This is a genomic window from Nonomuraea sp. NPDC049709 (assembly GCF_040674815.1).
In the GTDB taxonomy this organism is placed as follows: domain Bacteria; phylum Actinomycetota; class Actinomycetes; order Streptosporangiales; family Streptosporangiaceae; genus Nonomuraea.
In genome coordinates this window covers 1-56,807 of the sequence record NZ_JBFANM010000066.1, presented here as the reverse complement: position 1 = coordinate 56,807, position 56,807 = coordinate 1, and the positions used below count along the sequence as shown (strand labels likewise).

Here is a 56,807-nt window from a genome sequence, read left to right as displayed (position 1 = left end):
GAGCCAGCGCGCCGAAGACGTCGAGCATGGCACGACTATCAACCATGCGAGGTCTTCCCAACCGACGGATCTTATGCTGACAATTCATCCGTCTCAAGTTTCATACTCTCTCAGAGCTTCGACGACTCTCCGAAAGCTCGAAACGCCGCTGCCCCACGGCCAAGAAGATCCCGATCGCCCGAAATTACCGCTTTGAGATCGCCTTAGGGGGCTCTGTCAGAACGAAACCCTCTCCGAAATATCGGTGCTACCCATGCTGTATTGGCGATGCATGTCACCGAGACGAACTGCGCGCAGCTGCGGCACACGCTCGGAAAAACGGCGTGAGCGATCAAGTTCGAGTCAGCTCAAGAAACAGATATGGCAACTTATGTAGCTGATGGGGCGCGAGCAGGGCCACGGCAAGCTGCAGACGTCACACCAGCCGACATGCTGACCTGCATCGAACCGGACCAAGTTGAGCCGGCGTCGCCTCCGTGACCTGCTCAGAAAACTGCTCACTGATCGCTTGCTTCAGCCTCCCCGCCAGAAAGACTGAGCCGTTCTGCGCGCAATCGACCATCCCGATGGCCCAGCTCCGCAGCTCTGTTATACCATCTCAAAGCCTCTTGTTGATGTCCTTGTGAGTCCGACATAATCGCACACTGAAATGCTGCCTCTCCATCGCCAACGCTCGCGGCGGATTCCAAGTACAAAAGCGCGATGTCTGGCTTGTTTGAGCGCACATATTCTCGCGCATATTGATGCGCCCGGAGAAATAACTCTTCTCGCGTGGAGGAAGGCCGATACGTTTCATCTACGGCGAATGCTCGCCCCGCCCAGTAGCGTGCGTCATCATTGTTTCCATCCAGTTCATGGAGAAGCGCCAATTTGGCCTCGGCCAGACCATGGCTATTCTCACCCACCTGGCGAATGAGTTCCTCCCCGTACGCTCCAGCCAACTCCACCGTGCGATTGTGCCGAGCACTTACGAAGCTGATGTCGGCAGCCCCGCTGGATGGCCGGCGGATCATCAAAGCCTCTTTTACGGAATCAGCGAACTTGATTGACGTCTCGACTGCCTCACAGCACTTCTCATGGGGCCAGTTCCTATACAAGGGGTCCCGGAGGCACATCAGAGACAGCTTCAGGACCATCATCTTCTCGAATCGAGGCTTGTCGAGATCCTTACCGCTACGGGCCCGGCTCAGGTAGCTCGAAGTAAAAGAGTGCCCCTGGAGACCGGGGTGATACTCCGAAAAGTATCTAGCGACTTCCGCTGACACGGCGGCAATACGCGTTGCCGCTTGCCCTGAGGAAATGACTTCCTTGTCAATTCGGCGGTTCCACTCGAAGGGCGGCCCGGCATCCAAGGAGAATTCAAGCATAGCGACAGAAACTCCGCTCATGCAGGAGGCAAAGGGCGAACCCGGAGCATCCTGCCACACACCCGCCCTTCACCGCTAGAGATCCAGATCCCTGTTCTGTTGCATTTTTTTACGACATGACCGGGACCGGCGAGCGGATGCCAGGAGAGAGCGGGTGCATCTTGCCGCCCCAAGGTCCGTGGGACGAGACTCGTCGTTCGACCGGCTCCATGATTCCTGCAATTTTCCTCAATATTCCGCAATGTTGCATTTCGCGTGGTGCCAGCCCATCTGACCTTTTGGTGCTGTTTTATGTACGCATGACAGTCGAACAGGGGTTCCAGGATGCAGAGCCGCCGCAACAGAGGTCAGGCCCGGCAGCTACTGCGTCACCCCATCGCCTCACGATGTGGCACTACACCACCGCCGACAACCTGGAGCGAATCCGGGCAAGCCTCAGGCTGAACCCCTCGCTGCGAGAGAACAACCCCAGGGACGCCCGTTACGGCGACGGCCAGTACCTGACGGACATCCCGCCCAGCACGCTCACGGGCCCACAGCTATCGCGGCGCCTCGTGCATGTCCCCTTCAGGGCGGAGCGCTTCACCCACTATCTTGAGGTGGACGTGACCGGGCTCGAGGTCGTGCGCGGCAGGGAGCATGTCTTTGTCATCCCGAGCCGCGAGCCGCTCGACCTGACCGGTCGAATTGTGAGCTGGGGGCCCAAAAATGGTGAGATATCTCAGGGTGCTGTGGCACCACAGCTACCCCGAGGATCCTGTTGAGATGTATAGCGAAGTCGATGACGAAGGCTACGAGATACGTAAGGTTCATGTCTTCCGCGATGGGCGTTTGGAGCGTGCAGACGCCGACACCGAGACTGCGGCAACAGGCCTCTCGGAGGTTCCAATTGGTTCAATCGAAGAAATTGGCACCCATGAAGAATTTTCACCCTCGACGATAAGCAAGGAACAGTTTGAGCACGTCTGGCGTCGATCCGGGACATCGGACACAGCCTGAAGACTGAATGACGAAGTTCCCAGAGGAAGCCGACGTGCAGCGGAGCGTCCGCATGTCGGCCGCCGCCCTGCTTCAGCTTCACCATTCAACGGTACCGTCAATTATTGGCGATCTGGTCTCGTTAAAGAACGGAGAAAGTTGCGCAATTCCGCTGACGATCGCATCCAGGGGCACCCTGAGCCGACACGATTCCCATCGGCCGCCGATTCCATTATCTCGCGGAACATGCCGCCCAATCCATTCTCTGCTTACCGAACAGACCGCTTCGGCCTTCAGGCTCTCCGACAGGCGGACTACGACCAGCTGCCATGCAGGATCTTGGAGCATGACCTGATACTCATGCCGGGACAGGAAGACAATTATTTGGTGCCGGCGGAGAGTACTTTTGGCTTCGATGTGCAGGTTGCGAGATCCACTCTCCACCATGATGTCAAATCCGCAGCCGTCCGAGTACTGAGAAACATGTGTCACGCGCGCTGCTAACGAATGCATAAGGAGCTCGACCAGTGCTGCTTCCCCCGCTGCACCAACCCGGGCTCGTTGCACAGTGTCTACTTTGCCCCATAGCGAATGAACATGCTGGAACGCTTGAAGACTGTCGAAGCCGAGGGCCTCGGCCGCCCGGATGGCATCTCCCGGAAGTTCATCGACGCCCTGGATGAGGGCATCCGCATCTTGAAACCAGGAAAGGTCAAGAAGCACAGCTTCGAAAACTCGCTGCCGGACAAGCGCCCCGCCATGTGTATCGAGCAATCTCGCCTTGCTGATCCAGGTGTAGGCAGCGTCGTACTGGGTTGGCGTGAGATCACTGAAATCCGCATGGGTCGTGAAGATCTCCCGGCATCTCTTATATCCGCTGGCGGGAAGCCTCTCCAGCCAGCGGATAGCCGCACGGAGGACAGGTTCAGGCGGCGGAGCCACGAAGATGGCCCATCAGAGCCTGCAGGTCGCGCATGTCGAGCCCGCCACCCACGGCCGGCTCTTCATAAAGATCCGCAAGTTCACGTACGGTCGGGTCGTCCAAGATGCTGCCCATGAAAAGCAGTTTGTCCGCCAAGCGCTGCTCGACGACTTCGTCGATGGTGCCTTCGGATGCCAGGACCGTGATTCGAGTCTCGGTATCCGGCGCGAGCCCCAGTCGGTGGATGCGATCCAGGCTCTGCAGGAATCGACCTGCAGCAAAGTCCCGATCAACGTAAACGGCGTCGTGGCACTCGTGGTGGAGGCTGATGCCCTCGCCCAAGGTAGCAGCATTGGAGAGCAGTACCATGCAGTCGGGGTCTTCCCTGAATCGCAACAGCGCTTCCTCCCGATCGTCCGTGCCGCCGTGAACGATGGCCGGCTGAAATTCAGCAAGGATGCGGTTCAGCGTGTTCAAACTACGAATGAAAGTCGACCAGACTAAGGTTTTGCGGCCCTTCAAGGAATTGGCAGCCACTATTGCAAGTACTTCCTGGTACTTGGGAGACATCTCGTAGCTAGGCAGGTCCCGCATGAGCGCTGACAGTGGCGAACCCCCTGGAACAGCTAGTGGTGGCACCCGGTATGCAAGTGGCTCATATCGTGTCGCGCCAACTGCAAGGAGTGCGGGACTGGTTGCGGCCATGAGCATGTATACAACTATTCTCCCCAAGGTCAAGAAGTCATTTTCAGACCCTGCGGCCCGCGCTGAGAACTGGCCCAGCAGCGCATCGTAGATCTCCTTGTGCAGCGGCGGCAGGGCCACGGTACGCAAATTGGTCACTACTGGGGGGAGGCCAAGTTCCTGCTTGGTCGTCCTGGTGAAGAGGGGACGAAGCACTTGGCTTGCCTTGATGAGGTCCCCCCCGCCAACGGCCTGAATCACCTTCTGGCGTCCATGGCCAGGCCATACGAACCCGAAAAGGTTTTCCAGGTCTTTGGGTCCGTTCGGGGCTGGCGTACCGGAAAGGATCAGCCGTGTCTTCGCCCTCGGGCCTAGTGCCAGGCACGCCGCGCCGTACGTACCCTCGGCTCCCAGCTTCATGCGGTGCGCTTCATCGAGAAGAAGCATGGACGGCCTCGCCGACAACCACTGGCCCAGGTCGTTAGCGACGCCATCAAACCGTAGACGCTCATAGTTGACGATCAACGCGTCGGCTGACGGATCATTCACTTTCCCGTAGATCTCCATGCGCAGCGGCTCGGCAAGGCAATGCTGGTTTTCGAAGAGCCAGGACTCATAGCAGGACTTCGGCCCGATGATCAGCAGCCGTTCTAGCCTCTTGTTACTGCGTAGCGCATGGTAGACGGCGAGCCCGACACGTGTCTTGCCGGCCCCAGGAACCGAGAAGTTGGCGCCGTGTCGGAGAGACAACAGTCGTGCGATGTCCCGAAGTTGGAAACTGGTCAGATCGCCGGTCCAGTCCAGTCCGAGCAGTTGAGGTATGTCGTCTGCCGCCACCTCGGTCGGCAGCCTGCCCGTATCAAGCCTTGCACTCATCGCTTGGGCATCGGCCGCGGAGTCAGCTGCTAGAACCGCAAGGTGTGGATCCCAGGTGACTGTGCTCGGCTCCGGCCAGGTTGCCAAGGCGGCAAGATTCATGAGGAGGTCATCGACGTCCACCTCAAGCACGCCAGACATCCGCTGCACACCTGTACGGAACTTAAGCGCTAATCTCCTGAGATCGTCCTCGCGATCGTTCCTGGCGCGCAGTCGTGCCTTGGTCACCCCTTCGCCGAACCCGATTTCGAGGCTGACACTGGCGGCAATCTGCTGCATCAGTCTTCTCGCGTTGCTGCGAGCAGCCACTCGACACCATCACCTGGCGAGCTGAACGTCCGGCCCGCCTGCTTGGCTAGCCGCATAAGGCTGTCGCGCAACTCCAGCAGCGCATCGTCAAAAGCGTCCTCATCCAGGGCGCGTTTCGCCTTGGCCTCCGCAAACTCAGCCGCACACTGCTTCACATAGTCAGCGGCATCGGACAGTCGTTCCTGGACTGCGATCTTGCGCTTCTCAAGCTGGGCATTCTGGCCAGCCAGCTTCACTGCCACGTCGAATGTCTTACGCGCCGCTTTGATCACTTGGTCAGCTTTTTGTATAGCCTGGGGCTCAAGCTTGTCGGCTGCAAGTCTGGCGGCTTCGGCCTGGAGCAGTTGGTCAGTGAGCGCGCGAGCTGTCTTGACATTGGCTGTAGCGTCTGGCACTGAGACTCCGGGGAGACCAGGGATTGCGATCGCGCTGGATTCCTGCGCAACCGGACGCAACTCCTCAGGCAAGCGCTCATCGAGATAACGGCTGTGGAAGTCCGCTTCCGCCAAACGCAGAGAGGTCTTTGGATAGTTGAGCACGACCATAGCAAGCCTCGATTCCTTGAGCTGCTCAGCAGCTTCCGGATCGGTAGCGGCCCTTTTTGCGTAGTCACGCTGCAATTCCCTGAGTTTTTCCTGGTGCTGCTCAAAGTCGACTAGCCGAAGGCGAGTACCCTGGTTTGTTTGGCTACGCTCAATTGCCTCATTGATCATCTGATAAACCCAGCGATCTTGCCGCAAGGTCTTCACCTTGATGTTGAAATCTCGGGCCACGTCCTCCTCACGTCGTCCGCCAGAAAGTTCTTCCTCGATGGCAATCAGACGGTTGATGTAGGAGTAGTCCCTTCGCCTGTCTCTGCGAAGTTGCAGGGCGAGTTCAACACTGTTGATGTCCCGGCGAGAGGTATCCGCGGGAAGCACAGCAACGCGAATATCCTTGAGGCCGAGCTCCCTCAGAGCAGCGCAGCGGGTGTTGCCATCGACGATGATCCCATCAGGGCTGATAATGCCCGGTTCTCTCTGCCCGAAGTCCTCGAGTTCATCCACCAGAGCGAGGTAGTCGGGATCCGTCTGGTTCGGCTCCGACGGCTTCTGACGGAGCAGGTCGTGAAGGTACGCCTGAGCGGGCTCGCTCCAGGGCCGCTCCTCAAGGGCATGGTTCCGCTCCGGATCTAGTGTCCTCTGTGCCCGTACCCGGTGCGTGTCGGGGTTGAAGTAGAGCATGTCCACGGGCATCGAGATCACGTACAGGTGCCTCTGTTCACCACGCCAGTCGACTGTGACCTTGGCCCCATCCTCGGCCATGGCTTGCTTGAGACGCTCCTCAACCAGGGTGCGGATCTTTTCCCCCTCAGGAGGAACACCGAATCTCACAGCCATGACGTGTCTCCAAGGTCGTCCAAGTGCGTAAACTCGCAGTCATCATGATATAGAGCGGCGACAAAACGTCTGGCACGATCCAGAGGCTACATCCCCACCCGGAGAGGACGGATAGGGACATATGACCCCCCCTGCCTGGGACAACCCTGAGTACAAGGCTGGAACTATGGTGAAGGCGGCGCTCTGGCTCACGCAAGTGGTCGGTGAGGGCAACACATTTACCAAGGGCCAGCTTCGCGAAGCTTTTCCCGGCGTCGCCCAAGCGGACCGACGCGTGCGAGACCTCCGTGACTACGGGTGGGTCATCCTGACCAACACGGAGGATGCCACGCTGACGGCGGAGGACCAACGCTTCGTCAAGGCCGGCGTGCCAGTCTGGGAGCCTGCTGCCCGTCGCGCGGCTGCCCCCAGCAAGTCGATCTCAGCCAAAGAGAAGCAGGTAGTCCTGCAACGCGATGACTACATGTGCACCGTCTGCGGGATCTCCGGCGGAGAACCGTACCTCGATGACTCCAACCAGACCGCAGTGCTCTCGGTTGCTCGCATGGAAACTGTGCTGCCCGACGCTAGCGAGGAGCTGATGCTCGTCACCATTTGCAAGAGGTGCCGCGCTGGCCAGCTGAGCGATCCTCTCCGCGCGGACGAGGTGCTTGCCGATATCAGGGCCCTTGAGCCGCACGAACTGCGTCGCCTCACCCGCTGGATCGAGCGCGGCCGACGTGGCTCGACTCCCCTTGAACGTGCTTGGACCGCGTACCGGCGCCTCCCCGGAGAAGCAAAAAGTGCAATCCTGAAGGAACTCCAAAGGTGATCTTGGTGGGCGAGGTCAGCCTGCCGACATTCAGGCGGTGACAGCGCTAGTCATCCAGCAAGAGAGCCGGACCTCGGCTGACGTCATCTCATGCTGTACCGAAGGCGCCACCAGCAGGCTCGCCAAGATCGCTGGCTGATCTGGCGACGACTAGCTGATCTTCGTCCGGGACCGCTCGAACTTGTCGTGACGAGCATGGTCGGCCTGGCCGAGAAACGCTTTGAACTCGCCAAGTTTGTAGGCTATGGGGAGCCTTTCGTTGCGGATCTCGATGTGGAAGTCGCGACTGAGAAGACTGATCCGGCGTTCCAGTTCTTGTGGTTCGATTACGAGCTTGATGGCTCGCGCGATTTGGTCAGCAGTCATGAAATCACCATGATCACGCAGCGCTCGATAGATCGGGTCATGCGCGGTATCGAAGTCACGGTCGCGGTGCTCTGCGGTGTGGTTGAGTGCCGCCGCAATGGCTAGACCAAGTGCCTTGGCAACTGGTGGCGGGAAGGCGTTGCCTATCTGGCGGTAGTTGGACGTCTTCTTACCTGTGAAGGTCCAGCGAAACTCGTTGTCGTTCCAGCCTTGCAAGTATTTGACCATCTCAACGGTCAGCTTCGGACCACGTTCGACGATGATGTCCTCATCCGTATAGGGGGCGTGATTCGCCAGACCGTGGGCATCGACCCACATCTCTGCCCATGCACGCTTGGCTCGGGTCGGGCCAAGGTCTGCTCCGCCATGCTTCTTGGATCCGCCAACAATGGTGGGGGCGATGTCATTGGCTCGCTCCCGCCACTCCTCTGCTCTGGCCCAGCCATTTGCCTTCATCAACTCGTACAGCGTTTCGCCGACGGTGCGGGGCGTGCCCGCAGGCTCGGGCCAGTGGAAGTACGCGAAGTCCTCATTGCGCATTGCGATCAGTACGAACCGAGGCCTGAGCTGGGGAACCCCGTAATCAGAGGCCTGCAGGAGCTTCCACTCGGCGGAGTAACCGAACTTCTGGAGCTGATCCAAGACATGCTGTCTGTAGCCAGCGAAGCGCGGCATGCTCAGCCCGCGGACGTTCTCCAGCAGCAAGGCTCGCGGTTGCAGGGTGTCCACCTGTTCCACAGCCCATGCGAAAAGATCACGCTCATCGTTCGCACCCAGTTGCTGCCCTGCGATGGAGAACGGAGGGCAGGGGACCCCTCCCGCCAGCAGGTCAATGGGGCGGCCATCAAGTCTGTGCGGAGCGTAGTCCCGCGGCTCCCATACCGAAGGATCCGCTACGTCACCGTGTGCAACCTTCCAATGCGGTCGATTGTGGCGCAACGTGTTGACCGCGTTCTCGTCCAGCTCGATGGCGAGCTCGTGCTCGAAGCCGGCCTTCTCCAGGCCGAGGGACTGACCGCCCGCTCCAGCGCAGATCTCAATGACGCGAAGGTGTTGCTCGGTCACAGGGACCCCTTTCGTAGTCTGGACGAGGCGTGAGCCAGTGGACAGCTGTATCTTCGCGGAGAAGCTAGCGACCCGTGAGCCCAACGGAATGAATGTTGTCTGATCCGAAGAGACGTCAAGCCAGAGCACAGGCCCACCAGCGAGGACTGTACCCGGCCCCGCTCAACGAAGGCCGATCTAGGAACATGCAGGCTAACCGACGAGCGAACACCAAACCGGAGGTGGTACTGCGGAGCGCCCTGCATCGGCTGGGCTACCGATACCGGAAGGATCTCCGCCTTGATCTGGGAGACGTGAAGGTCAGGCCAGACATCGTCTTCACTGCTCGCAAGGTCGCAGTCTTCGTCGATGGCTGCTTCTGGCACGTGTGTCCAGTTCACGGTCGGCAGCCCACCACCAACGAGTGGTACTGGACGCCCAAGCTTCGCAGAAACATGGAGCGAGACCGGACCGTCAACGCCGCTCTCAAAGCCGCAGGCTGGCAGGTGGTCCGCCTCTGGGAACACGAAGCGCTGGCTTCGGCCGTAGAGGCGGTAGTCGCGGCGATCGATCCCAGACCCGAACATACGAGCGACGTTAGCGGGGATCGCTGACAAAGTCTTGTGGCTTAGGCAGCCTACTGGGCCAATCTGAAGGTAAAGGGTCGCATGGGCCGACCTGCCAAAGCCAGCACCTGGGACTTCGATCCGCCAGCCGGCGGCAGGCAGAGCCCTATCCGCTGGGCCCTCTAGCACACTGACGGTCACGCGATCTTTGTCCCCCACACAGGGAGGTTATCCAAGGTACCCGGAAAGGTGGTAGCAGGCCCCCTCCCGACGGTTTTACCTGACCAAGGGACCGATTTGAGGGAGCACGGGCCCCGGCTCTGGAGAGTCAGTCTCCATGGCCACAACCCAGCGCTGCCCATCAAGATCGACCGATGGGGCGTTGCCGTGGTGAGGCTGGCGACGGACTAACCGCACGCTCACGAACTCGCCAGGACCAGGAGCTGGAAGGCCGAGATCTGTGGCGGCTTGGACATGATTCCTATACTGGCCGAAGATGACGATCCCTTCAGAATGGAGGGCTGTGCGCGCCCCCAAGTTACTGCGTACACGTTTCATGTAGTCCTCTTGCAGGGCCACGGTGGCTACGACGTTCCTGCTGATAGGACGCTTCTGAGCACGCCGGAAGAGTTCATTGACCCGTTTCTGCCCGCTGGTAGATCGGAAGATCGCGTCGATGTCCTCGTCCGGCAGACGGAGCAGTACGTTGTCAGCCAGAGGAGCGTTCTTGAAGAGCCAACGGACGGATCTCTTGCCGTGCGCACTCAAAGTGCGCTTCGAGTCTCTGTTCGTTCGAGGGGTGAGGCGCTCCTCGCCAGCACGGATAAGTCCTGCACTCCACCTCCCGTCCTGATCGCTGGCCCATAGGCCGAGGAGGATACGGCCGACAGCCTCGGGCGGAATCATCCAGTCAGCCAGCTTCTGAGAGAATTTGCAGTCGACCTCGACATCCTGGATCGAGTAATCGAGGATCTCACCGTCCGCGAAGTCAAACTCCCGCTGCAAGTTGATCTCGATGAGAGTGCCACAGTGCGTCTTCTCCGTCTTGTGGAGTTGCTGCCACCGGAACCGGCCGGTGTGCTGACCATCAAGCAGCATGTCGAAGGTCCGCCGGACCACCCTGCCCATCCGAACGCCGTCAGGGTCAAGGGCCATCAAGCGATCATGAACCGATTCCAGTTCTGGGTCGAGCCCAGAAGAGTCAGTAGTCACGGAGCGAATCTAGCGGCCCCGCAAGTACTTCGCTCTTGGTCCGAGTGCCAGGCTCCAGAAGCATGGATCCGGCCTATTGCGACAAGTCTTGAAGACGGAATTCGTTCCGCAGCGCGCGCACCTGAAACCAGCAGGAGAAGTAAATCAAGATTGACTTGGCTCCTTCGGCGGGCAAGGGCCAGCCCCTTCAGGTTCGCCATCACATGCCAATCCCGGACATCCTCGTGCGAGCTACCTGCGGCAGGAATACTGGAGTACATCTCGGCCCGGTCTGAGAATTCGCAGCCAAAGCGCTCAGATCGGGCCGACGTACGATGATCGGCTGGCTCTGCTAGTCGATCATCTCGCCTTGGATTACGGAGAGCCTGTGGAGTAGCTCGACTCGGATGGAAGCGAGGTGCTCGTCCATATGCCGTCGCGGGCCGGCGAGTTCGTCGCCGACGGCGTCCAGGTCTTGCCTGAGCTCAGCCCGTAGGTCGGTGAGGTCCACCAGCAGCAGGGTCACACCAGCGATCACGTCGTGGCCCACGTGCGCGCCGGACTCACTGCGATCGACGTATGTGGCTGTGACATCGCATTTGTGACGCGTCCTAGTGTGCGTGGTGCTTGGCTCGCACCGGGTGGCGTCGGGTGTGCTTGGTCTCGTGCGGCGGCTGCTGTCGTCTGCGCCGGCGGCGGCCCAGGTACCAGCCGATCCCGAGGGCGACCAGGCCGATCGGGGTGCGGGCCAGCCAGCGCGCCACCACCAACTTCAGGAATTTCTGCATGGACGCCAACTGCCCTTGAACAGGCGGTGCACGCCCGTCAGTCTCCGGTGACCGGGCCGGTCGGGGTTTCGGTGGGTTCGTGGGGGTCGGGGCCCGACTGGCCGGCGAGGCCTACCGCGATCACGATCTGGCCGGCGGGTCTGGCGCAGGTGCCTGGTGGGAGGCTCTGGGAGAGGACGACGCCTACCCGGGATTCGTCGTCCACCACCTGGTCTCTTACGCGGACGGTGAAGCCGGCGGCGGTCAGGGCGGCTCGGGCGTCCGCTCTCGCCTGGCCGACGACTGACGGGACGGGGGTGCCGTTGCGGGCCAGGGCGAGGGCTATCGAGGTGCTGCCCGGGACGCGGCGGCCCGCCTGCGGTTGGGTGGAGAGCACCTGGCCGTTCGGCTGCGGGGAGCAGGAGCGGGTGATGGCGCCGACCTTGAGGCCGGCGGCCGTGATCGCCGCTTCGGCGGGTTTGCGCTGCATGCCCGTGACGGCTGGTACGGGCAGGCCTGCCGACACCTGCAGCGACACCGTGCTGTTCCTGGGCACGGATGTGCCGGAGGCGGGCTTGCTGGACAGGACCTGGCCGATCTTCTGCGGTGAGTCGACCTGGGAGACCGTGCCGAGTGTCAGACCGGCGCGCTTGAGGGCCTTGGTGGCGTCGGCTTTGCTCAGCCCCGTCAGTGCGGGGATGGCGACGGTCACGGGTGGGCGTACCACCGGTGGGCTGGCCGTGGATTCGCGGGGGCCGTGGGTCTCCGCGGGCTTGGTGGGAGGTTCGGCCTTGTCGGTCTCGGGGGCGGAGGTCTCCGGGTTCGGCGGTTCCGACTTCGGGGGGACGGAGGGGCCTGCCGCCTGGGTGCCGGTGGCCGTGTCGTTGCTGGTCAGGGAGGGGATGATGATGGTGAGGAGGACGGCGGCCGTGACCAGCAGGGCGACGCAGACCGCGATGGCGGCTCTGGGCCAGCCCTTGCCACGGCCGTTGCCGTCCTCTGCCGGGGATCCGGCGCCTTGGCTCGGGTCGCCGCCACCGTCCGAGGGATCGGCTAAGACGGAGTAGGCCGGGTTCGCGACGTGCGGCTGCGCGCCACCGCCGCCACCGACATGCCCGCTGCCCCGGCCGAGACCGCTCCCATTGCCAGGTCCGCTCCCATTGCCGGAGCCACTGTCGCCGATGGGGGGCCAGGGCTCGCCATCCGGCGGCCGGGGTCCCGAAGGATGCGAGTCGGGCAGGCGGTAGGCGCCGGGTGCGCCGGTCTCCTCCGGCTCGGCCATCGGCGGCCATCCTCCCGGCTCGCCGCCCGGCGGGCGCGACTCGGGTTCGGCGACGGGCGGGCGGGGCTCGGGGATCAGGGGTGGTGGGGCGCGGAGGATGTGGGGCGGTGGTGAGCGGAGGACCTCGGGCGGCACGTCCCCGGTCGACTCCCCCAGCAGCTCGAACAGCAGGTCCCTGCTGGTCGGACGGTTCCGCGCGTCCTTGTCCAGGCACGCCTCCACCAGCGTACGCAACCGCCCGTCCAGCAACCCCAGATCAGGTGGCGCGGTCAGGATGCGGTGCAGGACCGGCGCCACCGAGTCCTGACCGAACGGCGCGGAGGCGTTGGCCGCGAAGCACATCGTCGCGCCCCACGAGAAGACGTCCGCCGCCCCTGTGACCGCCGACGCGGTGATCTGCTCGGGCGCCATGTACGCGGGCGTGCCGACCCCCCGCCCGCTCACCGTCGCCGCCGCGTCCAGCGCCCTGGCCAGGCCGAAGTCGATCACGCGCGGCCCGTCCGACCCGAGCAGCACGTTCTGCGGCTTGAAGTCCCGATGGACGATCCCCGCCCGGTGGATGGCGGCCAGCGCCGTGGCCGTGCTGACGGCCAGGCGTTCCAGCCCCCCACCGCGCCGGGGCCCGGTGAGCGCGACCTCCCGCTGGAGCGAGGGCCCGTCGACGTACTCGCTCACGATGTACGGCCGGCCCTCGTCGAACCCAGCGTCGATCACCTGGGCCGTGCAGAACCTCGCCACATGCTTGGCCAGCTCGACTTCCCGCAGGAACGCCGCCCGCTCGTCCCCCACGGGCCCATGCAGCAGCTTGACCGCGTACGTCTCGCCGCCTCTGGAACCGAGGAAGACCGCGCCTTGACCGCCCTCACCGAGGCGCCCGGAAAGGTGGTACTCCCCGAGTCGCTGCGGATCCCCCGTTCTGAGCGGCTGCGCCGTTGGCACGGGGCGCCTCCCCTCGCCGCAACCCCTTCTGCTCTCTACTGAAGGCAACAGGCCGCGAACAGTCAACGGTGCTCAGGACAATCGCTGCCTGACCGTGACACAGCCGGTCAGGATGTACGCGCGACCTTGCCTGAATACGTCACTTCGTCCTTACCATCGCGAGTCACCTTGATGGCCATCTGGTTCACGTCGGCGGTGGGGAACATCCGCAACGTCCCCGGGTAGCACTCCGCGCCCTGGACCTGATCGAGGACGAAGACCATCCCGCTCCCGACCCGTCCGAGCCGGCCCGTGCAGTGCAGGTCCGCTCCCCAGCGCATCAATCCGCCGCGGTCACCGCCCAGGCGCACCTCGATCGGGAAGACCCGACGGGCGGAGAGGTGCTCGGCCGACCCCGACCAGGTCCCCTCCAGCCCCGGCCCCTGAGCGCTGCGCAGCCAGTACACGAACCCGCCGACCCCCATCAGCAGCCCGGCCACCAGCACGGCCACCTGCCAGCCCCGCACCCGCCGCCAGACGGGCATGGGCTTGGGGCCGGGGGTGGTGGCGACGCCGGGGGTGGTGGCGACGCCGGGGGTGGTGGCGACGTCGGGGGTGGTGGCGACGTCGGGGGTGGTGGTGTCGCCGGGGGTGGGGGCGGCGTCCGGGACGGTGGTGTCGTCGGCTGCGGCGTCCCGCTTGGCCCTGGCGGCCAGCTGAGGTGCGGTGATCGCGGGGAAGCTCGTGGTCGGATCGGGATCGGTGATCACACCGGCCTCGGCCTCGGCCGCCCCGAGCCCGAGGACCGCGCCAGGACGAACGGTGAGCGACCTCAGACCACCACCACCCGACCCGCGCCCCTTCCCCCCACCACGACCGGCCTTCCCGGCCTCGGAACCGCCCTCTGTGGAACTGCCCTCTGTGGAACCGCCCTCTGTGGAACCGCCCTCTGTGGAACCGCCCTCTGTGAAGCCGCCATCCTCCGGGCCGTCCGTCTCACGGGCCAGCCCTTCGACGGCCGCCATGGCCCCGGTCGACAGCAGCGCGTCCGCCCCGCCCACGCTCTGCCCCAGCAGCAGCCGCAGCACCTCCTCCGCATCCGGCCGCTCCCCCGGATCCGTCGCCAGGCAAGCCTGCACGATCTCCCGCAGCGTCCCGCCCAGCGCTCCCAGGTCCGGCTTGCCGTAGAGGACGCGAGCCAGCACCTCCTGATGCGTATCAGCCGTGTACGCGTTCCGCCCCGTAGCGGTATAGACGACGGTCAGCCCCCAGGCCCACATGTCGGCAGGCGGCCCGGCCGGCTCCCCCTTCATCCGCTCGGGCGCCATGTAGGCAGGCGTCCCCATCGGCAGATGGCTGGTCGTGGTGGCGGTGTCGACCAGCCGCGACACCCCGAAGTCGATCACCCGCGGCCCGTCGATGCCGAGCAACACGTTCCCGGGCTTGAAGTCCCGATGCACCACCCCGGCCCGATGGATCGCCCCCAGCGCGGTGGCGGTGCCGATGGCCAGGCGGTCGAGGGAGCCACCCCGGCGAGGCCCCTGCGCGATCACGTGCTCGCGCAGCGAGGGCCCCTCGACGTACTCACTCACCAGGTACGGCCGATCGCCGTCGAGGTCGGCGTCCAGGAGCTGCGCCGTGCAGAACGCGGCCACCCGCCGCACCGCCTCGACCTCGCCCAGGAATCGGCGCCGCACGTCCGGATCCCCGGAGAGGCTGGCGTGCAGGAGTTTGACCGCCACCTGGGATCCCTGCGGGGAGTGGCCGAGGTAGACGACCCCCTGGCCACCCTGGCCGAGCCTGCGTGTCAGCCGGTACGACCCCAGCTGCCGCGGATCATCGGCACGTAGCTCGGACATATCCCGCCATTATGCCCGCCACCCGGCGATGAACTGTCCGTTCAGAGAAGCGTGGCGTACTTGTCCAGCAGCGGCAGCACGACCTCGGCCGGCCCGCTGGGCAACGTGGCCACCGCTTCCTCGACCCCGAGCCCGGCGAAATACTCCAGTTTCTCCTGCGTGGGCCGCGTACCGAAGGGGATGACCTTCGCCATCGGCCGCCCCGCCTTGTCGCACGCCTCGCGCAGCGCCGGCAGCGCGGCCTTGATCCCGTGCCCGCCGATCGGCATCCACCCCTCGGCGTACTCGGCGACGTGCGCGAACAACTTCGGCCCCGCGGCCCCGCCCACGTAGACGGGCAGCCCGGCCAGCGGCTTGGGCCAGGACCAGCAGGGCTCGCACCCGTCGATGGAGGCCACCTCGTCGCGCCACAACGCCTGCATGGCCAGCACGTTCCGCCGGGCCACCTCGCGCCGCCGCCCGTACGGAACCCCGTGGTTCTCGATCTCCTCCACGTTCCACCCGAACCCGACTCCGACCACGACCCGCCCGCCCGACAACCGGTCGAGGGTGGCGATGGCCTTGGCGGTGACGATGGGGTCGCGCTGGGCGGCGAGCAGGATGCCGGTCCCGACGCGCAGGCGGCTGGTCGCGGCGGCGGCGAAGGAGAGGGCGACCAGGGGATCGAGCGTGCGCCGGTACTCGTCGGGCAGCTCGCCCGCCCCGCCCGGGTACGGCGTGCGCCGCGAGACCGGGATGTGCGTGTGCTCGGGCACGTACAACGAGTCGAAGCCGCGCTCCTCCGCCGCCCTGGCCAGCTCCTGCACCGGCATGGCCAGATCCGTGGTGAACATCGTGACCCCGAGCCTCATGCGACCCCCAAAGGCAGCGAACCAAGCGATTGCTCGGTTAAGATTTCCAGAGTACCTTGCAGAAGACCATCCCGCGGAAAGAGGTCCCCGGTGAAGTTTTCTATCTTCCTGAATCCGCAAATTCCAGGCTCTGGTTACGCGGCCGAGCAGAATGCCAAGGCCAAACGACCCATCGGGCGCGACACGGAGTCGTACCAGAGGCTGCTGCACGAAGTACGGGAGATAGCCGTCCACGCCGACCAGCTCGGGTTCGACGCGCTGATGATGACCGAGCACCACTTCCACTCCGAGGGCATGGAGTTCTCGGTCAACCCGCTGATGTTCCTCACCGACCTGGCCGCCAGGACCGAGCGGATCCTGCTCGCGCCGCTCGGTCTCGTGCTGCCGGCCTGGGACCCGATCCGGGCGGCGGAGGACGTGGCGCTGCTCGACCAGTTCTCCAAGGGCCGGCTGCGGCTGGGTGTGGCGCGGGGCTACCAGAACCGCTGGATGAACGTCCTGGGCCAGCGCTGGCAGGCCGCCGCCGCCCGCTCCGACGGCTCGGCGAGCGACACGCGCAACTTCGACGTCTTCGGCGAGGTGCTGAAGATCATGAAGCTGGCCTGGACGGAGGAGACGCTCCGCTACAAGTCGGACGTGCTCGACTACCAGGTGCCCTACCCCTACGAGGGCATCGAGGGCTGGCCGGCGCTGGAGTGGACCAAGACGTTCGGCGCGCCGGGCGAGATCTCCGAGGACGGCAAGGTGCAGGCCGTCTCCGTCTGCCCCCGGCCGTACCAGAACCCGTACCCCGAGCTGTGGCAGCCGTTCACGATCTCCGACCGGTCGGTCATCAGGGCCGCGCAGGAGAACATCCTGCCGTGGATGTTCACCCCCAACCCCGACGACCACGCCGCCAAGGCCAAGCTCTACCAGGAGGAGTCGGCCAAGCAGGGCCGCCACTACAAGCTGGGCGAGCACACCGGCATCCTCAAGATCGTCGGCATCTCGGACACGACCGAGGACGCCATCAACACCTTCGGCCGCAGCATTCCCAAGGACTTCGCCGCGTTCTTCGGCCCGTTCGGCTACCTGGAGGTGCTGCGGAAGAAGGAGGACGAGAAGCACAAGCCCATCTCCCCCGAGAAGGGCGACGCCAAGCGCATGAACGACGTCGAGATGGCGCTGTTCGGCACGCCGGACGACGTCAAGCGCGGGATCCAGCGCATGCTCGACCGGATGCCCGACCTGGAATGGTTCGGGCTGTACATGCAGGGTCAGCAGGGTGTGCTGCCGCTCGACACGGTCAAGCGGAACCTCGAACTGTTCGCCACCAAGGTCGCACCGGAGTTCCGATGAAATTCTGGCTGGGAGCCTCGTTCGTCGACACCGACCAGTTCGTCGAGCTCGCGCGGGCGGCCGAGCGCTGCGGGTTCGACACGCTGACGCTGTCCGACCACCTCTTCTACGCCGACTTCGCCTCGCCGTACCCGTACTCGCGGTCGGGGCGGCCGCGGTGGGACGCGCGTACGCACTGGCCGGACGTCTGGGTGACGATCGGCGCGATGGCGGCGGTGACGAGCACGCTGCGCTTCTCCCCCAACGTGTACATCGCGCCCGCCCGCGACCTGTTCACCGTGGCCAAGCAGGTCTCCACGGCGGCGGTGCTGTCGAACGAGCGGGTGACGTTCGGGGTGGGAGTCGGGTGGTGCAAGGAGGAGTTCACCGGCACCGGCCAGGACTTCCACACGCGCGGGCGGCGCCTGGACGCGATGCTCCCCGTGCTGCGCTCGCTGTGGGCGGGCGAGACGGTCACGATCGAGGACCTCCCGCCGCTGTCGATCTCGCCCACCCCGTCCGGCCCCATCCCCGTGTACGTGGGCGGCGACAGCGAGGCGGCCCTGCGGCGCGCGGCACGGCTCGGCGACGGCTGGATCGGCAACCGCATCTACACCGAGGAGCAGTTCGACGGCGTGCTCGACGCCCTGCGCGGCCACCTCACCGCGAACGGCAGGACCGGCGAGGGCTTCGAGATCATCGCCCCGCTCGCGGTGATGCCGGACGCGGACACCTACCGCCGTTTCGCCGCCAAGGGCGTGACGGGGACGATGGCCGCCCCGTGGTGGCTGGCCACCCCCGAGGAGAAGGCCCGGTACGGCGAGGGCACGCTGGACCTCAAGATCGCCACCATGGAGCGCTTCGCCGAGGAGGTCATCGCGAAGATGTGAGCCCGAGCCCGGCCATGGCCAGGCCGACGAGGTCGGCCGGCACCCCACCCGCGCCCGCGCCACCGGCTCGACCGCGACGGCGGCCGGCCCGCCCTCCCCAGTGCCTCCAGCGCGGCCCTCGCCCAGTCGTCCGCGTTCAACCGCCCCACCGGGCCGGCCTTTCACGCCCGACCACTTTCCTATGAGGAAACTAGATGCTACTTTCCTCATAGGAAAGTAGCCGGCTTCCGAGGGGAAGGTCCCATGAACCCGCACGACGCACAGAACGCGCTCGACGACATCCACCGCCTCCAGGACAGGACCCGCGAGGAGATCGTCCGCCAGAGCTTCGCGCTGCCCCGCGTGATCATCTCCGCGCTCGGCCTCTTCGTCGCGTTCGCGACCATCGACCTCCAGCGCCCCTGGAACTTCACCTTCATGGTGCTCGGGTGGGCCGTGTACGCGGGCGTGGGAATCGTCTGCGAGCACCGGGCCTCGGTCCGCCGGAAGACCACCAGGCAGGAGGTCCTGTTCCACGGCGGGCTGATCGCCTGCATCATGGTGGCCTTCGGCGTCGGCCGCATCGCCGCCTTCGCGCTGTTCGACCTGCCGCCCCACGGGCTGCTGTCACAGGCCGCCGGGGGCGCGATCGTGGCGGCGGTGGTGTACGTCGCGGCCACGCCGGTGAACCGCTCGGTGCTGAAGTCGATCGTCCAGCAGGGCGGGCGCGCCTGATGGACCCGCTCTTCGACGAGTTCCTGCACGTCCCGGCGCGGTTGTCGATCGTGGCCCTGCTGGTGCCGGCCGAATGGGTGGACTTCGGCTTCCTCAGGGACTCCGTCGGCACCAGCGACTCGGCGCTGTCCAAGCAGGTCTCCGCGCTGGCCGCCGCCGGATACGTCACCGTGCGCAAGGACCAGGACAAGCGGGCGCGGCGCACGTACGTACAGCTCACCCCTCATGGACGGCTCGCCTTCCAGCGGCACGCCGCGGCCCTGGAGCGGATCGTCGCCCTCGCCCGCGAGTCCGCCGGCTAGCCCGCGCCCGGCCTGAGCCCAGCGCCCGTTCCAGCGCCCGGTCCTCGACGCCGGGCCGGGGGCGATAGCCTCGTCTCGTGCTCGAAAAGATCGCGGCCACCCGCTATGTGACCCCGTTGCGGGAGGGCGGGTCGCTGCCCGGCGTCGTCGAGGCCGACGACCTCGGCACCTACGTCGTGAAGTTCCGCGAGGCCGGTCAGGGCCGGCGGGTGCTGGTCGCCGAGATCATCGCCGCCGAGCTGGGCCGCCGTCTCGGCCTGAAGACCCCGGAGCTCAAGCTCATCGACCTCGACCCGCAGCTCGGCATCAGGGAGCCGGACGAGGAGGTGCAGGACCTGCTCAAGGCCAGCACCGGCCTCAACCTGGCGGTCGACTTCCTGCCCGGCGCCCTCGGGTTCGAGCCGCTGGCCTGGGTGCCCGACCCGCTGTTCGCGGCCAGGGTGGTGTGGTTCGACGGCCTCATCCACAACATCGACCGGAGCTGGCGCAACCCCAACCTGCTGATCTGGCACCGCGACACGTGGCTGATCGACCACGGGGCCGCGCTCTGGTTCCACCACAACTGGCGCACCGCCGACCCGCAGCGGCCGTTCGACGCGGGCGATCACGTGCTCGCCCCGTACGCCGGCGACGTGGCGGCGGCGGGCGAGGAGCTGGTGGAGAAGATCACGACAGAGCTGCTGGAGACGGTGACGGCGCTGGTGCCGGACGAGTGGCTGGCCGGGGAACCGGGCTTCGACTCCCCTGACGACGTGCGCGCGGCGTACGTCGACCATCTGCTCCAGCGGGCGCACGGTCCCCGCGAGTGGCTCACCAGTCAGCAGCCCAAGGGTCACAAGACGGGTCCGGGGTCGGTCGGCGAGTTCTGGCGGGGAGGCGGCGACCGATGACGAGGGACGTCTACGAATACGCGACGATCCGCGTGGTGCCCAAGGTCGAGCGGGGCGAGCTGATCAACGCGGGCGTGCTGCTCTACTGCCAGCCGCGCGACTACCTGTGTGCCCGGGTCGAGCTCGACCCCGGCCGGCTGCGGGCCCTCGACCCGGGCGCCGACGTCGACGGGGTGCGGCGGGCGCTCAGCGCGTACGAGCTGGCCTGCGGCGACGAGTGCGGCCCGCTCGCGGGCGAGCCACTGGGCGGCAGGTTCCGCTGGCTGACGGCACCGCGCAGCACGATCGTGCAGACCGGGCCGGTGCACGCGGGCCTGACCACCGACCCCGGCACCGAGCTGGCCCGGCTGTTCGACAAGCTCGTACGCGTCTAGCGCTGGCGGCGGCCAGCGCTCACGGAGGTCAGCGCTCACGGAGGGCAGCGCTCACGGAGGGCAGCGCTCACGGAGGGCAGCGCTGACGGAGAGCGGCTGCGACGGAGCTCGGCGGGCTAGCTCGGGCGGAACGCCTCGGTGTTGGCCGCCGCCCATTCCTCGAACGTGCGCGGCGGCCGTCCCGTGACCTGCTCGACGGTGGGCAGCACCACCGACTCGTCCAGCTCACCGCGCGCGAAGAACCCGAGGAACGCCTCCGCGTACGCCTCCGGCATCCCCGTGAGCAGCTGCTCCCTGGCCTCGGCGTCGGTCAGCCCCTCGAACCGCAGCTCCCTGCCCAGCGCCGCGCCCAGGATCCGTACCCGGTCGGCCGGGCGCAGCGCCTCGGGCCCGGTCAGCCCGTAGACCTGGCCGTCGTGCCGCCCCTTCTCCAGCAGGGACGCGGCGGCCACGGCGGCGATGTCGAGCGGGTCGACGGTCGCGACGGCGACGTCGGGGAAGGTGTCTCGCACGACATTTCCGGATCTGATCTGGTCGGCCCAGCGAAGCGTGTTCGACATGAACGTACGCGGCCGCAGGATCGTCCACGGCACCCGCGACTCCCGTACCAGAGCCTCGGACTCCACGTGATACTTCGAGATCGGATTGCCCAGGTCGGCGGCCTCCGCCGCGCTCGCCGACAGCAGCACCACGTGCTCGACCCCGGCCCGCGCCACGGCGGCCAGCGTCTCGTCCATCCGGTCGTAGCCGCTCAGCAGGAACACCCCGCGCACCCCGTCCAGCGCGCCCGCCACCGACTCGGGGTCGTTCAGATCACCGAGGTGCAGGTCGGCCGGCAGGTCAACCTCGCGCCGCACCAGAGCCCGGACCGGCTCGCCCGCCCCGGCCAGCGTGCGCACCAGCGCCCCGCCCGCGTTCCCCGTGGCGCCCGTAACAAGGATCATGCCCCGGATGCTAGAACAAAACGGACATGAAGGTGTCGACCTCGTGGAAGCCCACCTTCCGGTAGACCGCCCGCGCCGAATGGTTGAAGTCGTTGACGTAGAGCGAGACCACGGGGGCGAAGCAGCTCATCGCGGCCTCCACCACGGCGGCCATCCCCGCCACCGCGTGCCCCTTCCCCCGCAGCTCGGGGGCCACCCAGACGCCCTGGATCTGGCAGGCGTGCGGCGTGACGGCACCCACCTCCGCCTTGAACACCACCCGCCCGTCGTCGATCCGCGCGTACGACCGCCCGATGCGGATCAGCTCGGCCACCCGGGTCCGGTAGAGCGCGCCGCCGTCACCGAGGTTCGGCGAGACCCCGACCTCCTCGGTGAACATCGCCACGCACGCCGGCAGCAGGATGTCGAACTCCTCCGGCCGCACCCGGCGGACGAGCGGATCGGCCGGCACCGGCGACTTGCGCGAGGTCGCCATGACCGGTTGCGCCCAGCGGATCGCGCGGGCGCGCCCCCAGTGCGGCTCCAGCCGCTCCCACAGCAGGGAGACCGCGTCGACCGGGCCCACGATGGACGAGCACCGCCGCCCCTGTTTGCGGGCGCGGTCAGCGAACGCGTGCACGGCCTCGGGACCGGCGTTGACCGGCACCATGTTGGCGCCGGCGTAACAGAGTGACACGAGGCCGCCGCGCGTCCCGAATCCCCACATCTGCCCGCCGAGCCTCGCCGGGTTGAGTCCGACGGCCCGCACCCGGGAGGAGACGAAGACGTTGGCGACCGGGTCGGAGTCCAGCAGTGCGAGAACTTCGTCCCGGTCGTTGTCGTCGAGCACGCGCGACGCCGATGTACGCAGCATCACACGGTCAGACTACGCGAAGGGTTACCGATTAACTCATCCGGCAATGCCCACGGTAACCCTTTCTTGACATCAGCCGGCGCTGAGCCTTTCCAGCACGTCGAGAATGCCGAGAATTTCGTGGGTCTGAGGGCTTCCCGACGTCATGTGCGCGGCCGGACGGGGCTCGGGCAGCGCGGCGCACTTCGCGCCGCGGCCCGGCAGCTTGCCGTCCCGCAGGTACGCGGCCAGGTGGCCGTCCATGCACTGGCTGCCGGTCAGCGAGACTCCGTGGTTGCCGCCGCCGTCGAGCACCATGCGGGCGCGCGGGAAGCGCTCGGCCATGTTGAGCGCCCCCTCGTACGGGGTCGCGGCGTCGTACCGGGACTGGAGGATGAGGAACGGCGGCAGCTTCGGCGACGCCTTCACCGGGACCGGCGTGCCGCCCTTGACCGGCCAGAACGCGCACGGGGCGTTGAACCAGGCGTTCGGCCAGGTCAGGAACGGCGCCTTGCGGTGCATCGCGGCCATGTCCGTCCGCCACCGGTCCCACTGACGCGGCCAGCGGGCGTCGCGGCACTGGACGCCGAGGTAGATGGCGTAGCCGTTCTCGTCCGCGGCGTCGTTCTTGCCGTGCCTGTTGTAGATCTCGTTGAGGCCCGTGACGTCGCCCTGCCGTACGTAGGAGGACCAGGCCTGGGCGAACTGGGGCCAGATCTTGTCGCTGTACCCCGCCACGGTGAAGGTGTCGTCGAGCTCGCTCGGGCCCACGACGCCGCCGGCCGGCCGGGCGCGCAGCCGGTCGCGCATCGCGTAGTAGGCGAACGACGTCTGCTTCGGCGTGGCGCCCAGCTTGTAGACGTCGTGGTGCTTCGCGGTCCAGGCGAGGAACTGGCGGTGGCGGCGTTCGAAGGCGCGGTCCTGCTTGAGGTTCGACTCGTACCAGACGCCGGTCGGGTCCACCGCGCTGTCCATCACCAGGCGCTTGACGCGGTGCGGGAAGAGGGTGGCGTAGACGGCGCCGAGGTAGGTGCCGTACGAGTAGCCGAGGTAGCTGATCTTCTCCTCACCGAGGGCGGCGCGGATCACGTCCATGTCCCTGGCGGAGTTCTCGGTGGTGAGGTGCGGCAGCAGCCAGGACCAGAAGTGGCCGCAGCGCTGGGCGTACTCGGCGGCCCGGCCCAGCAGCACCCGCTCCTCCGCCTGCCCGTGCGGCACCTGGTCCGGCCTCGGGGCCTGGTAGTACGTGGCCGGATCCACGCAGTGCACCGACGGCTCGCTCCCGCCGACGCCCCGCGGGTCGAAGCCCACGATGTCGTACCGCTCGGACACGTCGGCAGGCAGTGACGTGGCCACGAGCTCCGTCAGATCCCGCCCCGACGACCCCGGCCCCCCGGGATTGAGCAGCAGCGTGCCCAGATGGTTGGCATCCCTGGACACCTTGGCTTTGACCCGGTTGAGCGCGATCTCGATCGACTGCCCCATGGGCTCGCGGTAGTCGAGCGGCACGCGTACGGAGGCGCATTCGAGCGCCGCCGACGCGGTCTTCCCCGCCACCTTCGGGCAGGCCCCCCACACCACGGCCGGCGCCCCTCGATTGGCCACCGCCGCCCCATCCGCGCTGCCCACCCCGGCGACGAGCACCACCAGTCCGGCGACAACCCCAACTACCCGCTTCACCCGGCCCCCCTCACTTTCATAGGCCTTGCGATGTTCCCCTAAGTGACAGGGCGATGACGTTGGGTATGGGGAAACGCTTGCCATTCTGTAATCGTCGGATGGCATGCGGTAACCGCCTGCCGAGCCGGCATCCTGCGAGGAGGTCTTCGGACCGGCGAGCTACGCCGAAATCAGCCGGGCGAAATACACTCGCTCGCTTCACCGTGCCCTCGCTAGTGTCACGCGGATGCGTAACCTTCCGCTGCCCGTGCTGTGGCTGTCCGGGCCGACCGGGGTCGGGAAGTCCTCGGTCGGCTGGGAGGTGTTCGCGCAGCTCACTCGCGATGGCGTCAAGGCGGCCTTCGTCGACACCGACCAGATCAGCCTGTGCTACCCCATGCCGGAGGCGATGACGCATCGCATCCGGGCGCGGAGCCTGGCGGCGATGTGGCCGCATTTCCGGCAGGAGGGGATGCGGTGCCTGGTTCTTTCGGGTTTCGTCGACACGCTTGACGAGGTGCGCGAGTACACGGCCCTGCTGCCCGAGGCCGCGTTGACGTTGTGCCGGTTGCGGGTCGACAGTGCAGAGCTCAAGGAGCGGTTCCTCGGGCGGGGGTGGCGGCCGGAGCTGGTGGCGGAGGCGGTCGCGGAGGCCGACAGGCTGGACCGGAGCGAGTACGCCGACCTGGTCGTGGACACCGGTGGCCTGGCGGTGCCCGAGGCGGCTCGGCTGGTGCGGGAGCGGGCCGAGGGGTGGCCGGGCGACCTCTCCGCAGCCGAGCACGGGCTCGGTCCGCGGCCGGCGGCGGCTGCCGGTTCCGGGGCGGTGCCGGTGTTGTGGTTGCGCGGTGCACCGGCGGTCGGCAAGTCGACGGTCGGCTACGAGATCTTCACTCAGGTCTGCCGGAGCGGCGTGCGGGCCGCCTATGTCGACGTGAAGCAGATCGGAGCGCTGCGGCCCGTCGCGGATGACGATGTGGACGGTCATCGCCTCAAGGCGCGCAACCTGGCGGCCGTCTGGGCCGGATATCGCGCGGCGGGGGCCCGGTGCCTGGTCGTGGCCGGGGAGGCCGACTCCGACGACACCGTACGGCGCTACGCCGAATCGCTGCCCGGAACCGCGCTGACCGTGTGCCGGCTGGATGCCGGGCCGGCGACGCTGGCCGAGCGGGTGGCGCGGCGCGGCCGGGGCGGCGGGCCTGCCATACCGGGTGACGAGTTGAGGGGGCTGGGCCCGGAGGCCCTGCACCGTGCCGCCGAGCGAGCGGTGCGGGAGGCCGTGGCGCTGGACCGTACCGGGGTCGAGGGGCTGCGCGTCGGCACCGATGGCCGGTCGGTGGAGGAGGTGGCGGCGGACGTGCGGCGGCGCGGCGGCGATTGGCCGGACCTGGGCCGGACCTGGGCCGGCCGATGAGGGCACACGGTGTGGGCCCGGCCGCCGAGCCCACACCCCCCGATGAACGGGACGTCAGCCGACCGTGACCGTGGGGCCGGAGTCCTCCTCCAGGTCCACCTCGACGCCCATCTCGTCGGCCAGGCGCAGGGCCTCCTCGATCAGGGTCTCGACGATCTGCGACTCCGGCACGGTCTTGATGACCTCGCCCTTGACGAAGATCTGGCCCTTGCCGTTGCCGGAGGCCACGCCGAGGTCGGCCTCGCGGGCCTCGCCGGGGCCGTTGACGACGCAGCCCATGACGGCCACCCGGAGCGGGACCTTCATGCCCTCCAGGCCGGCCTGGACCTGGTCGGCCAGGGTGTAGACGTCGACCTGGGCGCGACCGCACGACGGGCAGGAGACGATCTCCAGGCCGCGCTCCCGCAGGCCGAGCGACTCCAGGATCTGGGCGCCGACCTTGACCTCCTCCACCGGAGGGGCCGAGAGCGAGACGCGGATGGTGTCGCCGATGCCCTCCGCGAGCAGGGCTCCGAAGGCGACGGCGGACTTGATCGTGCCCTGGAAGGCCGGGCCGGCCTCCGTGACGCCCAGGTGCAGCGGGTAGTCGCACTTGGCGGCCAGCAGACGGTAGGCATTGATCATCACGACCGGGTCGTTGTGCTTGACCGAGATCTTGATGTCGCGGAAGCCGTGCTCCTCGAAGAGCGAGCACTCCCAGAGCGCGGACTCCACCAGCGCCTCGGGCGTGGCCTTGCCGTATTTCTGCAGCAGGCGCGGGTCGAGGGAGCCGGCGTTGACGCCGATGCGGATCGGCACGCCGGCGTCGGACGCCGCCCGCGCGATCTCGCCGACCTTATCGTCAAATTTCTTGATATTTCCGGGGTTGACCCGGACAGCCGCGCAGCCCGCCTCGATGGCGGCGAACACGTACTTCGGCTGGAAGTGGATGTCGGCGATCACGGGGATCTGCGACTTCCTGGCGATGATGGGCAGCGCGTCGGCGTCGTCCTGGGACGGCACCGCCACGCGTACGATCTGGCAGCCGGACGCCGTGAGCTCGGCGATCTGCTGCAACGTGGCGTTGACGTCGGCGGTGACCGTCGTCGTCATCGACTGCACCGAAACCGGGGCGTCGCCGCCCACGGGCACGCTGCCGACCATGATCTGGCGAGAGTGGCGGCGTTCGGCGAGCGGCTTGGGGCGGACTGTCGGGATGCCGAGAGCTACAGAAGACATTTCAACCCTTAATGTGACGACGCTTTCCAGTTTAGGTAGCTAGCGGGACTGCCCGGATGTGAGTTCGGCCGCACGGGCCCGAGCCCAGGCGTCGGCCGCCAGCACCTCTTCGACGGAGTCGGCGGGAGTCACCTGGTGCTCCTCGACGACCTTGGCCACCGTGTCGACGATGGCCAGGAACGGCAGCTCGCCCCGCATGAACGCGTCGAGGCACGCCTCGTTGGCGGCGTTGTAGACGGCGGGCGCGGTGCCGCCCTCGGTGCCGACGTGCCTGGCCAGCGCGACCGACGGGAACGCCACGTCATCGAGGGGCTCGAACGTCCACGTGTGCGCCTGGGTCCAGTCGATGGGCCGGGCGGCGCCGGGGACACGGCGGGGGTGGCCGAGCGCGAGCGCGATCGGCAGGCGCATGTCGGGCGGGCTGGCCTGGGCGATGGTCGAGCCGTCGACGTATTCGACCATGGAGTGGATGATCGACTGCGGGTGCACCACGACCTCGATCCGGTCGAAGTCCAGGTCGAACAGCAGGTGCGCCTCGATCACCTCCAGCCCCTTGTTGACCAGGGTGGCGGAGTTGATCGTGATGACCGGGCCCATGGACCAGGTGGGGTGGGCCAGCGCCATCTCCGGCGTGACGTCGGCCATCTCCTCGCGCTTCATGCCCCGGAACGGCCCGCCGCTGGCGGTGATCACGAGTTGCCTGACGCAGGAGGGGTCGTAGCCGTCGGGGCCGGCGGCCCACAGGCACTGCTGCACCGCCGAGTGCTCGGAGTCGACCGGGAGGATCTGCCCCGGCCGGGCCAGCCGCTTCACCAGCGGCCCGCCGATGATCAGGGACTCCTTGTTGGCCAGCGCGAGTGTCCTGCCCGCCTCGAGCGCGACCAGGGTGGAGGTCAGCCCGAGCGCGCCGGTGATGCCGTTGAGCACCATGTCGCACTGCCACCCGGCCACCTCCGCGACCCCTTCGGGGCCGCCGAGGACCGTGGCGCCGGCGCCGTGCGCCGCCAGCGCCTCCTTCAGCTCGGGCACGGCCGAGGCGTCGGCCACCGCCACCACCTCGACACCGAACTCGGCCGCCTGCCTGGCCAGCAGCTCGACCCTGCCGCCCCCGGCAGCCAGCCCGGCGACCTTGAACCCGCCGGGGTTGGCGGCGACGACGTCGAGGGCCTGGGTGCCGACCGAACCGGTGGAGCCGAGCACGACGATGGAGCGGAGGGTCTCTTCAAGCACCCGTCCATTGTCCCCGCTGTGCGGCGCGCTCGGGCACGCGGCACCGGACGTCCTAAAATTCCCCTCCTTATGTGACACGAGGTGAGCCAGTGAATTCATGCCGGAATATAGCTATATCGGTATGCGCAAATCTTGAGAAATCTGGATATTGAGGCGGCTACCTTCCAAGCCCAAGTCCGGTTTAGGGAGGTACGTAATGAACCGCAGTTTCACCCTGCTTTCCGTAGCCACGCTCGCCATCGGTGCCGCCTTGCTTCCCGCTGGTGGAGCCCAGGCCGCTGACACGCGCGCCAGGCCGAAGCCCGCCCAGCAGGCCGCCGCCGACACGACCTCGGAGCAGCGGCAGGTCCTGACGTACTGGACCGAGCGGCGGATGGAGGCCGCCCAGCCCCTGGACGCCCCCGGTCCCAAGCAGAAGTTGACGGCGGCCGAGCCCGAGCAGGGCAGTGCCTGGACCGCTCCACCCACGCGCGGGCAGGCCGGCGGCGGCGTGGACCTGCAGGCGGCCAGGAGCTCGGGTGAGACGTGGACCGGGGGCGGCGCGGTCACGCGGACGACGGGGCGGGTCTTCTTCACCACGCAGGGCCGCAACGCCTCCTGCTCGGGCACGGCGGTGACCAGTGCCAACAAGAGCGTGGTGATGACCGCCGGCCACTGCGTGAAGATGAACGGCGCCTTCCACACCAACTGGGTCTTCGTCCCGGGCTACGCCGGCGGCAACCGTCCCTTCGGCACCTGGGCCGCCACCCGGCTGCTGACCACGCAGCAGTGGAACGCCCGCGAGGACGTCAACTTCGACGTGGCCGCCGCCGTGGTCGCGCCGCTGGAGGGCAGAACGCTGGTCGACGTGGTGGGTGGCCAGGGCGTGGCGTTCAACCAGCAAAGACGCCAGCAGATGTACGCCTTCGGCTACCCCGCCGCGGCGCCGTACGACGGCTCGAAGCTGATCTACTGCAGCGGCCGCACCTTCGACGACTTCCTCGCGACCGACGACCACGGCCTCACCTGCAACATGACCGGCGGTTCGAGCGGCGGCCCCTGGATGCTGAATTTCAACGAGTCCACCGGCCTCGGCACCCAGAATTCGGTCAACAGCTTCAAATACAACTTCGCCCCCAACTGGATGTTCGGCCCATATTTCGGGAACGAGGCCCAGTCCGTCTACCAAGCAGCACAAAGCGCCAACGCACTCTAAGCAATTTACCGAAAGTAGTCACAAGAACACATCTCGTAGTGCACACTCGGTGGGCATGACCCTGAGCACCCCCCTGCTTGCGGCCGCTCCGCTCCTCGCGGGGCTCGTCGGTCCCGCGCTGCTCGGCGCGGCTCCCGGCCGCCAGCAGGCCGCACCACCGGCCGTCGCACCCGCGCACACGGTCCAGCGGAGCGACATAGTCGAGCACGTGGCCGCCCGCACCGCCGCCGATCAGCAGCGCGTGCTCGACTACTGGACGCCCGAGCGCATGGCCAAAGCCCTGCCGATCGGCCTGCTCGACATCGTCACGAACGGCGACGACCTGCTGAGCGGCCTGACCGGCCGGGCGGACCTCAGCACCACCCCCGACCTGTCGAGCAGGAAGGCCGACCTGTCGGTCCCGCGCAGGCTCATGGGCTCGCACCACCTGTCGGCGGCCAGACCGGACGCCAGCACGATCGGCTCCCGGTGGATCACCGGCGGCCTGGTGGCCAGGACCACGGGCCGGGTGTTCCTCACCGTGGCCGGGGCGGACTTCGTCTGCTCGGCCAGCACGGTCAAGAGCGCCAACAGGGACGTCGTGGTCACCGCCGGCCACTGCGTCAAGGACGGAGCGGGCGAGTGGGCGGCGAACTGGACGTTCGTCCCCGGCTACGGCACGGCCGGCGAGCACCCCTACGGCCAGTACACCGCCCGCCGCATGTTCGTGGCCGGCCCCTGGTCGCGCAGCGGCGACGACAACTACGACGTGGGCATGGTCGCCCTGGCCACCTCGCGCGGCAAGCACGTGGCGGACGCGGTGGGCACGCAGGAGATCGCGTTCAACCCGGGACGCGGCGGCCAGGCGTTCGGCTTCGGCTACCCCGCCGACCCGCCATACGACGGGGGCGACCTGGTCTACTGCGCGGGCCGGCTCAAGGACGACCCGTACGGCCAGACCCGCGACCAGGGCCTGGGCTGCGACATGACGGCGGGCTCCAGCGGCGGCCCCTGGATGACCGGGTTCGACGCCAACACCGGCAAGGGCACGATCACGTCGCTGAGCAGCTTCAAGTACAGCGACGACCGGCGCACGATGTACGGCCCGTACTTCGGCGACTCCGTCAAGGCCCTCTTCAACACCGCGCAGCACGCGTGACCGGGCCCGCCGCCGCGATCCGGGCGCGCCGGCGGGCCCCCATCGCCAGAGGTCAGAGCGTCAGCCCCGTCAGGACCATGACCTTCTCGTACGTGTAGTCCTCCATGGCCGAGTGCAGCCCCTCGCGCCCGACCCCCGAGTCCTTCACACCGCCGTAGGGCATCTGGTCCGCCCGGTACGAAGGCACGTCGCCGATGATCACGCCGCCCACCTCCAGCTCCCGGTTCGCCCGGAAGGCGGCGTCCAGCGAGCGCGTGAACACCCCGGCCTGCAGCCCGTACTTCGAGTCGTTGACCATCGCGTACGCCTCGTCGACCGAGGCGGCCGGCTGGAGGATCATGACGGGACCGAAGACCTCCTCGCAGGCGACCTTGGCGTCGTGCGGGACGTCGGCCAGCACCGTCGGGGCGAGCGTCGCGCCCTCCCTGGTGCCGCCCGCCAGCACCTTGGCCCCGGCGGCGACCGCCTCCTGGACCCACTGCTCGACCCGCTCGGCCGCGGCCTCCGAGACCAGCGGGCCCACCTGGGTCTTCTCGTCGGCGGGGTCGCCGGTGACGAGGCCGTCCACCGCCGGGAGGAGCCGCTCGACGAACGCGTCGTAGACCGGCCGCTCGACGATGACCCGCTGCACCGCGATGCAGCTCTGGCCGGCCTGGTAGTTGGAGTAGAGGGCGATGCGCTGGGCCGCCCAGTCGAGGTCGGCGTCGGCCAGCACGACCGCGGCCGCGTTGCCGCCCAGCTCCAGGGTCACGTGCTTGCGCGGCACCTGGTCGGCGATGGCGTAGCCGACGGGCGCCGAGCCGGTGAACGACACGACCGGGAGCCGGGGATCCCGCACCAGGCCGGACGCGCGGTCGTTCTCGATCGGCAGGACCGAGAACATGCCGGCCGGCAGGTCCGTCTCGGCCAGGATCTCGCCCAGGAGCAGCGAGGACAGCGGGGTGGCGGGGGCGGGCTTGACGATGACCGGGGCGCCGACGGCGATGGCCGGGGCGACCTTGTGTGCGACGAGGTTCAGCGGGAAGTTGAAGGGGGTGATCGCCAGCACGGGACCGTGGGGGACGCGCGACACGTACGCCAGGCGGCCGGCCGCCGCGGGCTCGGTGTCGAGCCGCTGCACGCCGCCCGACCAGCGGCGGGCCTCCTCGGCGGCGAAGCGGAATGTGGCCACGGCCCGCCCGACCTCCCCGCGCGCCCAGACGATCGGCTTTCCGTTCTCGGCCGTGATGAGGTGGGCGATCTCGTCGGCCCGTTCGGCGAGGCGGCGCGAGACGTGCGCCAGGGCCTCGGCCCGTACGTGCACGGGCAGCGCGGCGGCCTTCCTGGCCACCGCGTGCGCGGCCGCCACGGCCTCCTCGACCTGGGCGTCGGTCGGCACGGAATGCCTGCCGACCTCGCGGCCGTCATGCGGGTTGGTGACAGTGAGCTCGGTGTCCCCGGTCGCGGCGCGGCCGGCCAGCCAGAAGGTACGCACGTCCATACCCACGACGTTATGCCAAGGCGTACATCGGGGATTTACACCACGATGCACAAGACTCCCACGAGGGCTCACCGTTAAGTACAAGCCCCGTTGTATACCCATGATGTAACAGAAGTAGACCCAATTCGGGATGTTTACCATGCGGAGTGGTTTGAGCGATCTCCGCTATGGCTAAGTCATCGGTGCGGGTCTCCAGCGCGGCGGGCCCCCGATCAGAAAGGCGTGGGCCCCGTGACCGAACAACGTGAGGTCACAAGGACGCATAGCCGGTCCTTGGCCACAAGGGAGGTCTCATGACCTCGGCGCCGCTGGGCCTGCAGGGCGCCTACCTTCTCGGTGAGCGCGCCAGCCACGACGAACTCCGCTCCCGCCTCCTGGACGTGGCGGTCAACCTGCTCCGGACGGACGGGCCCGACAGCCTCACCATGCGCAGGATCGCCGCCGAGGCGGGCTGCACGACGACCGTCATCTACACGATGTTCGGCAACCGGGAGGGCCTGGCGGAGGCGCTCTATCTGGAGGGGTTCGAGCGCTTCCGCCGCTTTCTGGAGGCCGTGCCGCAGCGGCGCAACCCGTTCGAGCACCTGACCGCGCTCGGCCCCGCCTACCGGCAGGCGTGCCTGGCCGAGCCGGGCTACTACAGCCTGATGTTCGAGCGGGCGATCCCCGGCTTCGAGCCCAGCGAGCGCGCCAGGACGCTGGCCCGCGCCGCGCTCAACATCCTCGACCGGGTCATCGCCGACTGCATCTCGGCCGGTTACCTGATCCCCACGCAGCCCCGCAAGATCGCGGACGCGCTGTGGTCGGCGGCGCAGGGCGCGATCAGCTTGGAACGCGCCGGGCACCTGCGCGACGGCCGCACCTACGAGGCGGTCACGACCGCGATCATCTGCTGCTATCTGGTGGACAAGCAGAAGTAACGGGCCGGCGGGCCACTTCCAGGGCCAGCCACAGCTCCGCGCGCACACCCGGGTCGTCGAGGTCGCGGCCGAGCAGGTCCGCGACGCGTCTCATGCGATAGCGCAGGGTGTGCCGGTGCACGCCCAGCCGCTGCGCCGCCGCGTCCCAGTGGCCGTTCCCCTCCAGGTACGCGCGCAGCGACTCCACCAGGTCGGCCCGGGAGCCGTACGCGTTGAGCGGGGCCAGGATGGCCGCCGAGAACGCCTGGGCGGCGGCCGGGTCGAGCAGGCCGAGCAGACCCTGCCCCGCCAGCTCCCCGAACCTCACGACCGTCCCGGTGACCCCACGCGTCCCGGCCTCGGGCTCCTCGCCGTCCCCCGGCCTCTCACCGTGACGGGCCGCACCGCTGCGGGCCGCCTCCAGGGCGCGTCTGGCCTGGTCGAGCGCGTTGTGCAGGGAGGTGGCGGCGTATCCGGCAGGCAGGCTGAGACCCACGGGCGCCTCCGCGTTCATCGCCGCCTCCTCAGCCGCGGACCCGGCCACGATCGCGACGGCCGTCCGCCCCGTCCCGTCCCCGTCGTCGGCCAGGGCCGCGAAGGTGTGCGGCTCCAGGGCCTCCAGGGCTTCCGGGCCGGCCGCGAGCACCACCAGCGGCTCCTCCGGCAGCCGCCCGCCGAGCGGCCGCAGCACGTCGCGGGCGCGCGCCTCCTCCCCCGCCAGCAGCAGCTCCAGCACGGCGGTGCGGAGCCGGCGTTCGGCGGCCAGCTGGGTCCTGCCCTGGGCCATGGCCAGCGTGAGCAGGGAGCCGGCGGCGTTGATCACGGTGTGGGTGACGGGCGAGAAGGCGTGCCCGGCACCGACGGCGAAGAACCCGCGCGGCCGCCCCCCGCCGCCCAGCGGCTGCACCACGATGTGCTCACCGGGCCCGGACAGCGCCAGGCTGGCCGGCATCCGCTCGCCACCCGCACGGCCGGCCTGCACTCCGCCGCCCGCTCCACGGGGCCCGGCGGTGCCGGCGTGCACCCCGGTGCCGGCCTCATCGGCCTCGGGAGCGGCGGGCGGGCCCGGGTCGGACGGGCGGGCGGCGGTGGGGGCCGGGAGGCGGCCGCGGCGGCGGGACAACTCCCCGGCGACCTCATCCGTCCTGGCCCCGCTCGTGGCGTGCCGGACCTCGCCCGATTCCGTCAGCAGCGCCGCCCAGCCCCCGACCTCCTTGGCCAGCCGGTCGATGACCGCGTGCAGGCCGTCCGGCCGCAGCGCCGCCCGCGTCAGGCGGCCCTGGGCGGCGAAGGCGCGGCTGATCTCCTCGTACTGCTCGGCCGCCAGCAGCTCGCTGACCGTCTTGCCGACCGCGATGAACGGCGTCTCGCGCGGCACCTCCAGCAGCGGCAGCCCGGCCTCCTCGGCGGCCGTGACGAGGGCGGGCGGCACCTCCTCGTGCGAGACGCCGACGCCGAAGCCGAGCCCGGCCACGCCGCGGGTCACCAGGCGGGCCACGTAACCCGTCAGGTCGCCCTCCATCCGCAGGCCGGTGGTGAGCAGCAGCTCCCCGCCCTCCAGGTAAGGTGTCGGGTCCGCGAGCTCGCTGACCGCCACCCAGCGCACCGGCGCGTCGAGCACCCCCTGGCCTGACGTCCCGGCCACCGGCCGCAGGTTCATGCGACGGACGACGATCTGCAGGGAAGGCGGCATGCGAGTTTTGTCCATTCCGGCAAAGACGAGCACTCCTAGTGTGACATATCGACGTATCGGTCCTGGTGAGAGCCCGCCGTAGCGTCAGAGCCATGAGCATTCCCCAGGAGCGGCGCGTCGTGACCGCGATCCCAGGCCCCAAGTCCCAGGAGCTGCTGGCCCGCAAGCAGGCCGCCGTCCCGCCCGGCATCGGCACGACCCTGCCGGTCTTCGTCACCCGCGCCGGCGGCGGCGTGGTGCAGGACGCCGACGGGAACTCGCTGATCGACTTCGGCTCCGGCATCGCGGTGACGAACGTGGGCAACGCCGCCCCGAAGGTCGTCGAGCGCGTCCGGAAGCAGGTCGCCGACTTCACCCACACCTGTTTCATGGTCACCCCGTACGAGTCGTACGTGGAGGTGTGCGAGAAGCTCAACGAGCTCACCCCGGGCGACCACGAGAAGCGTACGTTCCTGGTGAACTCGGGCGCCGAGGCCGTGGAGAACGCCGTCAAGATCGCCCGGCACGCCACCGGCAGGCAGGGCGTCGTGGTGTTCGACCACGGCTACCACGGCCGCACGCTGCTCACGATGACGCTGACGGCCAAGAACATGCCGTACAAGCAGGGGTTCGGCCCGTTCGCGCCGGAGGTGTACCGGGTGCCGCTGGCCTACCCGTTCCGCTGGCCGAGCGGCCCGGAGAACTGCGCGGAGGAGGCCGCCGAGCAGGCCATCGACATGATCACCAAGCAGATCGGCGCGCAGAACGTGGCCGCCGTGGTGATCGAGCCGATCGCGGGCGAGGGCGGGTTCATCGTGCCGGCCAGGGGGTTCCTGCCGCGGATCGCCGAGTTCTGCCGGGCGAACGGGATCGTGTTCGTGGCCGACGAGGTGCAGACGGGCTTCGCGCGCACCGGGACGCTGTTCGCGTGCGAGGACGAGGGCGTCGTACCGGACATCATCACCACCGCCAAGGGCATCGCGGGCGGCCTGCCGCTGGCCGCGGTGACCGGGCGGGCCGAGATCATGGACAAGGTGCACGTCGGCGGCCTGGGCGGCACGTACGGCGGCAACCCCCTGGCCTGCGAGGCCGCGCTCGGCGTGCTGGAGACCATCGAGTCGGAGGACCTGGTCGCCAGGGCCCGGCGGATCGGCGAGATCATGCTCCCCCGGCTGGAGGCGCTCAAGGAGCGCTTCGACGTGGTCGGGGACGTGCGCGGCCGGGGCGCGATGATCGCGATCGAGCTGGTCGAGCCCGGCACCAAGGAGCCGAACCCGACCGCCGTCCAGGAGATCGTCAAGCGCTGCCACGCCGAGGGCCTGCTGGTGCTGACGGCGGGCACGTACGGCAATGTGCTGCGCTTCCTGCCCCCGCTGGTCATCCCCGAGCACCTGCTCGAGGAGGGCCTGGGCATCCTGGAGAAGGCGATCGCCGAGCTCTAGACGAACCCCGACGAAACGGGCATCCAGCTTGCGGCTGGATGCCCGTTTTGTGGTGTAACAGGTGCCACTCGGGTAGAGAATTCACCCTGACTTGACGCTCAGCTAGACGCTCACGGCCTCGGTCAGGGTTATAACGGTTCCGACATACGGAGGGGCGATGGCTGCTGGGAGCGTGATGAACTGGGGTCCGACCAGAACGGCGCGGAACATGTTGACGTTCGACCCTGAGGGCCTGACCTGGGCCCAGCGCGACGGCGACGCCTGCGTCGTCTGCCACAAGAGGTGGCCGCGCCCGCGCGTGCGCGTGGGCCGCCTGCCCGACGACTCGCCCGTGCTCGCCTGCGGCGACTGCGCCGAAGCGCTCATCCCCGCTCCCATGGCCACCGTCGTGGCCTTCCCGTCTCGATAGCGAGACGCCCCGGGACGGGGGGAAGGCCCGGGGCGCCTCTGACGGGCCGCGCCCAGCGGGGGGAAGGGCGGGTCCGCGGCACGGTCACGTGGGGATCGGCGGCCCCCACTCACTTGGCGAGCTCGCGCCACCGTTTTGTCCATGCGGTGTAGTCAGTGCATTCCCCGTCCTCCGCGCGGCAATCCCCGGGCGGCCGCACAGCGAACACGACGCGGTCGAGCCGCTTGTCGTCGCCCACCCCGTACGTCTCGCACATCGTCCTGGCCCGCCCCTTGCACGCCTTGTCGTTGGCGGGCGCCATGCCCACCCACGCGGCCGCGTCGCGCTGCGCGTCCGGCTCGGTCACCCAGTTGAGCCACCGGTAGGCGCAGGTGGTGTCGGGGACGTTCGCGCCGAGCATCCAGGAGTCGACCCACCCGGTGGTCTCACGCGTCTCGATCACCTTGACCGGCTTGCCGGCCGTCTGCAGGAGCAGGCGATGGTAGGGGGTCATCTGGGCGTAGTCGAGCGACCCGGTGGCGAAGCCCTTGACCAGGTCGACCGGGTTGCGCCAGTAGGTGCGGTCCTTGTTGCGCTCCAGCAGCGTCATCGCCTTGCCGAGCTCGGTCTCGCTCAGCTCGTACGGGTCCTTCGCCGAGCCCTCGGCCAGCGCCGCGTCGGCGATCGTCAGCGGGCTGTCCCTGAGCGCCACCCGGTCGGAGGCGAACGCCTGCCCCAGCCCGCCGCCCCTGACCTTGGCCGAGTCGTAGACGAACTCGTCGTACGCCCACAGGTAGGGCACCCCGTAGACCTTGCCCGACACCGTGGCCATGTCGCGGAAGCGCTCGTCGAGGTCGTCGTAGCCGCTCACCTTGGCCGGGTCGATGGCCTGCACCTGCTTGGCCTCGATCAGGCCGGCGGCCAGCACGGGCCCGGCGGTGATCACGTCGTAGGGCCGCTGGCCGACCCTGGCGGCCATCTCCTCGGCGGTCTGCACGGTGTCGATCCGGGCGATCCGGCAGCCGGTCTCCTTCTCGAACGAGCCCACCCAGTTGGCCTTGGGGCTGGTGCCGCCGTATTCGGCGTAGCCGCGGTAGGTGAGGATCTGCAGCGTGCCGTCGCTCTGCGTGGCGCTCGGGCTCGGGGTGGGAGTGGGCGAAGGTGAGGTCGAGGGCGAAGGTGAGGGCGAGGGTGTGGGACGGGCCGCGCCCATGCCGGAGACCAGCGCCGATGCGGCGAGCGCCAGGGCAAAAGCACGACGACGATTCACCAATTCCCCCCTTGTCCGTGTGCTGGAGCTTACCGGGGACAGAGCCGGGAGGGACGCCAGTCCCTCCCGGCGCCGCGATCGCCGCTTACCTGTTGGTGGGGAAGCCCAGGTTCACGCCGCCGTGCGAGGGGTCCAGCCAGCGGGAGGTGACGACCTTGCCCCGGGTGTAGAAGTGCACGCCCTCGGTGCCGTGCACGTGCGTGTCGCCGAACAGGGAGGACTTCCAGCCGCCGAAGCTGTAGAAGGCCATCGGCACCGGGATGGGCACGTTGATGCCGATCATGCCGACCTCGACCTCGTTCTGGAAGCGCCTGGCCGCGCCGCCGTCGTTGGTGAAGATCGCGGTGCCGTTGCCGTACAGGCCGCCGTTGATCACTTCCAGGCCCTCCTCGTACGAGGAGACGCGCACGATCGACAGCACGGGGCCGAAGATCTCGTCGGTGTGCGTACGCGACCCGACGGGCACGTGGTCGAGCACGGTCGGGCCGAGCCAGAAGCCGGGCGCCTCCGACGCCTTGCCGCCGCCCAGCACCTCCGTCTCGCGGCCGTCCACGACCAGCTTGGCGCCCTCCTCGACGCCGAGGTCGAGGTAGGAGGCCACCTTGTCGCGGTGCGGCCCGGTGACCAGCGGCCCCATCTCGGACTTCGGGTCGTCGCCGGGGCCGATCACCAGCTTGTCCACCCGCTCGACGATCTTCTGGACGAGCTCGTCGCCGATCGGGTCCACGGCCAGCACGACGGAGATCGCCATGCACCGCTCCCCCGCCGAGCCGAAGCCCGCCGACACGGCCGAGTCGGCCACCAGGTCGAGGTCGGCGTCGGGCAGGACGAGCATGTGGTTCTTGGCGCCGCCGAGCGCCTGGACGCGCTTGCCGTGGGCGGTGCCGGTCTCGTAGACGTACTGCGCGATCGGGGTGGAGCCGACGAACGACACCGCGCGCACGTCCGGGTGCTCCAGCAGCCGGTCCACGCTCACCTTGTCGCCCTGCACCACGTTGAACACGCCGTCGGGCAGCCCCGCCTCCTGCCAGAGCCGCGCCATGAGCAGCGAGGCCGACGGGTCCTTCTCCGACGGCTTGAGCATGAACGCGTTCCCGCACGCGATCGCGATCGGGTACATCCACATCGGCACCATGGCCGGGAAGTTGAACGGCGTGATCCCGGCCACGACGCCCAGCGGCTGGCGCATCGAGTAGGAGTCCACCCGGGTCGAGACACCCTCGGAGTAGCCGCCCTTGAGCAGGTGCGGGATCCCGCAGGCGAACTCCACGACCTCCAGCCCGCGGGCCACCTCGCCGAGCGCGTCGGAGTGCACCTTGCCGTGCTCGGCGGAGATCAGCGCGGCCAGCTCGTCGCGGTGGGCGTACATGAGCTCGCGGAAGCGGAACAGCACCTGTGCCCGCTTGACCAGCGACGCGTCCCGCCAGGCGGGGAAGGCCGCGACGGCCGCCGCCACGGCGGCGTCCACGTCCGCGGCCGAGGCCAGCGCGACGTGGCCGCTGACCTCGCCGGTGGCCGGGTTGTAGAGCTCGGCGGTACGTGCGGGGTCGCCGTCCGCGAGGGCTCCGTTGATCCAGTGCTTGACCGACTTCACTGAGCTGCTGCCTCTGCGTTGATGGTTTCGAGGGCGGTGACGATGATGCCGAGGCCCTCGGTGGCCTCGTCCACCGTGAGGGTGAGGGGCGGGGCCATGCGGATGGCGGTGCCGTACAGGCCGCCCTTGCCCGCCAGCAGGCCCGCCTGCTTGGTCAGCTCCATGAAGCGGGCGGCTTGGGCGGGGCTCTCCAGCTCCACGGCGAACATCAGGCCCTTGCCGCGCACGTCCTTGACGACGGGCAGGCGCCCGGCCGCGGCCTTGAGGCCGCCGATGATGATCGCACCGGTACGGGCGGCGTTGGCCTGGAGGTCGTGGTCGAGCACGTAGTCGAGGGTGGCGTTGGCCGCGGCCATGGAGATCGGGTTGCCGCCGAACGTGGACAGGCCCACGGCGTGCGGGCCGTCCATCAGGTCGCCGCGCGCCACGATGCCGCCGACCGCGAAGCCGTTCCCGAGGCCCTTGGCGAACGTGATCATGTCGGGGGTCACGCCGTGGTTCTGGATGCCGAAGAACGCGCTGCCGGTCCGGCCCCACCCCGTCTGCACCTCGTCGGAGACGAACAGGATGCCCTGCTCGTCGAGCACCTCCTTGTAGGCGGCGAACAGCCCGTCGGGGGGCATCGTGAACCCGCCCACGCCCTGGATCGGCTCGGCGATCAGCGCCGCCACGTCGTCGGACACGGTCGTGGCCAGCACGTGGCGCAGGTCGTCCACGCACGCCTGGATGTAGTCGGCGTCCGACAGGCCCCTGAACTGGGTCAGGTGCCGGTCGGCCCCGTGCAGGAAGTGCACGTTGAGCGGGGAGAGCGAGTTGTTCTTCCAGGAGCGGTTGGAGGTCACGCTGATCGCGCCGAAGCTGCGCCCGTGGTAGCTCTGGCGCATGGCCAGCACCTGGTCGCTCTTGCGCGCGTACGTGGCCAGCAGCAGCGCCGTCTCGTTGGCCTCGGTGCCGGAGTTGGTGAAGAAGACCTTGGCGTCGGGGATGCCGGAGAGCCGCGCGATCTTCTCGGCCAGCTCGATCTGGCCGCGCAGCAGGTAGACGGTGCTGGTGTGCACCACCCCGGTGGCGAGCTGGCGCTCGACGGCCTCGCGCACCTCGGGCACGTCGTAGCCGATCATGTTGGTCAGGATCCCGGCGAAGAAGTCGAGGTAACTCTTGCCGTCCGCGTCGACGACGCGGTTGCCCTTTCCGCTGACGATCTCGATGGGCTCGGTGTAGTTGAGGGCCAGCCAGTTGGGCATCACTGCCCGGTGGCGCGCGAGAAGCTCCGACATGTTACCGAGTATCCCTTTTCCCGCCATGCCGCTCCTACCTACAACCTGTCGGAAGGGCGGCACGTTGCCTTACACACTGGAATATCCCCTAGGGGATTACCCGTCCGCCTCCAGACGTACGTATCCCGTGCCCAGTACATCGCCGGAATCACCGGAAAAGACCCCTGGCGGCCGACGACCGGAGGCCCCTCTGTCACCGACGATCGGTACATCCGAGGAACGAAGGAGACAGAGATGACCGTCATCGCCGACCACCGACCCGAAGCCCCGTCCGGCCCGCCGAAGCTCGACCGGGCCCAGCTCCTCCAGGCCCAGCGGGACACCCTGGCCACCCCGCGCATGGACTACAGCCTGCTGGCCAAGATGATGTTCAAGCCGGTCGACCTCATGTACGGCGTTAAGGGGTCGTACACGAAGTTCGCCATGCTGGAGATCATCGCCCGGGTCCCCTACCAGGCGTGGGAACGGATGGGCTACTGGGCCGTGCACCGGCACGCGGGGCGCTCCGGGCTGGCCAGGAGGATCTTCGAGCGGATCGTGGAGGCCCGCGCCGACCAGGACAACGAGCAGTGGCACCTGCTGATCCTGCAGGACCTGGTGCAGCGCACCGGGCAGAGACAGACGTGGCTGCTGCACAAGGTGGCGCCGTGGCTGATCGCGTTCTTCTACTACCACGTGTCCTGGGTGCTGTTCCTGGTCAGGCCGGACTGGAGCTACCGGCTCAACGCGGAGTTCGAGGACCACGCCGAGCATGAATACATGACCTTCGTGGCCGAGAACCCGGACCTGGACCTGGTGCCCGACCCCGGCACGTACGCCGCCGAGTACGGCCGCTACCGCTCGGTGGCCGACCTGCTCCGGCAGATCGGCCACGACGAGCGCACCCACAAGCTGGACAGCCTGGAGAGCATGAAGGAGCCCCGTGTCCGCTAGACCTGCACGGGTTCGGGGGCCGCGGCGGGCTTGGCCGGGCGCAGCACGGTGACGGCGAGCAACGCGGCGGCCACGCAGAACGCGGCCCCGACCCACGAGCCGAGGTGCATGGCGGAGGTGAAGGCCTCGTTGGCGACCTCGGCCAGGCCCAGCGGGTGCGCGGCGCCGATCGACTCCCTGGCGGCCGCGGGCAGGTCGGCGGGCATCTCCGAGGTGTACTTCCCGGCCAGGACGCTGCCCAGGATCGCGATGCTGAGCGCCATGCCGACCTGCTGGACGGTGTCGTTCAGCGCGGAGCCGACGCCGGCGTGGTCCACCGGGATGGCCCCCATGAGCGAGGCGTAGGCGGACGGTCCGGCCAGGCCCCCGCCGATGCCCATGATCACGAGACCGACGAGCAGCGGCAGGTAGCCGGTGGTCATGGCCATGACGACGAAGCCCCCGGCCATGAGCAGCAGCCCGGCGCCGATCAGCACCCGGTTGCTGAGCTTCTGCCCGAGGCCGGCGCCCACGCCGTTGAAGATCGCGGCCGCCACGGCGTAGGGCAGCATGGCCAGCCCGGCCTGCATCTCCCCGTAGCCCAGCACGAACTGCAGGTACTGGGTCAGCATCAGCATCACGGCACCGGCGCCGAACGACATGAGCAGGATCGAGAAGGACGCGCCGCTGAAGTTCCGGTTGGCGAACAGGTGGAGCGGCAACATCGGCTCCTCCCGCCGGCGCTCCCAGACCACGAACGCGGCCAGCGCGACGACCGCTAGCGCGATGACCGGGATGTTCCACTCCCGCTCGATGATCACGTAGACGCCCGCGGTCAGGCCCACGATCGACAGCACCACGCCCACCGGGTCGATCCTCCGCCCGGTGCTGCGGGTCTCGGGCATGAGCACGACGGCGGCCACGATGGCGACCGCCGCCACGGGGATGTTCAGCAGGAAGACCGAGCCCCACCAGTAGTGCTCCAGCATGAAACCGCCCAGGGTCGGGCCCGACACCATGCCGACCAGGGCCACGGCGCTCCAGGCCGCCATGGCCTTGCGCCGCTCGGTCTCGTCGAACACGGTCATCAGGATCGACAGCGTGGACGGCATGAGCAGCGCGCCGCCGATGCCCATCAGGCCGCGGGCGGCGATGAGCTGCCAGGGCTCGGTGACGACGACGGCGAGCAGCGACGCGCCGCCGAAGAAGGCCAGGCCGATGATCAGGAAGAGGCGCCGGCCGTACTTGTCGGACAGGCTGCCCGAGGTGAGCAGCAGGCCGGCGAAGGCCAGCACGTAGGCGTCAATGATCCATTGGATGTCCGACGGGGTCGCGCCCATCTCCTGACTCAGGGAGGGGATGGCCAGGTTGAGCACGGTGTTGTCGATGACCAGCACCAGGAGCGCCAGGCAGAGGACGGCGAGGATCCACCAGCGGCGTGGGTCTCGTACAGTGTTCGAGTTCACTCGCACAGCGTACGACATCGCTCGTACAGTGTGCGAGTGGATTTATCCTTGGGGTATGAGCAGCAAGGCGTTCTCCTCGGTGTGGCTCCGCGAGTCCCGCAAGGCCACCAGCCCGGGCCGTAGCCGGGAGGAGATCGTCCGGGCCGCGCTCGAACTGCTGGACGAGGAGGGCCCGTCCGGGCTGAGCATGCGCAAGCTGGGCGCGAAGCTGCAGGCAGGGGCCACCAGCCTCTACTGGTACGTCGCCAACAAGGACGAGTTGCTGGAGCTGCTCTACGACGAGGTGTGGGCGGAGATGACCGTTCAGGACCCCGACGAGGTGGGCTGGCGCGCGTCCGCCACCACGCTCGCCTACAGCATGCGCCAGGCGATCCTGAGGCACCCGTGGGCGGCCGACCTCATCGGCCGGCTGCCCGCGCTCGGCCCGAACGCGCTGCACGTCGCCAACGAGATGCGAAGGGTGTTCAAGGGTGCCGGATTCACCGGGCTGGACACCGACTTCGCCATCGCCACCCTGACGGCCTACGTCTTCGGCATGACGATTCCCGAGATCGCCTGGAAGACCTCGACCGGCAACAGGGAATACGACCCCGAAGAGATGCGGGCGGCGGTCGCCCAGGCCGCCGCCCACTACCCCGACATGCTGGAGAGCGTGAACATGGCCGGCTACGAGGATCCGCAGGCCGTCCGCGCCATGGCCTTCGACTTCGGCCTGCTGTCGATGCTCGACGGCCTTGAGCGGCGGCTGGCGACGTAGCAGGATCCCAGGCATGAGCGATTTCCGCACCGCCCGCGACTTCCTGCTCGGGGCCGATCCCGCCACCGCCCGCAGCGACTTCCGCTGGCCGGAGCTGACCGAGTTCAACTGGGCGCTCGACTGGTTCGACGGGGTGCTGGCCGCCGAGACCCCCGACGCCGTCGCTCTCAAGATCGTCGGCGCGAGCAGCGCCACCTACACCTTCGCCCGGCTGTCGGCCCGCTCCAACCAGGTCGCCAACTGGCTGCACGAGCAGGGCGTGCGCCGGGGCGACCGGATCCTGCTCATGCTGGGCAACCAGGCCGAGCTGTGGGAGTCGCTGCTGGCCGCGATGAAGCTGGGCGCGGTCGTCATCCCGGCCACCACGCTGCTGACCGCCAAGGACATCACCGAGCGGATCGAGCGCGGCGGCGTCTCCCACGTGATCGCCAACGCCGCCGACGCCGGCAAGTTCGGGGCCGGCGAATACACCCGGATCGGCGTGGGCGACGCCTACACCTGGCTGCCGTACCACGAGGCGTACGAGGCCCAGGAGAGCTTCACCCCCGACGGGCCGACCCGCGCGGACGACACGCTGCTGCTCTACTTCACCTCCGGCACCACCTCGCAGCCGAAGCTGGTCGAGCACACCCACGCCTCCTACCCGGCCGGGCACCTGTCGACGATGTTCTGGATCGGGGTCAGACCGGGCGACGTGCACCTCAACGTGTCCTCGCCCGGGTGGGCCAAGCACGCCTGGAGCAACGTGTTCGCCCCCTGGAACGCCGGGGCGACCGTGCTGATCCACGACTACCAGCGCTTCTCCGCGCCCGCGCTGCTGGAGGTGCTGCGCGACGAGCGGGTGACCACGTTCTGCGCCCCGCCGACCGTGTGGCGGATGCTCATCCAGGAGGACCTGGCCGCGTGGAAGCTGCCCCTGCGTACGGCCGTGGCCGCCGGCGAGCCGCTCAACCCCGAGATCATCGACCAGGTCGCCAAGGCGTGGGGCCTGACGATCAGGGACGGGTACGGCCAGACCGAGACCACCGCGCAGATCGGCAACGCCCCCGACGAGCCGGTCCGCCCGGGGTCCATGGGGCGGCCGCTGCCCGGCTACGAGGTCGTGCTGATCGACCCCGTCTCCGGCGACCAGGGCGACGACGGCGAGATCTGCCTGCCGCTGGACGGCCGCCGCCCCCTCGGCCTCATGTCCGGATATGTCGGTGGGTCGTCGGAGGCCATGCGCGGCGGCTTCTATCACACGGGCGACGTCGCCACCCGCGACGCGGACGGCTACATCACCTACGTGGGCCGGACCGACGACGTCTTCAAGGCCTCCGACTACCGCATCTCGCCGTTCGAGCTGGAGAGCGTACTGCTGGAGCACCCCGCCGTGACCGAGGCGGCCGTGGTGCCCGCCCCCGACCCGGTACGCCTGGCCGTGCCGAAGGCGTACGTCACGCTCGCCCCGGGGTTCGAGCCGGACGAGTCGACCGCGCGGTCGATCTTCGAGCACTGCCGGCGGGAGCTGGCCCCGTACAAGCGGGTGCGGCGGCTGGAGTTCGACGAGTTGCCGAAGACGATCTCCGGCAAGATTCGCCGCGTTGAGCTGCGCGTACGCGAACCCCGGCGGGAATACCGCGAAGAGGATCTCAACCCATGACAATGGGGGCAAAGTGTAAATTCACCTATGGCCGTTCTTACAGGCTGATCGGCTAGGCTCTGCCCCGTGTTGCCCACCATCGCCGATGTCCTCGCTCTTGAGACCGTGCGCCGGGGCGGCCCGCGCGTGGTCGCGGGCGCCGACCGGCTCGACACCAAGGTGCGGTGGGTGCACGTCGGCGAGATAGCCGACATCGCCCACCTGTTGCGCGGTGGGGAGCTGGTGCTCACCACGGGGGTCGCCCTGCCCGAGGACCCGGAGAAGCTCGCCGACTACATCGGCGAACTCTCCTCCGTGGGCGCCTCGGGACTGATCGTGGAGCTGGGCCGCCGGTTCGTCCGCGAGCTGCCGCGGGCCGTGGTCAAGTCGGCCGAGGAGCACGGCCTGCCGGTCGTCGTGCTGACCCGGGAGACGCCGTTCGTGCAGATCACGGAGTCGGTGCACGCCCGGATCATCGACATCCAGCTGGAGGAGCTGCGCGCTTCCGAGCAGCTCCACGAGGTCTTCACCGAGTTGTCGGTCGAGGGCGCCTCGCCGGCCGAGGTGCTGGCCCAGGTGGCCCGGCTGTCGAGCCGGCCGGTGCTGCTGGAGAACCTCGCGCACCAGGTGCTGGCCTGCGAGTCCGCCGGGCGCGACGCGGGGACGCTGCTGGCGGGGTGGGAGACCAGGTCGCGGGCGGTCGCCCCGGCGGAGCGCACCGCGTACGATCCGGCCTCGGGCTGGCTGGTCACCACGGTCGGGGCGCGCGGGCAGGACTGGGGACGGCTGATCCTGCTCTGCGACGGGCAGCCGTCGCCGCGCGACATGGTGCTGGCCGAGCGCGCCGCCACCACGCTGGCCCTGGGCCGCCTGCTGGAGCGCCACCAGGAGTCGCTGGAGCGCCAGGCGCACGGCACGATCATCACCGGCATCCTGACCCACGCCTACTCCGACCCCGACGAGGCCGCCGCCCGCGCCCGCGCGGTGGGCGTGCCGCTCACCGGGCGCAAGCTGATCAGCGTGGTGATCAGGCCGACCGAGCCCATCGACCAGGCGCTGGACGGCCAGGCGCAGCTCGGCGAGCTGGCCGAGGCCACCGCCGCCGCCTGCCGCGACGCCCGCCTGCCCGCCCTGGTGGGCGCGCTCGACCAGGAGCGGGTCGGGGTGCTGCTGCCGCTCCCGCCGCGCACGCAGGCCGAGACCGCGCTGACCTCGCTCGCCGAGCGGCTGCGCGTGCTGTGGCGGCCCGGCTCGGCGTTCGTGCTGGCGGCGGGCTCGGTGGTGGAGTCCATCAGGGACGTACGCCGCAGCTTCCTCGAGGCCGAGCAGGTGGCCGACGTCGCCGTCCGCCAGCCCGACGGCCGGCCCTTCTACCGGCTGCCCGACCTGCGCCTGCGCGGCCTGCTCCACCTGCTGCGCGACGACGCGAGGATGCAGACGTTCGCCGAGCGGGAGCTGGGGCCGCTGCTGGCCCACGACGCGCAGCGGGGCGGCGACCTGACCCGGATCCTGCGCGTCTACCTGGACTCCGGGCGCAACAAGGCCGTCGCCGCGCAGAAGGCCCACCTGTCCAGGCCCGCCTTCTACGACCGCCTGCGGCGCCTCGAACGCATCCTCGACACCGACCTCGACGACGTGGAGTCGTGCCTCTCCCTGCACGTGGCACTGCTGGCGCTGGAGTCGTTCCGCAGGGAGAGCCGTTAATGTGCTGAAATGGGCGATATGTCTGACGTGCTGATGCCCGACGTGGCCGACCTCGGCCGCATGATCGCCACCGCGGGGGCCTTCTCCGTGCCCGTACACGACGTACGGCTGACCCCCGACGAGCTCGCTCCCGAGCAGATCGTCGCGGGCGATCCCGCCACGTCGTCCCTGGAGCTGGGCGACGGCCGGGGCATCTGGGAGATCACGCCGGGCGTCGTGACCGACGTGGAGAGCGACGAGATCTTCGTCGTGCTGTCCGGCCGCGCCACGATCGCCGTCGAGGGCGGCACCACGATCGAGGTCGGCCCGGGGGACGTCTGCCTGCTGGCCGAGGGTGCCAGGACGACATGGATCGTGCACGAGACGCTGCGCAAGGTCTATCAGACCCGGCGGTCCGCGTAGTTCGCGACCTACCGTCGCTAGTGTGCCCCTCTTCTTCAACCCCATAGAGGCCGCGGCCCACCGGCTGGCGATCGTGCCTCCCATGTTCGACTACTTCGGCGCCCTGGGTCTGCACGCGGTCGTCGCGGCGGCCAGGATCGGCGTCTTCGACGCCCTGCGCCGGCGACCTTCCACCGGCGTCGAGCTGGCCGCCGCGCTCGGGCTCGATCCTCGCGCGGCCGACGCGCTGTTACGGGCCCTGGCCGGGCTCGGCTACCTGAGAGCCGGCGGCGGCCGCTACCGGCTGACCCGCACCGCACGGCTGTGGCTCACGACCGACTCACCGACGTCGCTGGTGGCGGGGCTGGAGTTCTGGGAGCGTACCGCCTGCGTGATCTGGCCCAGGCTGGAGAAGGCGGTGCGCGACGGCTCGCCGGTCACGCCGTTCTACGCGCTGCTGGAGAGCGACCCCGAGCTGTCGCGCTCGTTCCAGGCGTGGACGGCGGCGGTGGCGGGCCGCCAGGCCCCGGCCACGGCGCGGGCCATCCCCGTGCCACGCGGCGCCCGCCGGGTGCTCGACGTGGGGGGCGGGCACGGCCTGTTCAGCGTGGAGCTGCTGCGCCGCCACCCCGGGCTGCGGGCCACCGTGATCGACCTGCCGCGGGCGCTGGAGGCCGCCGCCGAGCACCCCCGGCTGACGCTGCGCGCCGGGTCGTTCCTCGAGGACGACCTCGGCGACGGGTACGACGTCGTCATGCTGTTCAACATCGTGCACGGGCTGACCGACGAGGAGACGGCCCTGCTGTTCCGGCGCCTGGCGGCGGCGCTGAACCCGGGCGGCACCATCGTGGTCGGCGACCAGTTCTCCGACAGCGTCATGCCGGGCCGGGCCAGCCGTACCCTGCTGCGCCTGCTGGACCTGAACTACCTGGTCGCGGTGGGCGGCAGGGTACGCGCGCTGCGCGAGGTGGCGGGCCTGCTGCGGGCGGCCGGCTTCCGCGGGGTCCGGCACCGCCGCCCGTTCGGCTCCCCCGCCACGGAGCTGGCCGTGGCTAGAACCCCATCGCGGCCCTCACCTCGTCGAGCGTGAGGACCGCCCGCTCGCGGGCCCTGGCGTTGCCGTCGGCCAGGATCTGCCGGACGTCGGCCGTGGCCAGCTCGGCCCGGCGCCTCCTGATCGGGCGCAGGAACTCGTTGACCGCCTCGGTCGCCACGCGCTTGAGCGTGGCGGCCCCGCCGTCCCCGATCTCGTCGGCGAGTTCGTGCGGCGGGCGGCCCAGGCACAGACCGGTCAGCGTGAGCAGGTTGGCCACCTCCGGGCGGCGCTCCTCGTCGAACGTGATCAGCCGGTCGGAGTCGGTACGGGCCCTGCGGATGAGGGCGGCCGTCTCGTCCTCGGTGGCCGACAGGGCGATCGCGTTGCCCCGGCTCTTGCTCATCTTGCCGCCGTCCAGGCCCTTGAGCAGCGGCTGCTCCCCCAGCAGGGCGTCCGGCAGCGGGAACACCTCGCCGTAGCGCTCGTTGAAGCGCCGCGCGACCAGTCGCGTCACCTCCAGGTGCGGCAGCTGGTCCTTGCCCACGGGCACCAGCGTGCCCTTGCAGAACAGGATGTCGGCCGCCTGGTGCACCGGATAGGTGAACATCAGGCCGCTCACCGCCCGCTGGGAGCTGTGCGCGATCTCGTCCTTCACCGTGGGGTTGCGCCGCAGCTCGGCCACCGACACCAGGCTCAGGAACGGCAGCAGGAGCTGGTTCAGCTCGGGGACCGCGCTGTGCTGGAAGATCGTGACCTTGGCCGGGTCGATGCCGACCGCGAGATAGTCGAGCAGCAGCTCGGTGGTGTGCCGCCGGATCTCGCCAGGGACGTCACGGTCGGTGATCACCTGATAGTCGGCGATCAGCACGTACATCGGATAGCGGTCCTGCAGCTCCACCCGGTTGGCCAGCGAGCCGAAATAGTGGCCGAGATGCAGGCGGCCCGTCGGGCGGTCACCGGTGAGCACGACGTCGTTCATGAGGTCTCTCTCCTTTGGGATCATGCCGTCCCGGAGAGGAGCCACCCGCTTGCCGGGGCCGTCTCGGGGACGGCCCACGCATGGGAATTCAGCGGCCGTCTGTCGGCCGCCACCACATGCAGATGCGAGTCATATACGAATGGTATCGGTTCGTGGTGTCAATCTCGTAACCTCTTTACTCGTTTGGCGTGTTCCCCTGACCCGGAGACCTTGATCTCGCCACTATGGTGCGGTCCCTCTTCCGCCCTCTGGAGAGTTCATGTCTCGACGCACCCTCGCCGGCGGCCTGGCCATAGCCGCGGCGCTCACCCTCACCGCGCTGCCCGCGACAGCGGAGCAGCTGTCGGTGAGGTTCCCGTCGGCCAAGTTCCCGCTGGGCACCCGGCCCGTGCCGACCAAGACGATGACCGCCGTGACGCAGGGCATCGACCTGTACGACGTGAAGGCGGGCTCGCACACCGACGGTTACACGGTGACCGTCCTGATGCCCAACGGCCGCGACACCGGGACGCTCCCGAACGCCGAGACCAAGGTCGCCGAGGTGGAGGCGACCGGCGAGGCCGCCAGCCTGCAGAAGATCGTCCGGCCGGCGGTCGCCGACGCCCCCGCCAAGACCGAGTACATGGTCCGCGTCGGCCTGTGGTCCTTCAAGGACAAGAAGAAGGCCGAGGAGAAGGCGAAGCAGCTCAAGGACGCGGGCCTGAAGGTCAAGGTCGACTACCTCGGCGACGACGGTCTCAAGACCACCGGCCCGTGGGACGCCAGAGTCCTCATGATCGACGTCAAGACGTTCCGCGGCTCGTACGCCGCCTCGCTCGGCACCAGCGTGGCCAAGCGGGAGACCGTCTCCTCGATGGCCAAGGCCCGCAACGCCATCGTCGGCCTCAACGGCGGCTTCTTCAACATCCACACCGCCAAGGCGCTGCGCGGCGAGCCCGTGGGCGCGTCCGTGGTCGGCGGCAAGCTGCTGAGCGAGGCCATCGAAGGCCGCTCGGCCGTCGTGCTCAAAGGCCGCACCGCCAAGATCACCGAGCTGAAGACCGACGTCACCGCGATCTCGCAGGACGGCGAGCGGGTCGAGGTCAACGGCGTCAACCGGGCCGCGACGACGGACGAGCTGGTGCTGTACACGGAGGAGTACGGAGCCAAGACGCCCACCGGCGGGACCGACGCCGTCCTCGACGCCAACGGCAGGGTCGTGGGCCTGCGCGCCTCGGGCGGCGCGGTGACCGCCGGCATGCGGGTGCTGCACGGCAACGGCGTGGCCTCCGACTGGCTCAACGAGCACGCCTGGCAGGAGTGGACGGTCAAGATCGACATGAAGGTCGTGGACCTGCGGACGAAGCGGGCGCTCAAGCTCACCCCCGACCTGAACGTGATCGCGGGCGGCGTCGGCCTCGTGCGCAACGGCAGGGTGAAGATCACCGCCAAGCGCGACGGGCACGACTCGATGAACATGATCCTGCGCCGCCACCCGCGCACCCTCCTCGGCACCACCCGCAACGGCAGCCTGATCCTGGTCACCATCGACGGCCGGCAGCCCGGGGTGACGATCGGGGCGAACTTCGTGGAGGCCGCCCAGTTCATGCGCTGGCTGGGCGCGACGCAGGCGATCAACTTCGACGGCGGCGGCTCGACGGCCATGGTGGTCGGCAACAAGCTGGTCAACCGGCCGTCCGACGGCGCCGAGCGCGCCGTCGGCGACGCCCTCCTGGTCCTGCCCCAGTAAGCCGCCGGGGCCCGCACCGCCACGTGCGACCCAGGGCCCGCACCGCCACGTGTGAACCCGAGGGCCCGCACCGCCGCGTGCGGGCCCCTCAGCCCATCACCGGTGTACGGGCCCCTCAACCCCTGCGTGCGAGCTCAGCCGGTCACCGGCAGGCCGGTGTCCGCTTTCACGGCCTTCATCGCCAGGTGCGAGGTCACCTGCGCCACCCCGGGCAGCCCGGACAACGTCTCGGAGTAGAACCGCTCGTAGGCCGCCAGGTCCGCCACCGCGATCCGCAACAGGAAATCCGGATCCCCGAACAGCCGGTGCGCCTCCACCACCTCGGGCATCTCCGCCACCCGCCGCTCGAACTCCGCCACGGTGTCGTGGTCCTCGTACCGCATCACCACCGTCACGAACGCCTGGAACCCGCGCCCCACCGCGTCCCCGTCGAGCAGCGCCCGATAGCCGCGGATGACGCCGCTCTCCTCCAGCTGCCGCACCCGGCGCAGGCACGGTGACGGCGTGAGCCCCACCCTGTCGGCCAGCTCGGTGTTGCTGAGCCGCCCGTCCCGCTGCAGCTCATGGAGGATCCTGCGGTCAATCCTGTCCATGACGCAATATCGTGCCACGCACCCCGCCGTGCCGGCACGAATCCACCATCGCCTGCCAAGCCTCCCCGGCTACCGTCACAACGGAGGAGGTACATCGTCGTGGACACCCGGCTCCTGCTGTTCTTCCTGGGCATGGATCTGCTGCTCATCTGCACCCCCGGCCCCGACCTGCTCTACGTGACGGCCCGCTCCCTCGGGCAGGGCCGCCGGACGGGGCTGACGGCGGTGGCGGGCATCTGCTGCGGTTACGCCGTGCACACCGTCCTGGCCGCCGCCGGGCTGGCCGCCGCGCTGCGCGCCGTCCCCGCCGCGCTGCCCGCGATGCGCTACGCCGGGGCCGCGTACCTGGTGTTCCTCGCGGTCAGGACGCTGATGTCGCTGAGGAGCCGCACCGGCCCCGCACCCGGCTCGCCGCCGGCCGAGCCGGCGGGCCGGGTGTTGCGGCAGAGCATGCTCACGGCCCTGCTGAACCCGAAGGGCCTGCTGCTGTACCTGTCCCTGATGCCGCAGTTCATCGCGCCCGGCACGGGACTTCCGCTGGGCGTCCAGCTGACCGCGCTCGGCCTGCTGCACGTCGTGAACTGCGGCCTGCTCTACGGCCTGGCCGCCGTCGCCACGGCCCGGGCCAGCCGCGCCCTGGCCGGCACCCCGAAGGCGGCGGGGCGGATCTCGGCCGTGTCGGGCACGATGTTGCTGGTGGTCGCGGCGGCCACGCTCAGCACCCATTAGCCCCGTTCCCCGGCGGCCAGACCGATCGCCCCGCGGGCCGTTCGATCACGGCCACGCCCGCCGCTCACCGGGCCTGTTCCGTGACGGTCACGCCCGCCGCTTCATCGGGCCTGTTCCGCCCAGTAGGCGAGTTGCTCCCTGGTGGTGCGGGTCGCCGGGTGGCCGGGGCCGAGCACGCGTTCCCGGACCGGCAGCAGCGCCGCGCACTGGTCGCGGGCCGCCGCCGGGTCGCCCGCGCGGCCGGTCCAGTACGCGAGGTTGGCGCGGGCGGTCAGCGTGTCGGGGTGCTCGCGGCCGGAGGCGCGCTCGCGCAGGGGCAGCAGGGCGGCGTACGCGTCCCTGGCCGCTGCCGGGTCACCCAGCTCGCCGGTCCACCGGGCCAGCTCGTGCCGGATCGTCAGCGTGTCGGGGTGTTCGGGCCCGAGCACCCGCTCCCTGACCGGCAGCAGCGCCGCGTACTCGGCGCGCGCCGCCACCGCGTCACCGGCCTGGCCGGTCCAGTACGCGAGGTTGTGCCGGGTGATCAGTGTGTCCGGGTGTTCGGGGCCGAGCACGCGTTCCCGGACCGGCAACAGCATCGCGCACTGGTCCCGGGCCGCCGCCGGGTCCCCGGCCTGGCCGGTCCAGAAGGCGAGGTTGTGCCTGGTGGTGAGGGTGTCCGGGTGCTCGTGACCGGAGGCGCGCTCGCGGCGGACGAGCAGCTCGGCATACTGGTCCCTGGCCGCCACCGCGTCGCCCAGCTCGCCGGTCCACCGGGCCAGCTCGTGGCGGGTGATCAGGGTCGCGGGGTGCTGGGGGCCGAGGACGCGTTCCCTGACCGGCAGCAGCGCGGCGCAGTGGTCGCGGGCCCCTGCCGGGTCCCCCGCCTGGCCGGTCCACTGCGCCAGGTTGGCCCGGGCGGTCAGGGTGTCGGGGTGGTCGGGGCCCTGGACGCGTTCCCGGATGGGCAGCAGAGCCGCGTACTGCCGCCGCGCCGACTCCGCGTCCCCCAGCTCGCCGGTCCACCGGGCCAGCTCGTGCCGGATCGTCAGCGTGTCGGGGTGTTCGGGGCCGGACACGCGCTCGCGCACGACCAGGAGGGCCGCGTACTGGTCGCGCGCCGCCACCGCGTCCCCCAGCTCACCCGTCCACCGGGCCAGCTCGTGCCGGTTGATCAGGGTGGAGGGGTGGTCCGGGCCTTGGACCCGCTCGCGGATGGGGAGCAGCGCCGCGTACTGGTCCCTGGCCGCCGCCGGGTCCCCCGCCTGGCCGGTCCACTGCGCCAGATTGGCCTGGGTGATGAGGGTGTCAGGGTGCTCGGGGCCGGACACGCGGCTGCGTACGGGGAGGAGTGCGGCGTACTGGTCCCGGGCGGCCACCGGATCCCCCGCCCGCCCGGTCCACTGCGCGAGGCTGTGGCGGGTGGTCAGCGTGTCGGGGTGCTCGGGGCCGAGGACGCGCTCGTAGATCGGGAGCAACGCCGCGTACTGGTCACGGGCCGCCGCCGCGTCGCCCAGCTCCCCCGTCCACCGGGCCAGCTCGTGCCGGATGGTCAACGTGTTCGGGTGCTCCGGACCCTGCACCCGCTCCCTGACCGGCAGCAATGCCGCGTACTGGTCACGCGCCGCCACCGCGTCGCCCAGCTCCCCCGTCCACCGGGCCAGCTCGTGCCGGATCGTCAGCGTGATCGGGTGCTCGGAGCCGAGCCGGTGTTCGCGGATGGGCAGCAGGGCCGCGTACTGCCGCCGCGCCGACTCCGCGTCCCCCAGCTCGCCGGTCCACCGGGCCAGCTCGTGCCGGGCGGTCAGCGTGGCGGGATGCTCGGCGCCCAGGCTCGCGGTCAGAGCCTCGCAGATCTCCATGAACAACGCCCTCGCCGTACGGTAGTCGCCGCTCGCCCCCAGGTACTGCGCGGTCTTGGCCATGCCGGGCGAGGACGGGACGAGCACGGCCAGGATGTGCGGCAGCAGGTGGGCGTACCGGGACCACGTATCTGCGTGGGCGGGGTCGTCGGGCAGCACGGACTCCAGGAGCACGGCGGCCGCGTCGCGCCAGCGCTGCTGCTCGTGGGGTGGGAGCTGGTCGAGGGTGACGGCCTGCACCAGGCGGTGCACCGACAGGTTCCCCTCCGCCGGAAGGCCGATCAGGCTGTGACCGCGCAGCGCGGCGACGGCGGCGTTGACCGTGATGGTGTCGCGCGGCAGCCGCTGCAACACCCCCAGCGCGCTGAGCCAGGGACGGACGTCGCGGAACAGCCGCGAGTTCGGCAACCGCCCGTACGCCCGCTGCCGCCGCACGTCCGCGGCCAGCAACTCGCGCGGGCTGCACCGTTCGAGCTGGGAGAGCAGCAGGTGGTACGGGATCGCCTCGTGGGAGTAGCAGGCCAGCACGCGCAGCAGCGCGATCGCCTGGGGGCTGGTGCGGGCCAGGTTCCTGAACGACAGCTGCCAGGTGGTGGTGACGCGCTCCTGGTATCCCCACGCCTGCCCCTGGGCGAGCAGCTCGGCGCGCTGGTCGTGCAGCAGGTCGAGGTACTCCGAGAGGGTAAGGCCGGTCTCGGCCATGTACGCGGCGGCCTGCTCCAGCGCCAGCGGCAGCGCGCCCAGCTCGGCCACCACGGCGGAGGCGGCGGCCCCGTCGTCCTGCCCCGAGCGCGCCAGCACCAGCGCCGCCCCCGGCTCCGGCTCCAGCACCGGCAGCTCCAGCCCCTGCTCCCGAGGCCAGCTCCCGGACCGGCTGGTGATCAGCACATGCCCGGGTCCCGCCGGAGGGAGGTACGGGCGGAGCGCATCGGCCTCCGGGGCGTTGTCGAAGATCAGCAACCAGGGCCCGGCGTGGGCGGCGAGCACGGCATGCACCTGATCGACCGGATCGGCGGCGTCAACCGTGTCCCGTAACCCCAGCAACGCCGCCAGCCGGGCGAACGCGGCCGACAGGACGGCCGGGTCGGCGGCGGGCAGTTGCCAGACGAGCTGGTAGTCCTGGTGGTGGCGGTGGGCGTACTCGAGGACGAGGCTGGTCTTGCCCACGCCGCCGAGCCCGTACACGGCGACCACACACGGCTCGGCCGGCCCGGCGATCAGACGCTCCCGCAGCCGCGCCACCACCTCGTCGCGCCCGAGCAGCCGCGGAGGGCGGGGCGGGAGCTGCACGGGGCGGGTGGGCACCGGGGGGCGGGGCGGCAGACGAACGTCACCGACGACGTCCACATGACCCACGGTCACGGCAGTCGCCCCGTCCCCGGTCATCGCCACCCCGGCGTTATCCCCGCCTATGGAAATGGAACGTCCCATATCCCCCTCGACCACAGAAGATCCGCCGCCCGCCGCCCGCCCATCCCCCGAGGACCCGTCCCCCGCACGGACGTCTGACCCCGCGCCCGCGCCGGACCCAACTCGAGGTTCGGACCCCGACGTGGCGCCAGCCCGCCCCCGCCCGCCAGGCCCTTCACGGATGCCGGACTCTGCACTGGCATCGGACTCCGCCCGGTCGTCGCTCTCCGCCCGGGCGTCGCTCCCCGCCCGGTCGTCGGATCCCGCCTGGGCGTCGGAGCCCACTCCCGCGTCGGAGCCCACTCGGGGCTCGGATTCCGACGAGGCCCCGGCCCCCGCCCGCCCGCCAGACTCCCCACGGGTGTCGGAGCCCGCACGCGCCTCGCTCCCCGCACGGATGTCGATCCCCGCAGCAGTGTCGGAGTCCGCACAGGCGTCGGACCCCGCATGAGCGTCGGGCCCCGTTTGAATACCCGTCCCCGATCGGGCGCCGGATCCCGCTCGCGAGCCGGATTCCGCTTGGGCGCCCGTCCCCGTTCGCGGGTCGGTCCTCGTTCGCGGGTCGGATCCCGTACACGGGTCGGATTCTGATCGCGGGTCGGACCCCGATCGCGGGTCGGTCCCCGACGGGGAGTCGGACTCCGGCGACTCACCAGACTTACCGCCCGCCTGACCAGGTCCGCCAGCCGGGCCCGGATCGACGCCACCCGCCAGCGGGGGCGCGTCCGGCGTTGGGGCGGCCAGCGGGAAGGGCACATGGGGCCGCTCAGGGTCACCCGCGCCACCGGGAGCCTTCGCAGGGCCGGCACCGCATCCGGAGGCCGACGATTCGTGCGGCGGCGGCATCCTGGCCGAAGTGCAACGCCGGAGCCGACGCCGCGACGCAGCCAGCGCGCCTGCGACGAGCAACCCGACGATCCCCAGGGAGATGCTGATCAGGCTGTCCTGCTCGTCCAGAAACTTCAGCAGCGTGCCCGGCATCCCCAACACGTCCGCCATGACGTCCGCCGCCCCGGCGACCAACAAAGTGAGCGAAACCGGGACAACCATCCAGGTGAGGAGCCGCGAACGCCGCTGCTTATGTCGTGCCGATCCGGAGGTCGGCTCTGAAGGGGGTGAAGCCGTCATTCCTCCAGGGTGACGGCGCACTCTGACCGACGCCACCGAAACTGCGTCATGCCCGGAAAACACCCTGTGCATGGGGAAACAAAAAAGAGCCCCGATCGTAGCCGATCGGGGCTCTTTTATAAAGATTGTCCGGCGGTGACCTACTCTCCCACACCCTCCCGAGTGCAGTACCATCGGCGCTGAGAAGCTTAACTTCCGGGTTCGGAATGTAA

The 56,807-nt window shown here is 69.1% G+C and carries 50 protein-coding genes and 1 rRNA gene (1 of these 51 running past the window's edge); 24 read left to right on the top strand and 27 right to left on the bottom strand.

Annotation, left to right across the window (positions count from 1 at the left end; genetic code table 11):
* Positions 1-28, bottom strand: the 5' end (the start) of a protein-coding gene (locus AB0J69_RS45770) for a hypothetical protein (protein ID WP_364131819.1). It extends 155 nt beyond the left edge of the window; the window shows 28 of its 183 coding nt (coding positions 1-28); it begins with the start codon at positions 26-28; its stop codon lies off the left edge, out of view.
* Between the two features lie 469 nt (positions 29-497).
* Positions 498-1,367 (bottom strand): hypothetical protein, encoded by an 870-nt coding sequence (locus AB0J69_RS45765; protein ID WP_364131818.1) that lies wholly within the window; start codon positions 1,365-1,367, stop codon positions 498-500.
* A 386-nt stretch (positions 1,368-1,753) separates the two neighbouring features.
* Here AB0J69_RS45765 and AB0J69_RS45760 point away from each other — a divergent pair, with 386 nt between their 5' ends.
* Together AB0J69_RS45760 and AB0J69_RS45755 are read left to right on the top strand one after the other, a co-directional pair.
* The gene (locus tag AB0J69_RS45760) at positions 1,754-2,131 is read left to right on the top strand and encodes an HYD1 signature containing ADP-ribosyltransferase family protein (protein WP_364131817.1); all 378 of its coding nucleotides are present in this window, start codon (positions 1,754-1,756) and stop codon (positions 2,129-2,131) included.
* Position 2,132: 1 nt separating this feature from the next.
* Positions 2,133-2,366 (top strand): hypothetical protein, encoded by a 234-nt coding sequence (locus AB0J69_RS45755; RefSeq protein ID WP_364131816.1) that lies wholly within the window; start codon positions 2,133-2,135, stop codon positions 2,364-2,366.
* A gap of 78 nt (positions 2,367-2,444) precedes the next feature.
* Here the strand turns inward: AB0J69_RS45755 and AB0J69_RS45750 are convergent, their stop codons facing one another.
* The 3 genes from AB0J69_RS45750 to AB0J69_RS45740 are packed head-to-tail and all read right to left on the bottom strand — an operon-like array spanning position 2,445 to position 6,515.
* Positions 2,445-3,287, bottom strand: a complete 843-nt coding sequence (locus AB0J69_RS45750; RefSeq protein WP_364131815.1) for a hypothetical protein — start codon at positions 3,285-3,287, stop codon at positions 2,445-2,447.
* Positions 3,271-5,106 (bottom strand): DEAD/DEAH box helicase, encoded by a 1,836-nt coding sequence (locus AB0J69_RS45745; protein ID WP_364131814.1) that lies wholly within the window; start codon positions 5,104-5,106, stop codon positions 3,271-3,273. Before AB0J69_RS45745 ends, AB0J69_RS45750 begins: the two co-directional genes overlap by 17 nt.
* Positions 5,106-6,515, bottom strand: a complete 1,410-nt coding sequence (locus tag AB0J69_RS45740) for a ParB/RepB/Spo0J family partition protein (RefSeq protein WP_364131812.1) — start codon at positions 6,513-6,515, stop codon at positions 5,106-5,108. The genes AB0J69_RS45745 and AB0J69_RS45740 overlap by 1 nt, the downstream gene beginning before the upstream one ends.
* Positions 6,516-6,681: 166 nt before the next feature.
* On the opposite strand from AB0J69_RS45740, the gene AB0J69_RS45735 reads away from it, so the two are divergent.
* Entirely contained in the window at positions 6,682-7,326 is a 645-nt protein-coding gene (locus AB0J69_RS45735) for a hypothetical protein (RefSeq protein ID WP_364131811.1), read from the top strand.
* A 150-nt stretch (positions 7,327-7,476) separates the two neighbouring features.
* Here the strand turns inward: AB0J69_RS45735 and dcm are convergent, their stop codons facing one another.
* A complete protein-coding gene (dcm, locus tag AB0J69_RS45730) occupies positions 7,477-8,757 on the bottom strand; it encodes a DNA (cytosine-5-)-methyltransferase (protein WP_364131810.1) in 1,281 nt (426 codons plus the stop codon).
* A 92-nt stretch (positions 8,758-8,849) separates the two neighbouring features.
* On the opposite strand from dcm, the gene AB0J69_RS45725 reads away from it, so the two are divergent.
* Positions 8,850-9,350 carry a very short patch repair endonuclease gene (locus AB0J69_RS45725; protein WP_364131808.1) on the top strand — a complete coding sequence of 167 codons (501 nt, stop codon included), beginning with the start codon at positions 8,850-8,852 and terminating at the stop codon, positions 9,348-9,350.
* A gap of 228 nt (positions 9,351-9,578) precedes the next feature.
* On the opposite strand, the gene AB0J69_RS45720 is transcribed toward AB0J69_RS45725, so the two are convergent.
* The 6 genes from AB0J69_RS45720 to AB0J69_RS45695 all read right to left on the bottom strand — a co-directional run bounded on the left by AB0J69_RS45720 (position 9,579) and on the right by AB0J69_RS45695 (position 16,170).
* Positions 9,579-10,514 carry a NaeI family type II restriction endonuclease gene (locus AB0J69_RS45720; RefSeq protein WP_364131807.1) on the bottom strand — a complete coding sequence of 312 codons (936 nt, stop codon included), beginning with the start codon at positions 10,512-10,514 and terminating at the stop codon, positions 9,579-9,581.
* Positions 10,515-10,845: 331 nt separating this feature from the next.
* Positions 10,846-11,019: a hypothetical protein gene (locus AB0J69_RS45715; protein WP_364131805.1), complete on the bottom strand. Its 174-nt coding sequence runs from the start codon at positions 11,017-11,019 to the stop codon at positions 10,846-10,848.
* Between the two features lie 85 nt (positions 11,020-11,104).
* Complete coding sequence (locus tag AB0J69_RS45710) at positions 11,105-11,281, bottom strand: DUF6203 family protein (protein ID WP_364131804.1); 177 nt, start codon at positions 11,279-11,281, stop codon at positions 11,105-11,107.
* Between the two features lie 37 nt (positions 11,282-11,318).
* The gene (locus AB0J69_RS45705) at positions 11,319-13,481 is read right to left on the bottom strand and encodes a PASTA domain-containing protein (protein WP_364131803.1); all 2,163 of its coding nucleotides are present in this window, start codon (positions 13,479-13,481) and stop codon (positions 11,319-11,321) included.
* Positions 13,482-13,588: 107 nt separating this feature from the next.
* Positions 13,589-15,319, bottom strand: a complete 1,731-nt coding sequence (locus AB0J69_RS45700; RefSeq protein ID WP_364131801.1) for a serine/threonine-protein kinase — start codon at positions 15,317-15,319, stop codon at positions 13,589-13,591.
* Positions 15,320-15,360: 41 nt separating this feature from the next.
* Positions 15,361-16,170 carry a TIGR03619 family F420-dependent LLM class oxidoreductase gene (locus AB0J69_RS45695; RefSeq protein ID WP_364131799.1) on the bottom strand — a complete coding sequence of 270 codons (810 nt, stop codon included), beginning with the start codon at positions 16,168-16,170 and terminating at the stop codon, positions 15,361-15,363.
* 90 nt (positions 16,171-16,260) lie between these two features.
* Here AB0J69_RS45695 and AB0J69_RS45690 point away from each other — a divergent pair, with 90 nt between their 5' ends.
* The 6 genes from AB0J69_RS45690 (at position 16,261) to AB0J69_RS45665 (ending at position 20,657) form a co-directional block, all read left to right on the top strand.
* Positions 16,261-17,508 (top strand): LLM class flavin-dependent oxidoreductase, encoded by a 1,248-nt coding sequence (locus AB0J69_RS45690; protein WP_364131798.1) that lies wholly within the window; start codon positions 16,261-16,263, stop codon positions 17,506-17,508.
* Positions 17,505-18,377 carry a TIGR03619 family F420-dependent LLM class oxidoreductase gene (locus tag AB0J69_RS45685; RefSeq protein ID WP_364131797.1) on the top strand — a complete coding sequence of 291 codons (873 nt, stop codon included), beginning with the start codon at positions 17,505-17,507 and terminating at the stop codon, positions 18,375-18,377. Before AB0J69_RS45690 ends, AB0J69_RS45685 begins: the two co-directional genes overlap by 4 nt.
* A gap of 243 nt (positions 18,378-18,620) precedes the next feature.
* Entirely contained in the window at positions 18,621-19,091 is a 471-nt protein-coding gene (locus AB0J69_RS45680; RefSeq protein WP_364131796.1) for a hypothetical protein, read from the top strand.
* Positions 19,091-19,393 (top strand): transcriptional regulator, encoded by a 303-nt coding sequence (locus tag AB0J69_RS45675; protein WP_364131795.1) that lies wholly within the window; start codon positions 19,091-19,093, stop codon positions 19,391-19,393. The genes AB0J69_RS45680 and AB0J69_RS45675 overlap by 1 nt, the downstream gene beginning before the upstream one ends.
* A gap of 77 nt (positions 19,394-19,470) precedes the next feature.
* Positions 19,471-20,283: a HipA family kinase gene (locus AB0J69_RS45670; RefSeq protein WP_364131794.1), complete on the top strand. Its 813-nt coding sequence runs from the start codon at positions 19,471-19,473 to the stop codon at positions 20,281-20,283.
* Entirely contained in the window at positions 20,280-20,657 is a 378-nt protein-coding gene (locus tag AB0J69_RS45665; protein ID WP_364131792.1) for a DUF3037 domain-containing protein, read from the top strand. Before AB0J69_RS45670 ends, AB0J69_RS45665 begins: the two co-directional genes overlap by 4 nt.
* Positions 20,658-20,773: 116 nt before the next feature.
* Here the strand turns inward: AB0J69_RS45665 and AB0J69_RS45660 are convergent, their stop codons facing one another.
* From AB0J69_RS45660 to AB0J69_RS45650, 3 genes are all read right to left on the bottom strand, one after another.
* Complete coding sequence (locus tag AB0J69_RS45660) at positions 20,774-21,601, bottom strand: NAD(P)H-binding protein (protein ID WP_364131791.1); 828 nt, start codon at positions 21,599-21,601, stop codon at positions 20,774-20,776.
* A 10-nt stretch (positions 21,602-21,611) separates the two neighbouring features.
* Positions 21,612-22,454, bottom strand: coding sequence for a GNAT family N-acetyltransferase (locus AB0J69_RS45655; RefSeq protein ID WP_364131834.1), 843 nt, complete (start codon positions 22,452-22,454; stop codon positions 21,612-21,614).
* Between the two features lie 72 nt (positions 22,455-22,526).
* Positions 22,527-24,113: an alpha/beta hydrolase gene (locus AB0J69_RS45650; RefSeq protein ID WP_364131790.1), complete on the bottom strand. Its 1,587-nt coding sequence runs from the start codon at positions 24,111-24,113 to the stop codon at positions 22,527-22,529.
* A gap of 226 nt (positions 24,114-24,339) precedes the next feature.
* Between AB0J69_RS45650 and AB0J69_RS45645 the strand changes: the two genes are divergently transcribed.
* Positions 24,340-25,506: a hypothetical protein gene (locus AB0J69_RS45645; RefSeq protein ID WP_364131789.1), complete on the top strand. Its 1,167-nt coding sequence runs from the start codon at positions 24,340-24,342 to the stop codon at positions 25,504-25,506.
* Between the two features lie 54 nt (positions 25,507-25,560).
* Here the strand turns inward: AB0J69_RS45645 and ispG are convergent, their stop codons facing one another.
* Both ispG and dxr read right to left on the bottom strand, forming a co-directional pair.
* Entirely contained in the window at positions 25,561-26,724 is a 1,164-nt protein-coding gene (gene ispG, locus AB0J69_RS45640; RefSeq protein WP_364131787.1) for a flavodoxin-dependent (E)-4-hydroxy-3-methylbut-2-enyl-diphosphate synthase, read from the bottom strand.
* A gap of 39 nt (positions 26,725-26,763) precedes the next feature.
* The gene (dxr, locus tag AB0J69_RS45635; RefSeq protein ID WP_364131786.1) at positions 26,764-27,954 is read right to left on the bottom strand and encodes a 1-deoxy-D-xylulose-5-phosphate reductoisomerase; all 1,191 of its coding nucleotides are present in this window, start codon (positions 27,952-27,954) and stop codon (positions 26,764-26,766) included.
* 196 nt (positions 27,955-28,150) lie between these two features.
* Here dxr and AB0J69_RS45630 point away from each other — a divergent pair, with 196 nt between their 5' ends.
* Positions 28,151-29,149, top strand: coding sequence for a peptidase (locus AB0J69_RS45630; protein ID WP_364131785.1), 999 nt, complete (start codon positions 28,151-28,153; stop codon positions 29,147-29,149).
* A 55-nt stretch (positions 29,150-29,204) separates the two neighbouring features.
* Complete coding sequence (locus tag AB0J69_RS45625) at positions 29,205-30,287, top strand: trypsin-like serine protease (RefSeq protein WP_364131782.1); 1,083 nt, start codon at positions 29,205-29,207, stop codon at positions 30,285-30,287.
* A 52-nt stretch (positions 30,288-30,339) separates the two neighbouring features.
* On the opposite strand, the gene AB0J69_RS45620 is transcribed toward AB0J69_RS45625, so the two are convergent.
* Complete coding sequence (locus AB0J69_RS45620; protein ID WP_364131780.1) at positions 30,340-31,767, bottom strand: aldehyde dehydrogenase family protein; 1,428 nt, start codon at positions 31,765-31,767, stop codon at positions 30,340-30,342.
* 293 nt (positions 31,768-32,060) lie between these two features.
* On the opposite strand from AB0J69_RS45620, the gene AB0J69_RS45615 reads away from it, so the two are divergent.
* A complete protein-coding gene (locus AB0J69_RS45615) occupies positions 32,061-32,687 on the top strand; it encodes a TetR/AcrR family transcriptional regulator (protein WP_364131778.1) in 627 nt (208 codons plus the stop codon).
* Here the strand turns inward: AB0J69_RS45615 and AB0J69_RS45610 are convergent.
* Positions 32,653-34,359, bottom strand: coding sequence for a PucR family transcriptional regulator ligand-binding domain-containing protein (locus AB0J69_RS45610; protein WP_364131775.1), 1,707 nt, complete (start codon positions 34,357-34,359; stop codon positions 32,653-32,655). The two genes, AB0J69_RS45615 and AB0J69_RS45610, sit on opposite strands and share 35 nt — an antisense overlap.
* A 92-nt stretch (positions 34,360-34,451) precedes the next feature.
* On the opposite strand from AB0J69_RS45610, the gene gabT reads away from it, so the two are divergent.
* Positions 34,452-35,780, top strand: coding sequence for a 4-aminobutyrate--2-oxoglutarate transaminase (gene gabT / locus AB0J69_RS45605; RefSeq protein WP_364131773.1), 1,329 nt, complete (start codon positions 34,452-34,454; stop codon positions 35,778-35,780).
* 157 nt (positions 35,781-35,937) lie between these two features.
* On the top strand, positions 35,938-36,189 hold the full coding sequence (locus tag AB0J69_RS45600; protein WP_364131771.1) for a hypothetical protein: 252 nt from the start codon (positions 35,938-35,940) through the stop codon (positions 36,187-36,189).
* 109 nt (positions 36,190-36,298) lie between these two features.
* On the opposite strand, the gene AB0J69_RS45595 is transcribed toward AB0J69_RS45600, so the two are convergent.
* The 3 genes from AB0J69_RS45595 to AB0J69_RS45585 form a co-directional block, all read right to left on the bottom strand.
* Positions 36,299-37,438, bottom strand: a complete 1,140-nt coding sequence (locus tag AB0J69_RS45595) for an extracellular solute-binding protein (RefSeq protein WP_364131769.1) — start codon at positions 37,436-37,438, stop codon at positions 36,299-36,301.
* 85 nt (positions 37,439-37,523) lie between these two features.
* Positions 37,524-39,032, bottom strand: coding sequence for a CoA-acylating methylmalonate-semialdehyde dehydrogenase (locus AB0J69_RS45590; protein ID WP_364131766.1), 1,509 nt, complete (start codon positions 39,030-39,032; stop codon positions 37,524-37,526).
* The gene (locus AB0J69_RS45585) at positions 39,029-40,309 is read right to left on the bottom strand and encodes an aspartate aminotransferase family protein (RefSeq protein ID WP_364131763.1); all 1,281 of its coding nucleotides are present in this window, start codon (positions 40,307-40,309) and stop codon (positions 39,029-39,031) included. Before AB0J69_RS45585 ends, AB0J69_RS45590 begins: the two co-directional genes overlap by 4 nt.
* Before the next feature lie 234 nt (positions 40,310-40,543).
* On the opposite strand from AB0J69_RS45585, the gene AB0J69_RS45580 reads away from it, so the two are divergent.
* Positions 40,544-41,242 (top strand): alternative oxidase, encoded by a 699-nt coding sequence (locus tag AB0J69_RS45580; RefSeq protein ID WP_364131760.1) that lies wholly within the window; start codon positions 40,544-40,546, stop codon positions 41,240-41,242.
* Here the strand turns inward: AB0J69_RS45580 and AB0J69_RS45575 are convergent.
* Positions 41,239-42,687 carry an MFS transporter gene (locus tag AB0J69_RS45575; RefSeq protein ID WP_364131757.1) on the bottom strand — a complete coding sequence of 483 codons (1,449 nt, stop codon included), beginning with the start codon at positions 42,685-42,687 and terminating at the stop codon, positions 41,239-41,241. The two genes, AB0J69_RS45580 and AB0J69_RS45575, sit on opposite strands and share 4 nt — an antisense overlap.
* Before the next feature lie 55 nt (positions 42,688-42,742).
* On the opposite strand from AB0J69_RS45575, the gene AB0J69_RS45570 reads away from it, so the two are divergent.
* The 5 genes from AB0J69_RS45570 (at position 42,743) to AB0J69_RS45550 (ending at position 48,240) form a co-directional block, all read left to right on the top strand.
* On the top strand, positions 42,743-43,444 hold the full coding sequence (locus tag AB0J69_RS45570) for a TetR/AcrR family transcriptional regulator C-terminal domain-containing protein (protein ID WP_364131755.1): 702 nt from the start codon (positions 42,743-42,745) through the stop codon (positions 43,442-43,444).
* Positions 43,445-43,457: 13 nt separating this feature from the next.
* A complete protein-coding gene (locus AB0J69_RS45565) occupies positions 43,458-45,086 on the top strand; it encodes an AMP-binding protein (protein WP_364131753.1) in 1,629 nt (542 codons plus the stop codon).
* Between the two features lie 66 nt (positions 45,087-45,152).
* The gene (locus tag AB0J69_RS45560) at positions 45,153-46,769 is read left to right on the top strand and encodes a PucR family transcriptional regulator ligand-binding domain-containing protein (protein ID WP_364131750.1); all 1,617 of its coding nucleotides are present in this window, start codon (positions 45,153-45,155) and stop codon (positions 46,767-46,769) included.
* Positions 46,770-46,787: 18 nt separating this feature from the next.
* Positions 46,788-47,171, top strand: coding sequence for a cupin domain-containing protein (locus tag AB0J69_RS45555; protein WP_364131748.1), 384 nt, complete (start codon positions 46,788-46,790; stop codon positions 47,169-47,171).
* Positions 47,172-47,193: 22 nt separating this feature from the next.
* A complete protein-coding gene (locus tag AB0J69_RS45550) occupies positions 47,194-48,240 on the top strand; it encodes a methyltransferase (protein ID WP_364131746.1) in 1,047 nt (348 codons plus the stop codon).
* On the opposite strand, the gene trpS is transcribed toward AB0J69_RS45550, so the two are convergent.
* Positions 48,203-49,165, bottom strand: coding sequence for a tryptophan--tRNA ligase (gene trpS, locus AB0J69_RS45545; protein ID WP_364131744.1), 963 nt, complete (start codon positions 49,163-49,165; stop codon positions 48,203-48,205). The genes AB0J69_RS45550 and trpS overlap by 38 nt on opposite strands.
* Before the next feature lie 259 nt (positions 49,166-49,424).
* On the opposite strand from trpS, the gene AB0J69_RS45540 reads away from it, so the two are divergent.
* The gene (locus AB0J69_RS45540; RefSeq protein WP_364131741.1) at positions 49,425-50,894 is read left to right on the top strand and encodes a phosphodiester glycosidase family protein; all 1,470 of its coding nucleotides are present in this window, start codon (positions 49,425-49,427) and stop codon (positions 50,892-50,894) included.
* A 134-nt stretch (positions 50,895-51,028) separates the two neighbouring features.
* On the opposite strand, the gene AB0J69_RS45535 is transcribed toward AB0J69_RS45540, so the two are convergent.
* A complete protein-coding gene (locus tag AB0J69_RS45535) occupies positions 51,029-51,487 on the bottom strand; it encodes an Lrp/AsnC family transcriptional regulator (protein WP_364131739.1) in 459 nt (152 codons plus the stop codon).
* Between the two features lie 99 nt (positions 51,488-51,586).
* Between AB0J69_RS45535 and AB0J69_RS45530 the strand changes: the two genes are divergently transcribed.
* Positions 51,587-52,216: a LysE family translocator gene (locus AB0J69_RS45530; protein WP_364131737.1), complete on the top strand. Its 630-nt coding sequence runs from the start codon at positions 51,587-51,589 to the stop codon at positions 52,214-52,216.
* Positions 52,217-52,317: 101 nt separating this feature from the next.
* On the opposite strand, the gene AB0J69_RS45525 is transcribed toward AB0J69_RS45530, so the two are convergent.
* Both AB0J69_RS45525 and rrf read right to left on the bottom strand, forming a co-directional pair.
* Positions 52,318-55,404, bottom strand: a complete 3,087-nt coding sequence (locus AB0J69_RS45525) for a tetratricopeptide repeat protein (RefSeq protein WP_364131735.1) — start codon at positions 55,402-55,404, stop codon at positions 52,318-52,320.
* A 1,318-nt stretch (positions 55,405-56,722) separates the two neighbouring features.
* Positions 56,723-56,807 (bottom strand): 5S ribosomal RNA (rrf, locus tag AB0J69_RS45520); the annotation flags it as partial.

Excerpts from the sequence above, each read along its gene's own strand:
- AB0J69_RS45765 (WP_364131818.1), bottom strand. The coding sequence starts at position 1,367 with ATGCTTGAATTCTCCTTGGATGCCGGGCCGCCCTTCGAGTGGAACCGC.
- AB0J69_RS45760 (WP_364131817.1), top strand. The coding sequence starts at position 1,754 with ATGTGGCACTACACCACCGCCGACAACCTGGAGCGAATCCGGGCAAGC.
- AB0J69_RS45755 (WP_364131816.1), top strand. The coding sequence starts at position 2,133 with ATGTATAGCGAAGTCGATGACGAAGGCTACGAGATACGTAAGGTTCAT.
- AB0J69_RS45745 (WP_364131814.1), bottom strand. The coding sequence starts at position 5,106 with ATGCAGCAGATTGCCGCCAGTGTCAGCCTCGAAATCGGGTTCGGCGAA.
- AB0J69_RS45740 (WP_364131812.1), bottom strand. The coding sequence starts at position 6,515 with ATGGCTGTGAGATTCGGTGTTCCTCCTGAGGGGGAAAAGATCCGCACC.
- AB0J69_RS45735 (WP_364131811.1), top strand. The coding sequence starts at position 6,682 with ATGGTGAAGGCGGCGCTCTGGCTCACGCAAGTGGTCGGTGAGGGCAAC.
- AB0J69_RS45725 (WP_364131808.1), top strand. The coding sequence starts at position 8,850 with ATGTTGTCTGATCCGAAGAGACGTCAAGCCAGAGCACAGGCCCACCAG.
- AB0J69_RS45710 (WP_364131804.1), bottom strand. The coding sequence starts at position 11,281 with ATGCAGAAATTCCTGAAGTTGGTGGTGGCGCGCTGGCTGGCCCGCACC.
- AB0J69_RS45700 (WP_364131801.1), bottom strand. The coding sequence starts at position 15,319 with ATGTCCGAGCTACGTGCCGATGATCCGCGGCAGCTGGGGTCGTACCGG.
- AB0J69_RS45695 (WP_364131799.1), bottom strand. The coding sequence starts at position 16,170 with ATGAGGCTCGGGGTCACGATGTTCACCACGGATCTGGCCATGCCGGTG.
- AB0J69_RS45685 (WP_364131797.1), top strand. The coding sequence starts at position 17,505 with ATGAAATTCTGGCTGGGAGCCTCGTTCGTCGACACCGACCAGTTCGTC.
- AB0J69_RS45680 (WP_364131796.1), top strand. The coding sequence starts at position 18,621 with ATGAACCCGCACGACGCACAGAACGCGCTCGACGACATCCACCGCCTC.
- AB0J69_RS45675 (WP_364131795.1), top strand. The coding sequence starts at position 19,091 with ATGGACCCGCTCTTCGACGAGTTCCTGCACGTCCCGGCGCGGTTGTCG.
- AB0J69_RS45665 (WP_364131792.1), top strand. The coding sequence starts at position 20,280 with ATGACGAGGGACGTCTACGAATACGCGACGATCCGCGTGGTGCCCAAG.
- AB0J69_RS45660 (WP_364131791.1), bottom strand. The coding sequence starts at position 21,601 with ATGATCCTTGTTACGGGCGCCACGGGGAACGCGGGCGGGGCGCTGGTG.
- AB0J69_RS45655 (WP_364131834.1), bottom strand. The coding sequence starts at position 22,454 with ATGCTGCGTACATCGGCGTCGCGCGTGCTCGACGACAACGACCGGGAC.
- AB0J69_RS45645 (WP_364131789.1), top strand. The coding sequence starts at position 24,340 with ATGCGTAACCTTCCGCTGCCCGTGCTGTGGCTGTCCGGGCCGACCGGG.
- ispG (WP_364131787.1), bottom strand. The coding sequence starts at position 26,724 with ATGTCTTCTGTAGCTCTCGGCATCCCGACAGTCCGCCCCAAGCCGCTC.
- AB0J69_RS45630 (WP_364131785.1), top strand. The coding sequence starts at position 28,151 with ATGAACCGCAGTTTCACCCTGCTTTCCGTAGCCACGCTCGCCATCGGT.
- AB0J69_RS45625 (WP_364131782.1), top strand. The coding sequence starts at position 29,205 with ATGACCCTGAGCACCCCCCTGCTTGCGGCCGCTCCGCTCCTCGCGGGG.
- AB0J69_RS45620 (WP_364131780.1), bottom strand. The coding sequence starts at position 31,767 with ATGGACGTGCGTACCTTCTGGCTGGCCGGCCGCGCCGCGACCGGGGAC.
- AB0J69_RS45615 (WP_364131778.1), top strand. The coding sequence starts at position 32,061 with ATGACCTCGGCGCCGCTGGGCCTGCAGGGCGCCTACCTTCTCGGTGAG.
- AB0J69_RS45610 (WP_364131775.1), bottom strand. The coding sequence starts at position 34,359 with ATGCCGCCTTCCCTGCAGATCGTCGTCCGTCGCATGAACCTGCGGCCG.
- gabT (WP_364131773.1), top strand. The coding sequence starts at position 34,452 with ATGAGCATTCCCCAGGAGCGGCGCGTCGTGACCGCGATCCCAGGCCCC.
- AB0J69_RS45600 (WP_364131771.1), top strand. The coding sequence starts at position 35,938 with ATGGCTGCTGGGAGCGTGATGAACTGGGGTCCGACCAGAACGGCGCGG.
- AB0J69_RS45585 (WP_364131763.1), bottom strand. The coding sequence starts at position 40,309 with ATGTCGGAGCTTCTCGCGCGCCACCGGGCAGTGATGCCCAACTGGCTG.
- AB0J69_RS45580 (WP_364131760.1), top strand. The coding sequence starts at position 40,544 with ATGACCGTCATCGCCGACCACCGACCCGAAGCCCCGTCCGGCCCGCCG.
- AB0J69_RS45570 (WP_364131755.1), top strand. The coding sequence starts at position 42,743 with ATGAGCAGCAAGGCGTTCTCCTCGGTGTGGCTCCGCGAGTCCCGCAAG.
- AB0J69_RS45565 (WP_364131753.1), top strand. The coding sequence starts at position 43,458 with ATGAGCGATTTCCGCACCGCCCGCGACTTCCTGCTCGGGGCCGATCCC.
- AB0J69_RS45555 (WP_364131748.1), top strand. The coding sequence starts at position 46,788 with ATGTCTGACGTGCTGATGCCCGACGTGGCCGACCTCGGCCGCATGATC.
- trpS (WP_364131744.1), bottom strand. The coding sequence starts at position 49,165 with ATGAACGACGTCGTGCTCACCGGTGACCGCCCGACGGGCCGCCTGCAT.
- AB0J69_RS45540 (WP_364131741.1), top strand. The coding sequence starts at position 49,425 with ATGTCTCGACGCACCCTCGCCGGCGGCCTGGCCATAGCCGCGGCGCTC.
- AB0J69_RS45535 (WP_364131739.1), bottom strand. The coding sequence starts at position 51,487 with ATGGACAGGATTGACCGCAGGATCCTCCATGAGCTGCAGCGGGACGGG.